Annotated in this window: 48 protein-coding genes (2 of these 48 running past the window's edge); 21 read left to right on the top strand and 27 right to left on the bottom strand. The window is 65.4% G+C overall.

What is annotated here, in order from left to right; genetic code table 11:
• The 6 genes from MJ602_RS10530 to MJ602_RS10555 form a co-directional block, all read right to left on the bottom strand.
• Positions 1-150 carry the 5' end (the start) of a serine hydrolase gene (locus tag MJ602_RS10530; protein ID WP_243020788.1) on the bottom strand. The gene continues 948 nt to the left of window position 1, outside the view, so 150 of the gene's 1,098 nt are visible here — the first part of the coding sequence; its start codon is at positions 148-150; its stop codon lies off the left edge, out of view.
• 127 nt (positions 151-277) lie between these two features.
• Entirely contained in the window at positions 278-1,816 is a 1,539-nt protein-coding gene (locus MJ602_RS10535) for a 2-isopropylmalate synthase (RefSeq protein ID WP_162015993.1), read from the bottom strand.
• Positions 1,817-2,035: 219 nt separating this feature from the next.
• On the bottom strand, positions 2,036-2,869 hold the full coding sequence (gene pssA / locus MJ602_RS10540; RefSeq protein WP_243020789.1) for a CDP-diacylglycerol--serine O-phosphatidyltransferase: 834 nt from the start codon (positions 2,867-2,869) through the stop codon (positions 2,036-2,038).
• 159 nt (positions 2,870-3,028) lie between these two features.
• Entirely contained in the window at positions 3,029-4,045 is a 1,017-nt protein-coding gene (gene ilvC, locus MJ602_RS10545) for a ketol-acid reductoisomerase (protein WP_042424441.1), read from the bottom strand.
• A gap of 158 nt (positions 4,046-4,203) precedes the next feature.
• Entirely contained in the window at positions 4,204-4,695 is a 492-nt protein-coding gene (gene ilvN / locus MJ602_RS10550; RefSeq protein ID WP_243020790.1) for an acetolactate synthase small subunit, read from the bottom strand.
• A gap of 138 nt (positions 4,696-4,833) precedes the next feature.
• A complete protein-coding gene (locus MJ602_RS10555) occupies positions 4,834-6,615 on the bottom strand; it encodes an acetolactate synthase 3 catalytic subunit (RefSeq protein ID WP_243020791.1) in 1,782 nt (593 codons plus the stop codon).
• A 285-nt stretch (positions 6,616-6,900) separates the two neighbouring features.
• Here MJ602_RS10555 and MJ602_RS10560 point away from each other — a divergent pair, with 285 nt between their 5' ends.
• The 5 genes from MJ602_RS10560 to MJ602_RS10580 are packed head-to-tail and all read left to right on the top strand — an operon-like array spanning position 6,901 to position 10,022.
• Positions 6,901-7,470, top strand: a complete 570-nt coding sequence (locus tag MJ602_RS10560; protein WP_162015989.1) for an RNA polymerase sigma factor — start codon at positions 6,901-6,903, stop codon at positions 7,468-7,470.
• Positions 7,467-7,916: a DUF3619 family protein gene (locus MJ602_RS10565; protein ID WP_243020792.1), complete on the top strand. Its 450-nt coding sequence runs from the start codon at positions 7,467-7,469 to the stop codon at positions 7,914-7,916. The genes MJ602_RS10560 and MJ602_RS10565 overlap by 4 nt, the downstream gene beginning before the upstream one ends.
• A gap of 56 nt (positions 7,917-7,972) precedes the next feature.
• Positions 7,973-8,824, top strand: a complete 852-nt coding sequence (locus tag MJ602_RS10570; protein ID WP_243020793.1) for a DUF3106 domain-containing protein — start codon at positions 7,973-7,975, stop codon at positions 8,822-8,824.
• Between the two features lie 15 nt (positions 8,825-8,839).
• Positions 8,840-9,436, top strand: coding sequence for an RDD family protein (locus tag MJ602_RS10575; protein WP_279236128.1), 597 nt, complete (start codon positions 8,840-8,842; stop codon positions 9,434-9,436).
• On the top strand, positions 9,429-10,022 hold the full coding sequence (locus MJ602_RS10580) for an LOG family protein (RefSeq protein ID WP_243020794.1): 594 nt from the start codon (positions 9,429-9,431) through the stop codon (positions 10,020-10,022). Before MJ602_RS10575 ends, MJ602_RS10580 begins: the two co-directional genes overlap by 8 nt.
• Before the next feature lie 6 nt (positions 10,023-10,028).
• Here MJ602_RS10580 and MJ602_RS10585 read toward each other — a convergent pair whose 3' ends face one another.
• Both MJ602_RS10585 and MJ602_RS10590 read right to left on the bottom strand, forming a co-directional pair.
• A complete protein-coding gene (locus MJ602_RS10585; protein WP_162015985.1) occupies positions 10,029-10,367 on the bottom strand; it encodes a P-II family nitrogen regulator in 339 nt (112 codons plus the stop codon).
• Between the two features lie 57 nt (positions 10,368-10,424).
• Positions 10,425-12,083: an NAD+ synthase gene (locus MJ602_RS10590; protein WP_243020795.1), complete on the bottom strand. Its 1,659-nt coding sequence runs from the start codon at positions 12,081-12,083 to the stop codon at positions 10,425-10,427.
• 80 nt (positions 12,084-12,163) lie between these two features.
• Between MJ602_RS10590 and MJ602_RS10595 the strand changes: the two genes are divergently transcribed.
• On the top strand, positions 12,164-13,342 hold the full coding sequence (locus MJ602_RS10595) for a GNAT family N-acetyltransferase (RefSeq protein ID WP_243020796.1): 1,179 nt from the start codon (positions 12,164-12,166) through the stop codon (positions 13,340-13,342).
• Between the two features lie 10 nt (positions 13,343-13,352).
• Here MJ602_RS10595 and MJ602_RS10600 read toward each other — a convergent pair whose 3' ends face one another.
• Positions 13,353-15,938: a bifunctional diguanylate cyclase/phosphodiesterase gene (locus tag MJ602_RS10600; RefSeq protein WP_243020797.1), complete on the bottom strand. Its 2,586-nt coding sequence runs from the start codon at positions 15,936-15,938 to the stop codon at positions 13,353-13,355.
• A gap of 206 nt (positions 15,939-16,144) precedes the next feature.
• On the opposite strand from MJ602_RS10600, the gene sufB reads away from it, so the two are divergent.
• The 6 genes from sufB (at position 16,145) to sufT (ending at position 22,057) form a co-directional block, all read left to right on the top strand.
• Entirely contained in the window at positions 16,145-17,623 is a 1,479-nt protein-coding gene (gene sufB, locus MJ602_RS10605; RefSeq protein ID WP_243020798.1) for a Fe-S cluster assembly protein SufB, read from the top strand.
• Between the two features lie 85 nt (positions 17,624-17,708).
• Entirely contained in the window at positions 17,709-18,512 is an 804-nt protein-coding gene (gene sufC / locus MJ602_RS10610) for a Fe-S cluster assembly ATPase SufC (protein WP_243020799.1), read from the top strand.
• 3 nt (positions 18,513-18,515) lie between these two features.
• A complete protein-coding gene (locus MJ602_RS10615) occupies positions 18,516-19,763 on the top strand; it encodes a SufD family Fe-S cluster assembly protein (protein WP_243020800.1) in 1,248 nt (415 codons plus the stop codon).
• Positions 19,753-21,030 carry an aminotransferase class V-fold PLP-dependent enzyme gene (locus MJ602_RS10620; RefSeq protein WP_243020801.1) on the top strand — a complete coding sequence of 426 codons (1,278 nt, stop codon included), beginning with the start codon at positions 19,753-19,755 and terminating at the stop codon, positions 21,028-21,030. Before MJ602_RS10615 ends, MJ602_RS10620 begins: the two co-directional genes overlap by 11 nt.
• On the top strand, positions 21,027-21,509 hold the full coding sequence (gene sufU, locus MJ602_RS10625) for a Fe-S cluster assembly sulfur transfer protein SufU (RefSeq protein WP_243020802.1): 483 nt from the start codon (positions 21,027-21,029) through the stop codon (positions 21,507-21,509). The genes MJ602_RS10620 and sufU overlap by 4 nt, the downstream gene beginning before the upstream one ends.
• Entirely contained in the window at positions 21,506-22,057 is a 552-nt protein-coding gene (sufT, locus tag MJ602_RS10630; RefSeq protein WP_243020803.1) for a putative Fe-S cluster assembly protein SufT, read from the top strand. Before sufU ends, sufT begins: the two co-directional genes overlap by 4 nt.
• A 43-nt stretch (positions 22,058-22,100) precedes the next feature.
• Here the strand turns inward: sufT and MJ602_RS10635 are convergent, their stop codons facing one another.
• The 3 genes from MJ602_RS10635 to MJ602_RS10645 form a co-directional block, all read right to left on the bottom strand.
• On the bottom strand, positions 22,101-22,400 hold the full coding sequence (locus tag MJ602_RS10635) for a DUF2249 domain-containing protein (protein ID WP_162015975.1): 300 nt from the start codon (positions 22,398-22,400) through the stop codon (positions 22,101-22,103).
• Positions 22,401-22,468: 68 nt separating this feature from the next.
• Positions 22,469-23,689 (bottom strand): NnrS family protein, encoded by a 1,221-nt coding sequence (locus tag MJ602_RS10640; RefSeq protein WP_243020804.1) that lies wholly within the window; start codon positions 23,687-23,689, stop codon positions 22,469-22,471.
• A 123-nt stretch (positions 23,690-23,812) separates the two neighbouring features.
• Complete coding sequence (locus MJ602_RS10645) at positions 23,813-25,597, bottom strand: methyl-accepting chemotaxis protein (protein ID WP_243020805.1); 1,785 nt, start codon at positions 25,595-25,597, stop codon at positions 23,813-23,815.
• Between the two features lie 252 nt (positions 25,598-25,849).
• On the opposite strand from MJ602_RS10645, the gene MJ602_RS10650 reads away from it, so the two are divergent.
• Positions 25,850-26,668, top strand: coding sequence for an esterase/lipase family protein (locus MJ602_RS10650; protein WP_423246702.1), 819 nt, complete (start codon positions 25,850-25,852; stop codon positions 26,666-26,668).
• 58 nt (positions 26,669-26,726) lie between these two features.
• Here MJ602_RS10650 and MJ602_RS10655 read toward each other — a convergent pair whose 3' ends face one another.
• A complete protein-coding gene (locus tag MJ602_RS10655; RefSeq protein WP_243020807.1) occupies positions 26,727-28,505 on the bottom strand; it encodes a methyl-accepting chemotaxis protein in 1,779 nt (592 codons plus the stop codon).
• Positions 28,506-28,649: 144 nt separating this feature from the next.
• The gene (ppa, locus tag MJ602_RS10660) at positions 28,650-29,195 is read right to left on the bottom strand and encodes an inorganic diphosphatase (RefSeq protein WP_243020808.1); all 546 of its coding nucleotides are present in this window, start codon (positions 29,193-29,195) and stop codon (positions 28,650-28,652) included.
• Positions 29,196-29,417: 222 nt separating this feature from the next.
• On the opposite strand from ppa, the gene MJ602_RS10665 reads away from it, so the two are divergent.
• Entirely contained in the window at positions 29,418-31,496 is a 2,079-nt protein-coding gene (locus MJ602_RS10665; RefSeq protein ID WP_243020809.1) for a sodium-translocating pyrophosphatase, read from the top strand.
• A gap of 196 nt (positions 31,497-31,692) precedes the next feature.
• Positions 31,693-34,023: a DUF1631 family protein gene (locus MJ602_RS10670; protein WP_243020810.1), complete on the top strand. Its 2,331-nt coding sequence runs from the start codon at positions 31,693-31,695 to the stop codon at positions 34,021-34,023.
• Between the two features lie 265 nt (positions 34,024-34,288).
• Here the strand turns inward: MJ602_RS10670 and MJ602_RS10675 are convergent, their stop codons facing one another.
• The 3 genes from MJ602_RS10675 to chrA all read right to left on the bottom strand — a co-directional run bounded on the left by MJ602_RS10675 (position 34,289) and on the right by chrA (position 40,161).
• Complete coding sequence (locus tag MJ602_RS10675; protein ID WP_243020811.1) at positions 34,289-34,711, bottom strand: DUF2325 domain-containing protein; 423 nt, start codon at positions 34,709-34,711, stop codon at positions 34,289-34,291.
• Between the two features lie 77 nt (positions 34,712-34,788).
• Entirely contained in the window at positions 34,789-38,820 is a 4,032-nt protein-coding gene (gene hrpA, locus MJ602_RS10680) for an ATP-dependent RNA helicase HrpA (RefSeq protein WP_243020812.1), read from the bottom strand.
• Between the two features lie 141 nt (positions 38,821-38,961).
• The gene (gene chrA, locus MJ602_RS10685) at positions 38,962-40,161 is read right to left on the bottom strand and encodes a chromate efflux transporter (protein ID WP_243020813.1); all 1,200 of its coding nucleotides are present in this window, start codon (positions 40,159-40,161) and stop codon (positions 38,962-38,964) included.
• 164 nt (positions 40,162-40,325) lie between these two features.
• Here chrA and argA point away from each other — a divergent pair, with 164 nt between their 5' ends.
• Positions 40,326-41,672 (top strand): amino-acid N-acetyltransferase, encoded by a 1,347-nt coding sequence (argA, locus tag MJ602_RS10690; RefSeq protein ID WP_162015966.1) that lies wholly within the window; start codon positions 40,326-40,328, stop codon positions 41,670-41,672.
• Between the two features lie 65 nt (positions 41,673-41,737).
• Here the strand turns inward: argA and MJ602_RS10695 are convergent, their stop codons facing one another.
• The 6 genes from MJ602_RS10695 to MJ602_RS10720 all read right to left on the bottom strand — a co-directional run bounded on the left by MJ602_RS10695 (position 41,738) and on the right by MJ602_RS10720 (position 47,908).
• Positions 41,738-43,351 carry an HD family phosphohydrolase gene (locus MJ602_RS10695; RefSeq protein ID WP_243020814.1) on the bottom strand — a complete coding sequence of 538 codons (1,614 nt, stop codon included), beginning with the start codon at positions 43,349-43,351 and terminating at the stop codon, positions 41,738-41,740.
• A gap of 78 nt (positions 43,352-43,429) precedes the next feature.
• Positions 43,430-43,936, bottom strand: a complete 507-nt coding sequence (locus MJ602_RS10700) for a disulfide bond formation protein B (RefSeq protein ID WP_243020815.1) — start codon at positions 43,934-43,936, stop codon at positions 43,430-43,432.
• 48 nt (positions 43,937-43,984) lie between these two features.
• Positions 43,985-45,109: a sulfate/molybdate ABC transporter ATP-binding protein gene (locus MJ602_RS10705; RefSeq protein ID WP_243020816.1), complete on the bottom strand. Its 1,125-nt coding sequence runs from the start codon at positions 45,107-45,109 to the stop codon at positions 43,985-43,987.
• A 13-nt stretch (positions 45,110-45,122) separates the two neighbouring features.
• Positions 45,123-46,025 carry a sulfate ABC transporter permease subunit CysW gene (gene cysW / locus MJ602_RS10710; protein ID WP_243020817.1) on the bottom strand — a complete coding sequence of 301 codons (903 nt, stop codon included), beginning with the start codon at positions 46,023-46,025 and terminating at the stop codon, positions 45,123-45,125.
• Positions 46,022-46,906 carry a sulfate ABC transporter permease subunit CysT gene (gene cysT, locus MJ602_RS10715; protein ID WP_162015960.1) on the bottom strand — a complete coding sequence of 295 codons (885 nt, stop codon included), beginning with the start codon at positions 46,904-46,906 and terminating at the stop codon, positions 46,022-46,024. Before cysT ends, cysW begins: the two co-directional genes overlap by 4 nt.
• Before the next feature lie 3 nt (positions 46,907-46,909).
• Entirely contained in the window at positions 46,910-47,908 is a 999-nt protein-coding gene (locus tag MJ602_RS10720; RefSeq protein WP_162015959.1) for a sulfate ABC transporter substrate-binding protein, read from the bottom strand.
• A gap of 525 nt (positions 47,909-48,433) precedes the next feature.
• Between MJ602_RS10720 and MJ602_RS10725 the strand changes: the two genes are divergently transcribed.
• A complete protein-coding gene (locus MJ602_RS10725; RefSeq protein ID WP_243020818.1) occupies positions 48,434-50,032 on the top strand; it encodes a methyl-accepting chemotaxis protein in 1,599 nt (532 codons plus the stop codon).
• 21 nt (positions 50,033-50,053) lie between these two features.
• Here MJ602_RS10725 and MJ602_RS10730 read toward each other — a convergent pair whose 3' ends face one another.
• Positions 50,054-50,920, bottom strand: coding sequence for an HDOD domain-containing protein (locus MJ602_RS10730; protein ID WP_242455324.1), 867 nt, complete (start codon positions 50,918-50,920; stop codon positions 50,054-50,056).
• Between the two features lie 138 nt (positions 50,921-51,058).
• Positions 51,059-51,988, bottom strand: coding sequence for a LysR family transcriptional regulator (locus MJ602_RS10735; RefSeq protein ID WP_162015956.1), 930 nt, complete (start codon positions 51,986-51,988; stop codon positions 51,059-51,061).
• A 132-nt stretch (positions 51,989-52,120) separates the two neighbouring features.
• Here MJ602_RS10735 and MJ602_RS10740 point away from each other — a divergent pair, with 132 nt between their 5' ends.
• Positions 52,121-52,756 (top strand): FMN-dependent NADH-azoreductase, encoded by a 636-nt coding sequence (locus MJ602_RS10740; RefSeq protein ID WP_162015955.1) that lies wholly within the window; start codon positions 52,121-52,123, stop codon positions 52,754-52,756.
• 287 nt (positions 52,757-53,043) lie between these two features.
• On the opposite strand, the gene MJ602_RS10745 is transcribed toward MJ602_RS10740, so the two are convergent.
• Positions 53,044-53,805, bottom strand: coding sequence for a lipoate--protein ligase family protein (locus tag MJ602_RS10745; protein ID WP_243020819.1), 762 nt, complete (start codon positions 53,803-53,805; stop codon positions 53,044-53,046).
• A gap of 460 nt (positions 53,806-54,265) precedes the next feature.
• A complete protein-coding gene (locus MJ602_RS10750) occupies positions 54,266-54,541 on the bottom strand; it encodes a hypothetical protein (protein ID WP_243020820.1) in 276 nt (91 codons plus the stop codon).
• Positions 54,542-54,769: 228 nt separating this feature from the next.
• On the opposite strand from MJ602_RS10750, the gene MJ602_RS10755 reads away from it, so the two are divergent.
• From MJ602_RS10755 to napG, 3 genes are all read left to right on the top strand, one after another.
• Positions 54,770-55,030, top strand: coding sequence for a chaperone NapD (locus MJ602_RS10755; protein ID WP_243020821.1), 261 nt, complete (start codon positions 54,770-54,772; stop codon positions 55,028-55,030).
• On the top strand, positions 55,021-57,546 hold the full coding sequence (gene napA / locus MJ602_RS10760; protein WP_243020822.1) for a nitrate reductase catalytic subunit NapA: 2,526 nt from the start codon (positions 55,021-55,023) through the stop codon (positions 57,544-57,546). The genes MJ602_RS10755 and napA overlap by 10 nt, the downstream gene beginning before the upstream one ends.
• A 61-nt stretch (positions 57,547-57,607) precedes the next feature.
• Positions 57,608-57,671, top strand: partial view of a ferredoxin-type protein NapG gene (gene napG / locus MJ602_RS10765; protein ID WP_243020823.1) — the beginning only. It continues 782 nt past the right edge of the window; the window shows 64 of its 846 coding nt (coding positions 1-64); it begins with the start codon at positions 57,608-57,610; its stop codon lies beyond the right edge, outside the window.

Consider the following 57,671-nt stretch of genomic DNA (forward strand, 5'->3'; position numbering starts at 1 on the left):
TTTGGCCACGACCTTGGTTTTCTTCTCAGGTTGCGCACTGCGCTGGGCAGCCTGTGCTCCAGCAACGGCCAGCGTCGCACCGAGCACAACCACCACCAAGCCACGCGCCCAACTACGCACGGATGCCATCGACAAAGACTGCTGCAACATATGACTCCCGGCGATACAACAACTGTGTCACAGTGTAATGTCATCAAAATGATCCTGCAAGATCAATACCTTGCAGAATCATTTGAATCAACTAATTGAGCTCTTGACCAAAGCTCAATGTATGTACTCAACCTTGGGCAGCTACCCGGTCGGCCTTGCTTTGCAGCTTGTTCAGCGCATGCAGGTACGCCTTGGCCGATGCCACCACGATGTCAGGGTCGGCGCCCACACCGTTGACGACTCGCCCGCTGTTTTGCAGGCGCACGGTGACTTCACCCTGACTTTCCGTAGAGCCGCTGATGGCGTTCACCGAATACAGCACCATTTCGGCGCCGCTGTTGACATGCGATTCAATCGCCTTGAGCGAAGCGTCCACCGGCCCGTTGCCGTCCGATTCGGCTCTGACTTCCTTGCCATCGACGGTGAAAACGATGCGTGCATGGGGGAGCTCGCCCGTTTCACTGTGTTGCGCCAGAGAGACAAAGCCGTATTGCTCGGATTCGCCATGCAGGTTGTCATCGCTCACCAACGCCAGGATGTCCTCGTCAAAGATCTCGCTCTTGCGGTCCGCCAGTTCCTTGAAGCGCGCAAAGGCCGCATTGATCTCCGTCTCGCTGTCGAGCTGAACGCCCAATTCCTGCAAGCGCTGCTTGAAGGCATTGCGGCCGCTGAGCTTGCCCAGCACGATCTTGTTGGCGCTCCAGCCCACATCCTCAGCGCGCATGATTTCGTAGGTATCGCGCGCCTTGAGCACACCATCCTGGTGGATGCCGCTGGCGTGGGCAAAGGCATTGGCCCCCACCACCGCCTTGTTGGGCTGCACCACGAAGCCCGTGGTCTGGCTCACCATACGGCTGGCGGCCACGATGTGCTGGGTGTCGATGCCGACTTCCAGGCCGAAATAGTCCTTGCGCGTCTTCACGGCCATGACCACTTCTTCGAGCGAGCAATTGCCCGCGCGCTCGCCCAGACCGTTGATGGTGCACTCCACTTGGCGCGCACCGCCTATCTTCACGCCCGCCAGCGAATTGGCCACGGCCATGCCCAGGTCGTTGTGGCAATGCACGGACCAGATGGCCTTGTCACTGTTGGGAACGCGCTCGCGCAGCGTCTTGATGAAGTTGCCATAGAGCTCGGGGACGGCGTAACCCACGGTGTCGGGCACGTTGATGGTGGTGGCGCCCTCGGCGATCACCGCCTCGATCACACGGCAGAGGAAATCCACCTCGCTGCGGTAGCCATCCTCGGGACTGAACTCGATGTCGCCCACCAGGTTGCGCGCGAAGCGCACCGATTGCTTGGCCTGCTCCAGCACCTGCTCAGGCGTCATGCGGAGCTTCTTCTCCATGTGCAGCGGGCTGGTAGCGATAAAGGTATGGATACGGGCGCGGTTCGCTCCTTTGAGGGCCTCGGCAGCGCGGGCAATGTCCCGGTCGTTGGCACGCGAGAGCGAGCAGATCGTCGAATCCTTGATATGGTTGGCAATCAACTGCACCGCCTCGAAGTCACCGTTGGAGCTGGCAGCAAAGCCCGCCTCGATCACATCCACCTTCAGTCGCTCCAACTGGCGTGCGATGCGCAGTTTCTCGTCACGCGTCATCGAGGCACCGGGCGACTGCTCGCCGTCGCGCAAGGTGGTGTCGAAAATGATCAATTTGTCAGCCATGTGGTTCTCCTGGTTCCTGGTGGTGGGGGTGGCCCGCAACGGCAATCCCTGGCGCCCAAAACAAAAGGCCCGTTGCGAGAGCAGACGGGCCTGTGTGGAAAAAGTGTGCGCGCGCGCGTTACTGTCTCCGCCCGTAGGAGGATAGCAGTAGGGCCGGTGCAAACGATTTCATGCAGAGCAATGTAGCACAAATCCCGGGGTTCTGCAGCCAGGGCCTGCTCACTTGTGCAGGCCGCGCTCGTCGGGTTCGTCGGTGGAGGTGCTGATGACGCTGGTGTGCTGTCCGCGCGACTTGCGCCAGGCATAGACCACGTAGCCGCTGAGCCCGTACAGCACGAACACACCGAACAGGACGATGGGCGGATGGATATTGATGACGGCGATGCCCAGCGCGATCAGCACGATGACCGCGAACGGCACGCTCTTTTTCATCTGCACGTCCTTGAAGCTGTAGAACGGTACGTTGGTCACCATGGTCAGGCCCGCATAGAGCGTGAAGCCGAACATGATCCAGGTGACCTGGGTCCAGGTCAGCCAATGATCCTGGCCACGCTGCACGCCGAGTTCCGTCATCAGCCAGATAAAACCCGCCACCAGCGCCGCTGCGGCGGGCGAAGGCAGGCCCTGGAAGTAGCGTTTGTCCACCACGCCGGTATTGACGTTGAAGCGCGCCAGACGCAGCGCCGCGCAAGCGCAATAGACAAAGGCGGCGATCCAACCCCAGCGCCCCAGGCCGCTGAGCGCCCAGACATAGGCGATGAGCGCGGGCGCCGCGCCGAACGACACCATGTCCGAGAGCGAATCCATCTGCTCGCCGAACGCGCTTTGCGTGTTGGTCATGCGGGCCACGCGGCCATCCAGGCTGTCAAGCACCATGGCGCAGAACACGCCAATGGCCGCCATGTCGAAGCGCCCGTTCATGGCCATGACGATGGCGTAGAAACCGCCGAACAACGCCGCCAGCGTGAACAGGTTGGGCAGGATGTAGATGCCCTTGCGTCGCTTGCGCACCACCACGCCTTCTTCGGCGGCCGATTCTTCGCCGTCATGCATCAAATTGGTCTCCAGCGCATGTCCATCATGCGCAAGTAGCTATGAAAACAGTAGCAGGCATATCCCTGCCGGAGCATCGCAGTGTAGCCGTGACAGGCCACCCCGATCCAGAAAAGGCAAAAGCCACCGAAGTGGCTTTTGCAGGTGTAAGCGCCAGGCTCAATTGCGGGTCTGGTCGACCAGCTTGTTCTTGGCGATCCAGGGCATCATGGCGCGCAGCTGGGCACCCACCACTTCGATGCTGTGGTCGGCCGTGTTGCGGCGACGGGCCGTCATCGAGGGGTAGTTCAGGCGGCCTTCCTGGATGAACATCTTGGCGTAGTCACCGTTCTGGATGCGCTTGAGGGCATTGCGCATGGCGGCGCGCGACTGCTCGTTGATGACCTCGGGGCCGGTCACGTACTCGCCGAACTCGGCGTTGTTCGAGATCGAGTAGTTCATGTTGGCAATGCCGCCTTCGTAGATCAGGTCCACGATGAGCTTGAGCTCGTGCAGGCACTCAAAGTAGGCCATCTCGGGAGCGTAACCGGCTTCGACCAGGGTTTCGTAACCCATCTTGATCAGCTCGACAGCGCCACCGCACAGCACGGCCTGTTCGCCGAACAGGTCGGTCTCGGTCTCTTCCTTGAAGTTGGTCTCGATGATGCCGGCCTTGCCGCCACCGTTGGCCATGGCGTAGCTCAGGGCCAGGTCACGGGCCTTGCCGGACTTGTCCTGGTGCACGGCCACCAGGTGGGGCACGCCGCCGCCTTGGGTGTAGGTGTTGCGCACGGTGTGACCGGGGGCCTTGGGGGCGACCATCCACACATCCAGGTCGGCACGGGGCACGACCTGGTTGTAGTGCACGTTGAAGCCGTGGGCGAAAGCCAGCGAAGCGCCCTGCTTGATGTTCGGCTCGACGTTGTTCTTGTACACCTCGGCGATTTGCTCGTCGGGCAACAGGATCATGACCACGTCAGCGGCCTTGACGGCGTCGTTGACTTCCATGACCGTCAGGCCGGCCTTGCCGACCTTGTCCCACGAGGCACCGCCCTTGCGCAGGCCGACCACGACCTTCACGCCGCTGTCGTTCAGGTTTTGTGCATGGGCGTGGCCTTGCGAGCCGTAGCCGATGATGGCCACGGTCTTGCCCTTGATCAGGCTCAGGTCACAGTCTTTGTCGTAGAAAACTTTCATGGTCGCTCCGGTTGAAATTCGTATGGGGTTGAAACTGGAAAACGGGGATTGTCTTACATAGGATGGGGATTCGGCCGGATGGCTAGGCGGGGAGCCGCAGACAGTGCTGTGGCACGGCAAAGCTCCCCAACGACGCTGGCCGGTCGAAGGCCCATCCGTCACACGCGCAGGATGCGTTCGCCACGGCCAATACCGCTGGCGCCCGTGCGCACGGTCTCCAGGATGGCCGTGCGGTCGATGGCCTGCAGGAAGGCTTCGTTCTTGGATTGGTCGCCAGTCAGCTCGATGGTGTAGCTCTTCTCGGTGACGTCGATGATGCGGCCACGGAAGATGTCGGCCATGCGCTTCATCTCCTCGCGCTCCTTGCCCACGGCGCGCACCTTCACCATCATGAGCTCACGCTCGGTGTAGGCGCCTTCGGTCAGGTCCACGACCTTGACCACCTCGATGAGACGGTTGAGGTGCTTGGTGATCTGCTCGATCACGTCGTCGGAGCCTGTGGTCTGGATGGTCATGCGCGAGAGCGATGCATCCTCGGTGGGCGCCACGGTGAGCGATTCGATGTTGTAGCCACGGGCCGAGAACAGGCCCACGACGCGGGAAAGAGCACCAGGCTCGTTTTCCAGCAAGACAGCAATGATGTGTTTCATGAGATCAGATTCCTCTTTTCGCTACCCTCCCCCGCGCACGGTAATGCGCGGGCTTGGCAGACAATAGATTCGTCAATAAATGCTATTAAATTGATAGCAACCAGCGCTTGATGTGCAAGCGCTGGAGGCCAATTTTGCTTAAAGGTCCTCAGACCCCAGCAGCATTTCCGTCAGGCCCTTGCCGGCCTGCACCATCGGGAACACGTTCTCGGTGGGGTCGGTGCGGAAGTCCAGGAACACGGTCCGGTCCTTGAGCTTGCGTGCTTCGCGCAGCGCGGGCTCGACGTCACGCGGGTGCTCGATGAGCAGGCCCACGTGGCCATAGGCCTCGGCCAGCTTCACGAAATTGGGCAGCGCATCCATGTAGCTGTGGCTGTAGCGGCCGGAGTATTCGATCTCCTGCCACTGGCGCACCATGCCCAGATACCGGTTGTTCAGCGCCACGACCTTGATCGGCGTGTTGTACTGCAGGCAGGTGGAGAGTTCCTGGATGTTCATCTGCACCGAGCCTTCGCCGGTGATGCAGAACACCTCGGCGTCGGGCTTGGCCAGCTTGATGCCCATCGCGTAGGGAATGCCCACACCCATGGTGCCCAGGCCACCCGAATTGATCCAGCGGCGCGGCTCGTCGAACCGGTAGAACTGCGCAGCCCACATCTGGTGCTGGCCCACGTCGGAGGTGATGTAGGTCTCGCTGTCCTTGGTCATGTTCCAAAGGGTCTCCACCACATACTGCGGCTTGATGACCTCTTTGTTGCCACGGTCGTACTTGAGGCAGTCGCGCTCGCGCCAGCTCTCGATGGTGGTCCACCAGGCGGCCAGTGCTGCCTCGTCGGGCCGGCTGCCCGATTCGCGGACCATGGAAATCAGCTCGGTCAGCACATCTTTGACGTCGCCGACGATGGGGATATCGACCTTCACACGCTTGGAGATGCTGGAAGGGTCGATGTCGATGTGAATGATCTTGCGCTCGTTCTGCGCAAAATGCTTGGGATTGCCGATCACCCGGTCGTCAAAACGTGCACCCACGGCCAGCAGCACGTCACAGTTCTGCATGGCGTTGTTGGCTTCGACCGTACCGTGCATGCCCAGCATGCCCAGGAACTTGCGATCGGATGCCGGATAGGCGCCCAGGCCCATCAGCGTGTTGGTGACCGGGTAGCCCAGCATGTCCACCAGCGTGCGCAACTCCTGCACCGCATTGCCCAGCAGCACACCACCGCCGGTATAGATGTAAGGCCGCTTGGCCGACATCAGCAACTGCAGCGCCTTGCGGATCTGGCCACCATGGCCCTTGCGCACCGGGTTGTAGGAGCGCATTTCGACGGACTGCGGATAGCCCTCGAAAGGCACCTTCTTGAAGGACACGTCCTTGGGAATATCGACCACCACCGGGCCAGGACGGCCGGTGCGGGCAATGTGGAAGGCCTTTTTCAGCGTGACCGCCAGGTCACGGGCGTCCTTGACCAGGAAGTTGTGCTTGACGATGGGGCGCGTGATGCCCACGGTGTCGCACTCCTGAAAGGCATCGAGGCCGATGGCCGCCGTCGGCACCTGGCCGGTGATGATCACCATGGGAATGCTGTCCATGTACGCCGTGGCGATGCCGGTCACGGCATTGGTCACGCCCGGCCCCGAGGTCACCAGCGCCACACCCACATCGCCCGTAGCGCGCGCATAACCGTCGGCGGCATGCACGGCGGCCTGTTCATGGCGCACCAGCACGTGCTGCATGGTGTCTTGCTTGTAGAGCGCGTCGTAGATGTAGAGCACCGCACCGCCGGGATAGCCCCAGATGTACTTCACGCCTTCGGCCTGCAGGGCCTTGACGAGGATTTCAGAGCCCATGAGCTCTTGCGGGGAATGCGTGTGTTGCTGCGCAGCAGCCGCCGAAGCGATTTCGGCCTTGGTGATTTCCATGATGAACCTTTGCGAATTTCTCTGACGAAAAACCTTGGGTGCCCCTCGCGCTTGCTCTCGTGAAGCCCGCTCGGAACTTGAGGCCAAGGACATGAGCGCGATGATCTCCGCGCCGGACCGTGACCCGTTTGCCTTTAGTTGTAAAGATTCATTATCGCACCGCAACAAAGCAAATGGGTGCTCTGTCGTAAAAAAGCCTTGCAATGCGATAATCCAGCGCTGTTACAGCGGCATGCAGCTGTCTGGCGCAACCTGACGCGCATCTTTCCTTCCCGATCCATCCCCTTGGCCACCGAAAAAGAACTCTCGGATTTCCTCAAGAGCGTGGAAAAACGCGCCTTCAAGCGCGCGCTGTACCACGTTCGCAACGAGGAATCGGCCCTGGACATCGTGCAGGACAGCATGATGCGCCTGTCGGAGCACTATGGCGACAAGCCGCCTGCGGAACTGCCCATGCTGTTCCAGCGTATCCTGTCCAACTGCACGCTGGACTGGTTCCGGCGCCAGAAGACGCACAATGCATTGTTCTCGTCCATGGCAGACTTCGAGGGCAATGCCGACGACGGGGGAGACTTCGACCTGCTGGAAGCCTGGAATGGCCCTGAAGGTGGGGAGCAGGCCCAAAGCGCCCAGGACCAGGCAGAACGGGGCCAGGTGCTGCGCGACATCGAATTGGAAATCCAGGAGCTGCCCCCACGTCAACGGGAGGCCTTTCTCATGCGTTACTGGGAAGAAATGGACGTGGCTGAAACAGCAGCCGCCATGGGCTGCTCGGAAGGCAGCGTCAAAACCCACTGTTTCCGTGCCATCCAGGCCCTGAGCAAGGCATTGAAGGCCAGAGGAATCAAGCTATGAACGACCACAGCTACCCGCCATCGAACGAACGCAATGCCGAGCATTTCGCTCGCAGCGTGGCCTTTCGCCTGTCGGAAGGCACGCAGCAGCTGCCCTACGACATCAGCGAACGCCTGCGCGCCTCGCGCATGCAGGCACTGGCCCGGCGCAAGAAACCCGTTGCCATCATGCATGCCGCAGGGTCGGTGCACAGGGCCGGTCACAGCGCCGTGCTGGGAACCGGCCCCCAGGGGATGGGCTGGTGGCAATCCCTGCTGTCTGCGGTGCCCGTTCTTGCGCTGCTGGCGGGACTGGTGGTCATTCAGATGGATCTGGACGAAACGGGTATCCTTGAGGTGGCGGAGGTCGATGCGGCCCTGCTTGCCGATGATCTGCCGCCAGCGGCATACTCTGACCCGGGGTTTGTCCAGTTTCTGAAAACCACCGACAGCCATCAGGCCCACTGAGCAGCCCGGCCCTTCCGGTTCCCTTTGTTTGCATGCACCGACACAAGCGCACGCCATTGACCACTCCCTCTCAAAGCCCGACGCCAGCCATCGTGCTGGCGTTGGCATTGCTGGGTGCCTTGGTGGTGGGCGCTTGGAAAGCCGCAGGACAACTGAGCGAACTGCCCGGCACCATCTACACCACGCCGGAAAACATCCGCCATCCCAGCGCGGTCGCAGGGCCTACAGGCAGTTCTGCCACCCCGCAGGCCTCGGAAGGTCCAGGCTGGGAAACGCTGGACACCCCCCAAAAGCTGGCGCTGTACCCCTTGGCCGAACGCTGGGCACTGATGAGCGAAGTGCAAAAACGACGCTGGCTGGCATTGGCGCAAACCTTCCACACCCTGCCTGAATCCGAACAGGCCCGCCTGCACGAGCGCATGACGGCCTGGGCCAGCCTGAGCATTCAGCAGCGCAACCAGGCGCGGATCAACTTTGCTGCCACCCAGCGCCTGCGACTGGATGACAAGCGCTCGCAGTGGGACGCCTACCAAGCCTTGAGCGAAGAGGAAAAACGACGCCTTGCGGCCAGTGCCGCCACCAAACCTCGGGGCGCAGCCACGTCCATCCAACCCGTACCGCCCAAGAAGTTCACCCGTGTTCCAGCCGCCAAAGAGGCTCCGGACAACGTGGCCAATCCCCCGAAAGTGCCTTCATCGAAGAACTCCCCTCCGCGCATTGCCGCGCCTGGCGGAGGCGAGAAGCGCACTTCCGAGCCGCCGGTGGCGCCCGCCCCGACCCAGGCACCTGCCGCGACGGCATCCAGCGCCGCCGACAGCATGGAGCCTGCCATGGCGCCGGACGCCTCCGCCCCCGCACCGACTGGCGCACCGGCAGAAGGCCCCTCCAGCAACATCTACATCAACTGATCCGACGCTGGCGGCATGGCGCTGCCTGCAATCGCCTTGCCCATGCAATCTGGCACCTCCCCCACCCCTCCGACCTTGCCGCAGCCGCCCGACGGCAGCGCACTCTCGCCAACGCCTGGCCTGGGTCGCCGCATGGCCTGCTGGCTGTACGAAGGCATGCTGATGTTTGGCGTGGTCTTCATCGCTGGCTACCTGTTTGGCACCTTGAGCCAAACGCGCCACGCGCTGGACAACCGCAACGCCTTGCAGGCCTTCCTGTTCGTGGTCTTTGGCATCTACTTCGTGTGGTTTTGGTCCAAGGGGCAAACACTGGCCATGAAGACCTGGCACATCCGCATGGTGGATCGCTTCGGCGCCCCGGTGAGCCAGCCACGCGCCCTGCTGCGTTACGTGCTGAGTTGGCTGTGGTTTCTGCCACCCCTGCTGGCGGTGGCACCGTTTGGGCTGCCGGTGGGTGAAATTGCGGTGCTGGTGATCGGCTGGATCCTGGTCTGGTCCCTGTCGAGCCGACTCCATCCCCAGGGCCAGTTCTGGCATGACGTACTGGCCGGAACCCGGCTCATAGACTCCAAGCCCAAAGCCCTTGGCAAGCAGGACACCCCCCATGTCTGAACCGGCTTTTTCGCTGTGCGTGTACTGCGGCTCACGCCCTGGCAACCTGGATTCGTACGCCGATGCGGCCCGCGCTGTGGGTGCATGGATTGGCTACCAGGGTGGGCAACTTGTGTATGGCGGCGGTAGTAGCGGCCTGATGGGCCTGGTGGCCCAGGCCACCGCAGCGGCCGGTGGCCGCGTGGTGGGTGTGATACCGCAGTCGCTGGTGGACCGTGAATTTGCCAACCATGCCTGCGACGAGCTGCACATTGTGCAAACCATGCACGAACGCAAGGCACTGATGGCCGAGCGCAGCGGTGCCTTTCTGGCCCTGCCGGGGGGCATTGGCACCTTCGAAGAGTTGTTCGAGGTCTGGACCTGGCGCCAGCTGGGCTACCACGACAAGCCCATCGGCCTGCTCAATGTGGACGGCTATTACGACGGACTGCTGGCCTTTTTGCAGTCCAGCGTGGCCCATGGCTTCATGGGGCCCTGGCAGATGGACCTCGTGGACGCCGATACCCAGCCCACTCCCCTGCTGGAGCGTTTGGTGCGGGCCACCTCGGGCGCAGGCACCGGGCCTGCGCTGCGCGCGGTGATCTGAAATCGGTCAGATCGCCGATTCGTCCAGATCGCCGGTGCGGATGCGTACCACGCGCTCGACGGGGGTGATGAAGATCTTGCCGTCACCGATCTTGCCGGTGCGCGCCACGTTGACAATGGCATCCACGCAGCGGTCCAGGTCCTCGGTCTTGACGACCACTTCCACCTTCACCTTGGGCAGAAAGTCCACCACGTACTCGGCGCCACGGTACAGCTCGGTATGGCCCTTCTGGCGGCCAAAACCCTTGACCTCGGTGACCGTCAGGCCCGTAACGCCGCAATCGGCCAGGGCCTCGCGCACTTCTTCGAGCTTGAAGGGCTTGATGACAGCCGTGATCATTTTCATGGTGGGAACTCCTCAGGGATAGTGAAAAAACAGGGGTGGCGCGCCCGGCAAAAAGGCTCAGGCGCGGAACTGGCTGGTGATGGGATAACGCCAGTCCTTGCCAAAACTGCGTCGCGTCACACGGATGCCCACCGGGGCCTGGCGGCGCTTGTACTCGTTGATCTTGATCAGGCGCGTGACCTTCTCCACATCGGCACGCTGAAAGCCAGCCGCAATGATGTGCTCGATGGGCTCGTCGTTTTCCATGTAGCGCTCCACGATGGCGTCCAGCACCTCGTAGTCGGGCAGGCTGTCCTGGTCCTTCTGGTCGGGGCGCAGCTCGGCACTGGGCGGGCGCGTGATGATGCGCTCGGGAATGGGGTTGGCACCCGTGCCATAGGGGTCGTGGGCATTGCGCCAGCGCGCCAGGGCAAACACTTGGGTCTTGGCCACGTCCTTGATGGGCGCAAAGCCGCCCGCCATGTCGCCGTAGAGCGTGCAGTAGCCCGTGGCCAGCTCGCTCTTGTTGCCCGTGGTCAACACCACGGAGCCGAACTTGTTCGACAACGCCATCAACAGCGTGCCACGGATGCGGGCCTGCAGGTTTTCCTCGGTGGTGTCCTCGGCCCGGCCCGCAAAGTGTGGTGCCAGCGCGGCCTTGAAGGTCTCGAACTGCGGCGCGATGGCGATCTCGTCGTACTGCACGCTCAGGCGCTGCGCCATCTCGCGCGCGTCGATCCAGCTGATGTCGGCCGTGTAGGGCGAGGGCATCATCACCGTGCGCACCTTGTCCGCACCCAGCGCATCCACCGCAATGGCCAGCACCAGCGCCGAATCAATGCCGCCCGACAGCCCCAGCAGCACGCCCGGAAAGCCGTTTTTGCGCACGTAGTCTCGCACACCCAGCACCAGCGCGTCCCACAGCTCGGCCTCGGGGCTTTGCTCGGGCGCCATGTTCGCTATTATTTTTATAGCTTCTTGCGCAGTGTCCACCTGCGCAAAAACCAATTTTTCCTCAAAAGCTGGTGCCCGGGCGCAGACGGTGCCATCCGCACCCAACGCAAAAGAGCGTCCCTCGAACACCACCTCATCCTGCCCGCCCACCAGGTGGGCATAGACCAGGGGCAGCCCCGTCTCCTGCACCCTGGCGCGCATGGTGGCCTCGCGCTCGGCCCCCTTGCCGCGGTGGAAAGGCGAAGCGTTGATGACCGCCAGCATCTGCGCACCGGCAGCCGCGCAGTCGCGCGCCGGGCCCGCGTGCCAGGCGTCCTCGCAGATGAGCAGGCCTACGCGCAGGCCCTGCACCTCGAACACACAGGGGCTGTGGCCGGGGACGAAGTAGCGGCGCTCGTCGAACACCTGGTAGTTGGGCAGCTCGCGCTTGGCGTAGGTCTGCTCGATCTGGCCGTTGCGCAGCACGCTGGCGGCGTTCAGGCAGGTGCTGAATGCGGGCGCCTGCGGGTGGCAGCGCTGCGGATGCCCCAGCACGATGACCAGGTCTTTCAGGCCCGCCGTCTCCCGCGCCACGGCTTTGACGGCATCATCACAGGCCGAAAGAAAGGCGGGGCGCAAGAACAGGTCTTCGGCGGCATAGCCGCACAGCGCCAGTTCGGGCGTGAGCAAAAGGCGCGCGCCTGCGGCATGGGCCTCGTGCGCTGCGGCAACGATACGGCGCACGTTGCCGGGCAAGTCACCCACCACAAAATTGAGCTGTGCAATGCAAAGGGAGAACGTCATGGAATGCCAGGCGGCCCACGGGGCCGCACCCTTCAAACGCCAGGCCGCGCCCGTGCCAGACACGGGGCATGGGGGCAGACATGGCTGAAACGGGCATTATCACCCGCATGCACCCCTCGGTGCAGGACATCGCCGAGCAAGCCTGGAACACGCTGCTGGACCAGCAGCCGCACCCCACGCCCTTCATGCGCCACGCCTACCTGGCCGCCCTGGAGACCAGCGGCAGCGCCACGGCCGCCACCGGCTGGAGCGCACGTTACCTCACCCAATGGCGCGGCCCTGCGCTGGTGGCCGCCTGTCCGGTGTACCTCAAGGCACATTCCTGGGGCGAATACATTTTTGACTGGGCCTGGGCCCGCGCCCATGCCGAGCACGGCCTGCCCTACTACCCCAAGGCCGTGGTGGCAGTGCCCTTCACGCCCGTGCCGGGTACCCGGCTGATGGCCTGCGACCCAGCACAGCGCCTCGCCCTGGCCCAGGCCCTGCGCGACTGGAGCGAGAGCGAAGGCCTGTCGTCCCTGCACGTGCTGTGGTGCGCCGCCGAAGACCTGGAGGCCTGCACCCAGGCCGGGCTGATGCAGCGGGACAACGTGCAGTTCCACTGGAGCCACGCGGGCGAGGCCGACTTCGACGGCTTTCTGGCCCGACTCACCCAGGACAAGCGCAAGAAGATCCGCCAGGAACGCAGGCGCGTGGCCGAAGCCGGGGTGCGGTTCCATTGGGCGCGTGGCGCCGACATCACGCCGCAGGACTGGGACTTCTTCTACCACTGCTACGAACGCACCTACCTGGAACACGGCAACCCGCCCTACCTCACCCCGGATTTCTTCCAGCGCCTGGCGCACCATGAACCCGAACCCTGGGTGCTGTTCACTGCCGAGCGTGCCGGCGAACCCATTGCTACCAGTTTGATAGCTACTGGCGCACAACCTACAAGCGCTGCAGGCCAAAATGGCATGGAAACAGTGGCCTACGGGCGCTACTGGGGTGCCACCCAGCGGGTGGACTGCCTGCACTTTGACGCCTGCTACTACCAGCCGCTGCAGTGGTGCATGGCCCACGGCGTGCAGCGCTTTGAAGGCGGCGCCCAGGGAGAACACAAGATGGCCCGCGCGCTGCTGCCGGTGCGCACGCACAGCGCCCACTGGCTGGCGCACCCGGCCTTTGCCGATGCGGTGGATCGCTTTCTGGCGCAGGAACGCCTGGGCGTGGACCAGTACCTGCAGGAGCTGTGGCGCCACAGCCCGCTCAAAAACTGAAGCCTGGCGTTCAGGCCGTCACCGGCATGGTCAGCGGCCCGGCTTGCAGCAGCGCGCCAAAGTCCCGTGCCGCCATGGGGCGCCCGAACAGATAGCCCTGCACCTCCATGCAACCGTGGTCCTGCAAAAAGGCCAGCTGCTCCGCCGTCTCCACCCCTTCGGCGATGGTGCGCATGTCCATGCCCTGGGCCATGGAAATGATGGCACTGACGATGCCGCGGTCGTCCGGGTCGTCGGCAATGTCGCGCACAAAGGACTGGTCGATCTTGAGCTTGTACACCTTGAATTTCTTGAGGTGGTTGAGCGAGGAGTAACCCGTGCCGAAATCGTCGATGGACAGCAGCACTCCCTGCTGGTGCAGGCGGTCCATGGTGTCGATGGCCAGGGCCGGGTCGGTCATGGCCACGCCTTCGGTCAGCTCCAGCTCCAGGCAATGCGGGGGCAGACCGGCATCCTGCAGGATCTGGCCGATGCGCTGCGGAAAGTCGGCCTGGCGGAACTGGACCAGCGACACGTTGACCGCCATGGTCAGCGCATACCCTTGGTCCATCCATTCGCGCAACTGGCGCGTGGCGGTTTGCAGCACCCAGTCGCCCATGGGCAGGATCATGCCGCTGGACTCGGCCACCGGGATGAACTCGGCCGGCGACACGCGGCCCAGCTCCGGGTGCTCCCAGCGCAGCAAGGCTTCGGCCCCCACGATGGCGCCGCTGGCCACGCAGACCTGAGGCTGGTAGTGCAGGTAGAGCTGGTTGCGCTCCAACGCACGGCGCAGGGCGTTTTCCAGCAGCAGACTGCGGTCCGAATCGGCCTGCATCTCTGCCGTGAAAAAGCGGTAGTGGTTGCGCCCGCCCTGCTTGGCGATGTACATCGCCGCATCGGCGCAGCGCGACAGCGTGTCAAAGTCCTTGCCATCCTGCGGATACATGGCAATGCCCATGCTGGGCGTGATGACCAGTTCATGGGCGTCGATGTCAAACGGTTGATCGGCCGCGCGCAAGAGCTTTTCGGCCACGTGGGCCGCACCCACGGCGTCGGTATCGGGCAGCACCAGGATGAACTCGTCCCCACCCAGGCGCGCGATGGTGTCCTGCTCGCGCAGCAGGCCGGAAAGACGCTGGGCCACGGCGCACAGCAGGGCATCGCCCACCCGGTGACCCAGCGCATCGTTGATGTTCTTGAAATGGTCCAGGTCCAGAAACAGCAGCGCCACGCATTGCCCATGGCGCTGCGCGGCGCCCAGCGCCTGCTGGCACCGGTCCGCCAGCAGGCTGCGGTTGGGCAGCCCGGTCAGGGCATCGAAATGGGCCAACTGGAGCACCTTTTCCTCGGCCAGCTTGTTGTCGGTCACATCGCGCGAGATGACCACAAAGCGCGGCCCCTCGCCCGTGGCCGAGGCCTTGCGCGCCACCGAAAGCTCAAACCAGCGCTCGCCAATTTCCAGCGGCAGGCAGATCTGTGCTCCCATAGACCAACCCTTCACATGGGCCTCTTGCAAGGCCTGCAACACCCGGTCGGCCTGGGCCTGGGGCATCACATCGTGCACGGTGCGGCCCAACAGTTCCTTGCTCGGCCGGGCCAACAGCTCTTCACGCGGAGAATGGGTGCTGTAGTAGCGGCCATCCAGGTCCACCTCGAACATCAGATCGGGGATGGCACTGATGGTCGCCTGCAGGTGGCGCTGCGCCGCCAGGATTTCGCTGGTGCGCTGCGCGACCAGCGCCTCCAGCTCCAGATCCCGCAAGCGCATGGCGTACAGCAACCAAGCCAGGTAAGCGAGCAAGGCACTGAAGGCTGCGCCCACCAGACCCTCCAGCATCAGGCCGCTGCGCTGTACCCATCCGCGCGTGGGCGCCAGGCTCAGGGTCCAGGCACCATTGGGCAGCTCCAGGTCACGCCCCACAGGGTCGCGCAAGGCTTCGGGCTTCCAGGCCTCGATGCGCTGACGCTCGCCGGTTTCAGGGTTTTTGCGCCACAGCTCGTAGGCATAGCCACGATCGCGCAGCATCTCCAGCCGGGCCGATTCAAGGGCCTGCGGGAAGCGCAGCGTGACGTAGCTGAAACCCCAGAACACCTGGGTGTCGTCCCCCTGGCCCAAATAAATGGGCAAGCGCCCCACCACCCCCAGGCCACCCTGTGCCAGTTGCACCGGCCCCGCCAGCGTGAGCTTGCGTGTGTCGCGGGCGCGCCGAGCTTCCTTGTTCTGGACGATGTCTTCCAGTTGGTTGAAGCCGATGCTGTTCTCGTTGCCTGCACGGGGCACCACACAGCAGATGACGCCCCCTGGCGACAGCCCGATAGCGGCTATGCCGGGATAGAACGGCAGCATCTGCGTGGCCACCCCGTTGAAATCGTTCACGAAACCCCGGCCCTGGTGCACCAGCGCAGCAATGGCATAGGTAGCAGACAAGGCCCGTTCAATGCCCCGTTGCAACGACTGTGCGTGGTCTGCCGCCAGGTCGGCCGCCAGTGCGCGGCTTTTGGCTTCCTCCTGCTGCGCCGAATGGCGCAACCAGAACGAGACCATGACCAGTCCGCACGCAAACACCAGCAGCGCAAGCAGCCACTGACGTTGACGAACGGCAGAAACGGACATGGGTGGTTACGGATGGTGGCAACGGGTATGGGGCATTGTCACCATTTCCGGGAACTTGTGCATGTGTTGGCGAGCCCCTGCGCCCGCCTGTCAGCAGCATGCAACGACCCCAAACCCATGGCCAAGGTGCGGTCAAACCGGGCTGGATTTGCAGGAATTCAAAATGATGCATACGCTATGCATATTTAAATCATCACTTAAAGACTATGCCCGCGCCCACCGAAACCGCAGCCCCCCGCCGACCGCAGGACGCGGCCCTGCAGCAGGCCCTGAACACGCCGTACCCGCACGGCTTCTCCACCGACATCGAATCCGACAGCCTGCCGCCGGGACTGGACGAAGACACCATCCGCGCCATCTCGCGCAAGAAGCGTGAGCCCGCCTTTTTGCTGCAGTGGCGCCTGGCGGCCTTCGAGCGCTGGCACAGCATGGAGCCTCCGGACTGGGCGCACCTGCGCATGGCGCCGGTGGACTTCCAGGCGCTGTCGTACTACTCGGCGCCCAAGTCGCTCAAGAACGCGCCCAAGAGCCTGGACGAGGTGGACCCCCAGCTGCTCGAAACCTACGAAAAGCTGGGCGTACCCCTGCACGAACGCGCACGCCTGGCCGGTGTGGCGGTGGATGCGGTGTTCGATTCGGTGTCCGTGGGCACCACCTTCCGCGAGCAGCTCGCCGAGGTGGGTGTGATCTTCTGCTCGTTCTCGCACGCCGTGGAACACCACCCGGCGCTGATCGAGCGCTACCTGGGCAGCGTGGTGCCGGTGGGCGACAACTTCTACGCTGCGCTGAACTCTGCGGTGTTCTCGGATGGCTCCTTTGTCTATATCCCCAAGGGGGTGAAATGCCCGATGGAGCTGTCCTCGTACTTCCGCATCAACGCACGCAACACCGGGCAGTTCGAGCGCACGCTCATCATTGCCGAGGAAGGCAGCGCGGTCAGCTACCTCGAAGGCTGCACCGCACCGCAGCGTGACGAGCACCAGTTGCACGCCGCCGTGGTGGAGCTGGTGGCGCACGACGATGCATTCATCAAGTACTCCACCGTGCAGAACTGGTACCCCGGCGACGCCCAAGGGCGCGGTGGCATCTACAACTTCGTCACCAAGCGCGGCCTGGCCGCCGGCAAGAGCTCGCGCATCGCCTGGACGCAGATCGAAACCGGCTCGGCCATCACCTGGAAGTACCCCAGCGTGGTGCTGCAGGGCGACGACTCCAGCGGCGAATTCCACTCCATCGCCGTGTCCAACCACTTCCAGCAGGCAGACACCGGCACCAAGATGATCCACCTGGGCCAACGCACCAAGAGCCGCATCGTCTCCAAGGGCATCAGCGCCGGGCACGCACAGCAAAGCTACCGCGGCCTGGTGCGCATGAACGCGGGGGCGGCACAGGCGCGCAACCACACGCAGTGCGACTCACTGCTCATCGGACCGGACTGCGGCGCACACACCTTCCCCTACATCGACAGCGCGCGCGGCGACGCCGTGGTGGAGCACGAAGCCACGACCACGCGCATCTCCGAGGAGCGGCTGTTCTATTGCCAGCAACGCGGCATCGACCCCCAGGAGGCCACGGCACTCATCGTGGGCGGCTTTTGCCAGGCCGTGCTGGAAGAACTGCCCATGGAATTTGCCCTGGAAGCCAAGGCGCTGCTGGCCGTGTCACTGGAAGGCGCGGTGGGCTGACGCCACAGATATACAAGCAAAAACTGGCTCCAGCGCTTATCCAGAAAGCGCGAGCAGCTATCAAAATCATAGAAAGGACATCCCCATGACCCCCTCCACCCCCCTGCTGCAGGTGCGCGACCTGCGCGTCGATGTGGGCGAACGCACGGTGCTGCGCTCGGTGCACCTGGATGTGGCCGCCGGTTCGCTGGTGGTGCTGATGGGCGCCAACGGCAGCGGCAAGAGCACGCTGGGCATGGCGCTGGCCGGGCACCCGGCCTACCGCGTGGCCAGCGGCCAGGCATTGCTGGGAGGCACCGACCTGCTCGGCTTGAGCACGCATGAGCGCGCGCGCCAGGGTCTGTTCGTCTCGTTCCAGGCGCCGCCCGACGTGCCCGGCGTAAAGAACAACCTCTTTATCCGCACCGCGCTCAACGCCCAGCGCCAGGCCCAGGGTCAGGCGCCCCAGGACGCGTTCGACTTTCTGGCCGACGCCCGCGAAAGCGCCAAACGTCTGGGCCTGCCCGAATCCCTGCTGGGCCGCCCCGTCAATGAAGGCTTCTCGGGCGGCGAGCGCAAGCGCAACGAGCTGCTGCAACTGGCCCTGCTGCGCCCGCGCCTGGCGCTGCTCGACGAAATCGACTCGGGCCTGGACGTGGACGGCGTGCGTGCCGTGCTGGCCCTTGTGCAGCACCTGCGCGCACAGGGCACGGCCTTCATCGTGGTGTCGCACTACCTGCAACTCATTGAGCAATTGCAGCCCGATGCCGTGCTGCGCCTGGACCAGGGCTGCATCGCCCAAAGCGGCGGCCTGGAGCTGGCGCGCGAGATTGCCCGCTCCGGCTTTGGCCCCAAGGCAACCGCGCCCTCAACCGCGCCCACCGCAGCAGCGCACACGGTGGAGGCCTGAGCCATGGACACCGCCCTTGCCGACCGCCTGGCCGCACGCCACCACCTGCACACCCAGGGCTGGATTGCTCGGCGCAGCGAACATTTCCGCCACCTGCCACCGCCCGCGCTGGAGGCCTGGATCGGCCCCGAGCCCGACGCCCCGGCGTGCGAGGCGCCTGCCCTGTCCGGCGCAGGCTGGCTGCTGCAGCCCGTGGGGCCAGCGGCTACCGCCGGGGTGGATGCGCGCTGGCTGGACGCACTCGACCCCGCCCAGCGCAACGCCCAGTTTGCCGACCTGCCCGGCCCCGGTGATGGCGAGGCCGCACCCTTTGCCTGGGCGCACCGCGCGCTGTGCCGCCAGGGCCTGCGCCTGCGCATCCACACACCGCCCGGCAAGGCCACCGCCGACTGCGACACCGTCTGGTTGCACCTGCATCACCAGCCGCGCGACACCGTGGAAGCGCCACTCTTGGTAATGACACTGGAGCCCGGCGTGCGCTGCGTGCTGATCGAAACCCACGACCGTGCGCCGAGCGCCTGCGGCCACGCACTGGTGCAGAACCTGCACACCCACATCCACCTGGCCGAAGGCGCCCAACTGCAACACCTGCGCCTGGCCCTGCCCCAAGCGCAAGATCGCATGGCCCAGCATGTGCACGCCCGCCTGGCGCAGGGCGCACGCTATCAGCAGGCGCTGGTGGCCACCGGCGCCGCCTACCACCTGCAGCGCACCGTGGTGCAACTGCAAGGCGCCAACGCCCAGGCACGCACTGCCGCCCTGCTGCTGCCCGCTGGCCAGGTGCTGGAGCAGCAAGTACACACCCGGCTGGATGCGGCCCACACCGCCGCCCACACCGAGGTACTGGCCCTGGCCGCAGACCACGAGCGCGTGGTGGCCAACGCACACAGCCGCATTGCCCCCGGCGCCCATGAAGCCCAGGTGCGCCAGCGCCTGAGTGGCGTGGCATTGAACGGCCAGCCGCGCATGGTGCTGCGCCCGCACCTGGAAATCCTGCACGACCAGGTGCAGGCCACCCATGGCGCCACCTGGGGTCGCCTGCCCGAAGACGCGCTGTTCTATGCCCTGCAGCGCGGGTTGGACGAAGCGCAAGCCCGCGCCCTCCTCACCGAAGGCATGGCCCGCGCCGTGCTGGAGCGTGCGTTCAATGACGACCCCGGCGCCCAGGCCCTGGCCCAGTGGCTGGACAGCGGCGTGCTGGCGCAGGCCCTGGCACGCCAACTGCAAGCGGAGGTGCCCCATGCGGCTTGAATCCCCCACCACACTGGCGCCCCCGCCCACGCTGGCCCCCGGCTCGGCGACGTTGCGCGCGCAGTTCCCGTTGTTGCAGCAGGTCATCCACGGCGCGCCGCTGGCCTATCTGGACAACGCCGCCACCACCGCCATGCCGCTGGAGGTGATGGATGCGCTACAGGCTTTTGAAACCCGGCACCGCGCCAACATCCACCGTGGCGTGCATTCTTTAAGCCAATACGCCACCGACGATTACGAGGCCGCACGTGCCACGCTGCACCAGTTTGTCGGCGCCAGTGCCGAGCACGAGCTGGTCTTTACCAGCGGCACCACCGAGTCGCTGAACCTGGTGGCGCAGGGCCTGTGGGCTGGTGGGCCAGACCAGGCCTGGCTGCGCGCGGGCGACGAAATCATCGTCAGCGGCCTGGAGCACCACGCCAACCTGCTGCCCTGGCAACAGGCTGCGCGCCAAAGCGGCGCCGTGCTGCGCATCCTGCGCCCCGACGCGCAGGGCCGCCTGCACGTGGCCGACCTGCAGGCGCTGCTCTCGCCGCGCACCCGGGTGCTGGCCCTCACGGCCAGCGCCAACGCCACCGGCGAGCGCCCACCATTTGAAGAGCTGCTGCGCATGGCCGCGCAGGCCGGGGCGCTCACCGTGCTTGACGCCGCCCAGGCCGCCGCATACGCCATGCCCGCGCTGGCCCACATCGACTGCGACTTACTGGCCTTTTCCGGCCACAAGATGCACGGCCCCATGGGCATAGGCGTGCTGGTGGGGCGGCGCAGCGCGCTGGAGCGCCTGGAACCCCTGCGCCTGGGCGGCGACATGGTGGCCCAGGTCCGCTGGGACGGTGCCGACTATGCCGAACTGCCCGCCCGCCTCGAAGGCGGCACGCCCAACGTGGCGGGCGCCGTGGGCCTGGCCGCTGCGGCGCGCTTTATCGAGCAGGTGGGGCGCGACGCCATCGCCGCGCACGTGCATGCGCTGCGCGCGCAGGCCGTGCAAGGCCTGGCGCGCATCCCCGGTGTGCGCGTGCTGGCTGCGCACGCCACACAGTCGGCCCTGGTGTCCTTTGTGGCCGAACAGGGGCACCCGCACGACATCGGCACCCTGCTGGATGCACGCGGCATTGCCGTGCGCACCGGCCACCATTGCGCCCAACCGCTGATGGACCACCTGGGCCTGGGGCCAAGCACGCGCGCCTCGTTTGCCGCCTACAACACGAGCGACGAGGTGGAGCGCCTGGTCGCCGCCGTGGCGCACGCCGTGGAGGTTTTGCGATGAACGCCGAAAACGACCTGTACCAGGAACTGGTGCTGGAGCACAAGCGCACGCCGCGCAACTTTGGCCACCTCCCCCACCCCACGCACCAGGCCCAGGGCACCAACCCGCAGTGCGGCGACCAGGTGGCGGTAGAACTGCAAGTGAAGGACGGCCGCGTGCAGGACATCCGCTTCAGCGGTCAGGGCTGCGCCATCTGCATGGCGTCCAGTTCCATGATGACCGAGGCCGTCAAGGGCCGCGATCTGGCCAGTGCCCAGCAACTGCAACAGCACTTTCGCGCCGTGCTCACCGGCACGCAGGAGCCCGATGACGCCGCGCTGGGCAAGCTGGTCAGCCTGGCGGGCGTGCGCCGCTACCCCAGCCGCATCAAATGCGCCCTGCTGGGCTGGCACGCACTGATGCATGCCATTGCCGACCAGGCCGACAAAGCCGAGGGCGCCATCCCCGCAGACGCGGCGCCAGCGGAGCAGCAGCCATGAACCGCAGACCCCGCGAAGACGTGCTGGTGCGCCGCACCGTGATGGTGGAAGCCATCCCCAGTGGCGCGCCCATCGAACTGCAGGCCGGGCAACTGGCGCAGATCACCCAGGCCCTGGGCGGCTCATTCACGCTGCTGGTGGAGGGCCAGCTCACGCGCCTCAAGGGCGTGGATGCCGACGCCATCGGCAAGACCCCGCCCCAAACCGCACCCGTGCCCACTGAGGTGCACGACGGCGACGTGGAGCCCCTGGTGTGGGACGCACTGCGCACCTGCTACGACCCGGAGATTCCGGTCAATATCGTGGACCTGGGGCTGGTGTACCGCTGTGCGCTGGAACCGCTGGAAGACAGCGACAAGCTGCGCGTGGTGATCGACATGACCCTCACCGCGCCCGGTTGCGGCATGGGCGAGGCGATTGCCGATGAGGTGTGCGACAAGGTGCTGGCCCTCCCGCGCGTGGGCGAGATCACGGTGAACATGGTGTTCACCCCGCCCTGGGACCGCTCCATGATGTCCGAGGCAGCGCAACTGGCGCTCGGACTGTGATGCGCCCCCCCGACGCTGCGGCACGTCGGGGGTGTAGAAACCATCAACCGCAGCAGGCACCACCGGAGCAGCAGGAGTCCTCTGACTCCGCCTTGCTGCGCGCCGTTTCCAGCTTGCTGATCTGCACACGCCACAGGTCCGGACCCGATTGCAGGTAGGCCCACTGGAACTGGCCCGGAGCGCGCGATTCGAGCTGCAGGCGCAGCGGAACGGGGTCGTGGTCGTTCACGATCTGCAGCGCTTCGCCAGCGCGCAGAGCGTCAAGACGGCCAAAGATCTGCAGGTGGCGTTCCTGCGGAACGATGGTGCGCACGTCGATTTCGGACACAGAACTGGAACCCATGGTGAGACCTTTCAAAGTGGAATGGAGAGAAGGGACAGAAGAAGAAAAGACAAGGCATCGGAGGCTGTTCAGCCGTCCTTGCCATCCAGCCGGGTGCGCATGAGCCAGGGGGTATAGACCACCAGATAGAGCGCAAAGGCCACAGCCCACAGACCCGCCGCCACCGCCAGCGCCTGGGTGTACAGGGCGGGCGCCACGGCAGGCACCAGCACGCGCAACACGGCGGCCAGCATGACAAAGGCATAGGCCAGCACCTCGGGGCGCGACACCTGCAACGGCCGCCCGGTGTGGCCGCGCGCGGTGCGCGTGACCATGCCGATGATGAGCCCGCCGGTCACGCCCACGCCAAACGCATGCACCGCCAGCGAATAGCTCACCCAGCCCACCTGCGCCAGCGCCAGCAGCACAAAGCCGATGGGCAGCCAGGCATAGGCAGCGTGCAGAATCCACAGGATGGGGCGCTTGAACGTGACCCAGGGATGCCACATCCACAGCCGCACGGCGTGCAGCACGGCGGCCACGGCGCAGGCCACCAGCGTGACCGGCCCCGGCGGTGCAAACACCCACAGGGCCAGCGCCAGTGCGGTGACGGCCAGCAGCGCCAGTTCAAACTTGCGCGGGATGTTGATGACCAGGCCCGGCGTCACGTTCTTGGTGAACATGGGCACCACGCGGCCTGCCATCACGCACTCGACCATGACGATCAGGGCCAGCCCGGCATACAACGCGGCCACGGGCGGCACATCGATGGCACCCAGGGCCGACAGGTGGAACACCAGGTTGGCTGTCGCCATGAGCACCAGCAGGGAAATGAGCGGAATGTTGCGCTTGTTGCCTGCCTTGATCAGCACACGCAGCAAAATCAGCGCCACCGCCGGCAGCAAGGCCATGTCCAGTGCGGCATACACAGGGTACGGCGCCACCACGGCCGCCACACGCGCTGCCAGCCAGACAAAGGCCAGCGTGCCCAGCAAGGCGCCGCGCGGCGTGGGCAGGCCGGTCCAGGCTTTCACGGCTGTGAGCAAAAAACCCACAATGACCCCGGCCGCAAAGCCAAAGAGCATTTCATGCGCGTGCCACAGCAGCGGCGAAATCTCCAGCTTGAGCTCGGCGTGACCGAGAAACAGGGCAATCCACACCGGCACCGAAAGGCAGGCCAGCAGGGCCGCGCCCAGGTAGAAAGGCCTGAACCCCAGCCGCAGCAGCGGCCACCCTTGCAGCGCCGCAGCCGCGGCGGGCGGCTGGTCTTTTTCTGTGATGGTGATGAGCGGGGGTAGAGGCGGTGTCATGGGCTTGCAGCGCCGTGCCCTCCTAAAAGTGCACAGCAAATGGATCAATAAGATTCATTTTACATGAATCTTAAATTACCACCAAACAGCCTAGGCCCTAACAGCCCTACCGTCTGTGCGCCTTCAGAAGGATTCCCAGTCGTCCTCGCCCCCCGCTTTGGCGGGCTTGGCCGCGGCTGGCTTGGGTGGCACAGGTGGACTCAGGCTGGGCGCCGCCTTGGCGGCGGCTGGACGAGGCGGGGCGACCTTGGCCTGCACCGGCCTGGATGCCGGAGCGGGCACCGGGCGCGGCGCTGGTGCGGGGGCTGGCGCAGGTGAAGCGCTGCGTGCGGCAGCGGCTGGCATGGCGCTGCCCTGGGCCAGGCGGAACACCGCCACGGCCTCGACCAGCTCGCGCGCCTGGCCGCTGAGGCTGCCCGCCGCCGCTGCCATCTGCTCCACCAGCGCGGCGTTCTGCTGCGTGGCCTGGTCCATCTGCGTGACCGCTTCGCCCACTTGCGATACGCCCGCGCTTTGTTCGCTGCTGGCGGCGCTGATCTCTCCCATGATGTCGGTCACACGCCGGATGGCGTTAACCACTTCGGTCATGGTTTCTCCCGCCTTCTCTGCCTGGATGTTGCCTTGCTCCACGCGCTCCACGCTGGCGCTGATCAGGCTCTTGATTTCCTTGGCCGCTTCGGCGCTGCGTCCGGCCAGGCTGCGCACTTCGCTGGCCACCACGGCAAAGCCTCGGCCTTGCTCGCCTGCGCGGGCGGCTTCCACGGCCGCGTTGAGCGCCAGGATGTTGGTCTGGAAGGCGATGCCGTCGATCACGCCGATGATGTCGGCGATCTTGTTGCTGGCGGTGCTGATGCCTTTCATGGTCTCCACCACCTGGGACACCACTTCGCCGCCCTGCACCGCCACGGTGGAGGCGTTCATGGCCATCTGGTTGGCCTGGCGGGCGTTGTCGGCGTTCTGGCGCACCGTCGAGCCCAGCTCTTCCATCGATGCCGCCGTTTCCTCCAGCGCGCTGGCCTGGCTTTCCGTGCGCGAGGACAGGTCGTGGTTGCCCTGCGCTATCTCCGCGCTGGCGGTGGAAACATGCTCGGAGCCCTGGCGCACCCGCAGCACCACGCTGGCAAGGCTGTCGCGCATGGCCTGGATCCCGTGCATCAAGCTGTCGCTCGACTTGGACGCCGGGATGTCCACCGAAAGGTCCCCCTGGGCAATCTGGTGGGTGATGTAATTGAGCTGGGTGGGTTCACCGCCCAACTGGCGCAGGACACTGCGCGCGATCATCCAGCCCACAACCCCCAACAGCACGGCCAGCACCAGGGAAATACCTGCAGCCTGCGTCACACGGCTCAGAAACGTGGCCTGCACGGTATCCACATAGACGCCGGAACCCACGATCCAACCCCAAGGCGCGAAGCCTTTGACATAGGCAGCCTTGTCCACCGGGACATCGCTCCCCGGCTTGGGCCACATGTAGTCCACATAGCCACCGCCGCTTTTCTTGACGATCTCCACAAATTCCACGTAGAGGAATTTGCCATTCGGATCCTTGCGCTGGCTCTGGTCCTGGCCTTCCAGTTCGGGACGGATGGGGTGCATCACCACCTTGGGATGCATGTCGTTGATCCAAAAATACTCCTCGCCGCTGTAACGCAAGGTGCGCACAGCCTCTTTGGCGCGCTGCTTGGCCTCGTCTTCGGGCATGCTGCCCTTGGCCGCCAGGCCGTGGAAATGCACCAGGATGCCATGCGCCGTCTCCACCGCCTGGCGAACGCTGTCCTGGCGCTCGCGCAGGAGCATGGCCCGCTCCGACGTCATGAGCACGCCGACCAGCAGCGCCATGGCGGCCACGGCAAACCCCACCAACACCACCAAGCGCCGCGACACGCTGAGTTTGAACAAAAAGTCCATGGTCAACCTCCTGAACCAAAGGGCACCGACCAGTTGCGCAACCAGCCAACCACCCATGCATTACCACCAAACGGCATGACCTCACACCGCAGCACGCTACGCTTTTTGATGCACCTGGGCAACACCCGCCACATTGTGGTGAGGATCCGTACCTTGTGAGTTTGGAGTGCGGAGTCCAGATAGATTGCGCCTGATTGTGAAAAAATGCAACAACGGCATGCCAACGCCGAGCTGCCCGAACCCCACCCCACGATGCCATTCCCGTTCCGAAAAGCGCCAGCTCCACCAGATACCTTGCCCCCACCCGGTCTGCACCTCCTGGCCCTGGAATTTCGCGCTCCCTGGGAGTTTGGCGCTGTGCTGCCCGCCTGGCCCTTGCTGCAGAACGCGCCGCTGGGGGACGGCCACACCATCATCGTGTTCCCCGGTCTCACGGCCGGCGATGCTTCCACCCTGCCCTTGCGCCGCTACCTGGAGTCGCGCAATTACCACGCCTACGGCTGGGGCCAGGGCTTGAACATGGGCCCACGCCACGGCGTGCTGGAAACAGCCAAGCGCAAGCTCGACGAAGCCTGCCAACGCAGCGGTGCACGCGTGAGCCTGGTGGGCTGGAGCCTGGGCGGTGTGTACGCCCGCGAACTGGCCAAGGAAATGCCCGACCGTGTGCGCTGCGTGGTCACGCTGGGCACCCCCTTTGCGGGCGAACACACTTCGACCAACGCCTGGCGCATCTACCAATGGGTCAGTGGGCGCGATCCAAAGCGCGAGACAGAGCACTATGACCTGCCGGTCGCACCACCCGTGCCCACCACCAGCATCTACTCGCGCAGCGACGGAGTCGTGGCCTGGCGCGGCAGCATCCAGGCACCCGCACCCCACAACCCGCACACGGAAAACATTGAGGTGGTGGCCAGCCATTTCGGCCTGGGCCTGAACCCCAGCGCCTGGTGGGCCGTGGCCGACCGCCTGAGCCAGAACCCCGTGACCGGGGCCTGGCGCCCCTTCGAGCGCCCGCGTGTGCCCGGTCTGCAGTGGCTATACCCCGACCCACAGCGTGGCACGCCGGGCTAATTTGCTATTATTTTTGTAGCTAATAGCGCTTTATGGACGGGCGTAAAGCCCCAAATCACTAAAAACTCTCCCAATCCCCGTCGTCCTGCCCCGATTTGGCGGGCCGTGCCTGCGCCACCGCGGGTGCGCTGGGTTTGGGCAACACCGCGCTGGGCTTGGCCGCGGGTGGGCGGACCTGCTTGGCTGCACTGGGCGCTGGCGCCGACACGGTGGGTGCAGGCACTGGGCGTCCCGGGGGCCTGGGCGGTGCTGCCACGGCGTCCTGCTGCGCCAGGCGGAACTGCGCCACAGCCTGCACCAGCTCGCGCGCCTGGCCGCTGAGGCTGCCCGCCGCCGCTGCCATCTGCTCCACCAGCGCGGCGTTCTGCTGCGTGGCCTGGTCCATCTGCGTGACCGCTTCGCCCACTTGCGATACGCCCGCGCTTTGTTCGCTGCTGGCGGCGCTGATCTCTCCCATGATGTCGGTCACACGCCGGATGGCGTTAACCACTTCGGTCATGGTTTCTCCCGCCTTCTCTGCCTGGATGTTGCCTTGCTCCACGCGCTCCACGCTGGCGCTGATCAGGCTCTTGATTTCCTTGGCCGCTTCGGCGCTGCGTCCGGCCAGGCTGCGCACTTCGCTGGCCACCACGGCAAAGCCTCGGCCTTGCTCGCCTGCGCGGGCGGCTTCCACGGCCGCGTTGAGCGCCAGGATGTTGGTCTGGAAGGCGATGCCGTCGATCACGCCGATGATGTCGGCGATCTTGTTGCTGGCGGTGCTGATGCCTTTCATGGTCTCCACCACCTGGGACACCACTTCGCCGCCCTGCACCGCCACGGTGGAGGCGTTCATGGCCATCTGGTTGGCCTGGCGGGCGTTGTCGGCGTTCTGGCGCACCGTCGAGCCCAGCTCTTCCATCGATGCCGCCGTTTCCTCCAGCGCGCTGGCCTGGCTTTCCGTGCGCGAGGACAGGTCGTGGTTGCCCTGCGCTATCTCCGCGCTGGCGGTGGAAACGCCCTCGGCATAGCCGCGCACCCCAGAGACCACACGCGCCAGGTTGTCGCGCATCTGCAGCAGGGCCTGGAGCAACTGGCCCATCTCGTCACGTCCTCCGGCGGGGATATGCACCGTGAGATTGCCTTCGGAAATGGCACGCGCCACGGCCACCGCCTCATGCGCTGGACGCGATACGGCACGCGCAATGGCCACCCCCAGCACCACGGCCAGCAATACGCAAGCCAGCAAGGCCACGCCCACCCACAGGCGCGCATTGTCAAAAATGCCGCGCATGCCACCCGTGGCGACACGCACGTCCTCTGCATGGGCCTGCTGCATGCGGCCCACCATCGCTTCCATGGCCACAAAGGCCGCCTCGGATTCGCCCGCGTACATCTGGCGCAGCATGTCGCCCGACAACTCCAGTGCCTCAGCACTGCTGTAGTCCACCCCCTTGGCAATGTCGGCCAGGTCGGCGTGCAGCTTGAGGTACTGCGTCTTGCGCTGCTGGTACTGCTGGAACTGGCTGCGTGCGCTCTCGTTCAGCAGCGTGGCGTATTGCGCTTCCACGGCCTTGAGCTCGCCCAGCCGGGCCTGCACCTGATCCACCGCCCCCTGCATGTCCTCTTGGCGCGTGGCGGTGACGATGCCCGCCTCCGAGCGCCGCATGCGATTGAGCAGCACCCGCACCTCCCCCGCCTGCGATACGCTGGGCAGCAACCGGGTGGCCATGTCATCCGCCCCTGCATGGATGCGCGCAAGCTGCACCAACGACACGGCCCCCAGCACCGCCGCCAACACCACCACCAGTACGAATGCCAACCCGAGCTTTGCGCCAATGCGCCAATCGGAAAACCGCATCTCCCACCCCCTATGCAATTTGTAACAAACCGGATTGCTTTGAGTCTAGACAGCGGCGCAGACCGTGCGCAAGCGGGCATTCCAGCAAAAAAGGCATGCCCGCGTTGCCACGGGCATGCCTTCAGGGGTGGTGTCAGCGGTCTGTCAGTTCACGCCGGCCTGCGACTTCTCAAAGTTGGCCACGCCGTCCACGATTTCCTGGTGGGCGGCTTCCACGCCTTCCCAGCCCAGCACCTTGACCCACTTGCCTTCTTCCAGATCCTTGTAGTGCTCGAAGAAGTGGCTGATGGCCTTCAAGCGCATGGGGTTCACGTCCGCCACGGTCTTCCAGGGTTCGTACATCTTCAGAATCTTGGTGGTGGGCACGGCCAGCACCTTGCCGTCGATGCCGGCTTCGTCTTCCATCTTCAGGATGCCCAGGGCGCGGCAGGGCACCACCACGCCGGGGTGCAGCGGGTACGGGGTGATCACCAGCACGTCCACCGGGTCGCCGTCACCCGACAAGGTCCGGGGCACGTAGCCGTAGTTGCACGGGTAGTACATGGCCGTGGTCAGGAAACGGTCCACGAAGACGGCGCCCGACTCCTTGTCCACTTCGTACTTGATAGGATCGGATTCGGCCGGAATCTCGATGACCACGTTGAAATTTTCAGGAAGGTTCTTGCCGGGGGTGACGCTGTTGAGAGACATGTTGTCGTTCGCGTTGTTGATGATTGTTAAGGATTCACGTCGGGATTAACCCTCATTTTAAGGTCTACCCCCTTTCTCGACGCTTGCATGTCATTTTTTCGGGGTAAATTGACCGAGTTGGCCAATCGTCTCCAGGTAGGGAGCACGAGGAAGCAACGCAGCGGGGACATGACCGGTGCGTTGTGTCTCCTAACGTGCGATTCAACACCCTGGAGAAAAAGAATGGCTGGAAACACAGCGCTGACTTCCCCTCTGATACTGGCCCTCGTTTGCGGGCTGGTTGCCGTGGCCTATGGCTTCTGGGCCCGCGGCTGGATTCTCTCGAAGGACGCGGGCAACGCCCGCATGCAGGAAATCGCAGCCGCCATCCAGGCGGGCGCGGCCGCCTACCTGGCGCGGCAGTACAAGACCATCGGCATCGTCGGCGTGGTGCTGGCCATCCTCATCGGTCTCTTCCTCGACGGCAAGACTGCCATCGGCTTCGTCATCGGCGCGGTCCTTTCGGGCGCCTGCGGCTTCATCGGCATGAATGTGTCCGTGCGTGCGAACGTGCGCACCGCGCAGGCTGCCACCCAAGGCATCGGCCCCGCGCTGGACGTGGCCTTCCGCGGCGGCGCCATCACCGGCATGCTGGTGGTGGGCCTGGGCCTGCTGGGCGTGACCGGCTTCTACTGGTTCCTGGTGGGCAGCAATCCGGTGGCCGACAAGACCCTCGCCGGCCTGCTCAACCCGCTGATCGGTTTTGCCTTCGGCTCCTCGCTGATCTCCATCTTCGCGCGCCTGGGCGGCGGCATCTTCACCAAGGGCGCCGACGTGGGCGCCGACCTGGTGGGCAAGGTCGAGGCCGGCATCCCCGAGGATGACCCGCGCAACCCCGCCGTGATCGCCGACAACGTGGGCGACAACGTGGGCGACTGCGCCGGCATGGCCGCCGACCTGTTCGAGACCTACGCCGTGACCCTGATCGCCACCATGGTGCTGGGCGCCCTGCTGGTGGCCGCCGCGCCGCTCAACGCCGTGCTCTACCCGCTGGCGCTGGGCGCGGTGTCCATTGTGGCCTCCATCATCGGCTGCTTCTTCGTCAAGGCCTCACCCGGCATGAAGAACGTGATGCCCGCGCTCTACAAGGGCCTGGCCATCGCCGGCGTGCTCTCGCTCGTAGCGTTCTATTTCGTCACGACTTGGATCATCCCCGACAATGCCCTGGGCGGCAGCGGCGCGCAGATGAAACTGTTTGGCGCCTGCACCACCGGCCTGGTGCTGACGGCCGCGCTGGTCTGGATCACCGAGTTCTACACCGGCACGCAGTATTCGCCCGTGCGCCACATCGCCCAGGCCTCCACCACCGGCCACGGCACCAACATCATCGCGGGTCTGGGCGTATCCATGCGCTCCACGGCCTGGCCGGTGATCTTCGTCTGCATCGCCATCCTGGTGGCCTACCAGCTCGCGGGGCTGTACGGCATCGCCGTGGCGGCCATGTCCATGCTGAGCATGGCGGGCATCGTGGTGGCCCTGGATGCCTACGGCCCCATCACCGACAACGCCGGCGGCATTGCCGAAATGAGCGAGCTGCCCAGCAGCGTGCGCGACATCACCGACCCGCTGGACGCCGTGGGCAACACCACCAAGGCCGTGACCAAGGGCTACGCCATCGGTTCTGCCGGTCTGGCCGCACTGGTGCTGTTTGCCGACTACACGCACAAGCTGGAGAGCTATGGTCGCGCGGTCAGCTTTGACCTGAGCGACCCCATGGTCATCATCGGCCTGTTCATCGGCGGCCTGATCCCCTACCTGTTCGGTGCCATGGCCATGGAAGCCGTGGGCCGTGCTGCCGGCAGCGTGGTGGTGGAGGTGCGCCGCCAGTTCAGCGAGATCAAGGGCATCATGGAAGGCACGGCCAAGCCCGAATACGGCAAGGCCGTGGACATGCTGACCACCGCCGCCATCAAGGAAATGGTCATCCCCAGCCTGCTGCCCGTGGTGGTGCCCATCGTGGTCGGCCTGCTGCTGGGCCCCAAGGCCCTGGGAGGCCTGCTGATGGGCACCATCGTGACCGGCCTGTTCGTGGCCATCAGCATGTGCACCGGCGGTGGCGCCTGGGACAACGCCAAGAAGTACATCGAGGATGGCAACCACGGCGGCAAGGGCTCCGAGGCGCACAAGGCCGCCGTCACCGGCGACACCGTGGGCGACCCCTACAAGGACACCGCCGGCCCGGCCGTCAACCCGCTGATCAAGATCATCAACATCGTGGCGCTGCTCATCGTGCCGCTGGTGGTGAAGTTCCACGCGGGCTGAGCCTGCCATCCCACCGGAGCGGGGCCGCGGGCCCTGCCCGCACCACCACAAGGGGCACATGCCCCTTGTAGTTTTTTGGGATTCCTGTGCACCCAAGGACGGGGAATAATGCCCCCTGACCTGGGGGCCCTTGCCGCCCTCACCCCACCCGCCATCCGCAGTGAGAGGAAACCGCTTGCGAGACCACGCTCCGACCGTGACTGGAACCGATGCCCAGGTGTTTGAGCACACCGTACGGCACACCCTGGACCAGAGCCACCGACTGCTGGAACGGGTGCTCGAATGCACCCGACTGGCGCTGCAGTCGCTGGAAGACCGTTCGCGCACACCCGGCGAACGCCACGGCCTGCTCGAAGCACGCCAGCAGCTCTCGCGCCTGTGCTTCACCATGGCCGAGCGCTACCCCGGCGCATTGCGCCAGACCATGGCCCAGGACACGCTGGACCGGCACAAGCACACGCGCTCCCTGTTCACGGTGCATTTCGACGAACTGGAACTGATGGACGAACACCAGATCCACGAAAGCGTGGAGCGCGCCCGTGCCCGCGAGGTGCTGGCCGAAGCCGTCGATGCCACGCTGGCAGAGTTCAACGGTCTGGCCTGCGCCGCGCAAGGCCTGCCCAACGTCAACCCCGAAAGCAACCCACTGCGGCCCGAAATGTTCCTGCAGGCCCTGCAGACCGTGGTGGGCCAGATGCAGGTGACCGATACCGTGCGCCGCGACTGGATGGGCCCCATGGCGCAGGCGCTGGGGGCAGAGCTGCGCACCCTGTACGCCGATCTCACAGCGCAACTACAGCAGGCCGGCATCAAGCCCATCGGCTATGCCATGCGCCAGGCCGACGGCCGCTATGCCTACACCCCGGCGAGCGGCCCGCAAGGCCATTCCCCAGGCTTTGCCAATGAGCCCGCCCATGCGGTGGTCGTGCCCACCGCGCCGGCCATGCAGCCTACGGCGGCAACCACCGCCGATGCCGCCGCACCGGCCCATGCCCAACAGGAAGCCCTGCTCACGCTGGAACGCCTGCGCCACCTGCTGCTGGGTGACCTGGGCGGTGCGCCCACAGGCAACCGGGTGACGGACTTTGCCGCACACTTTGCCCGCACCTTTGATGGGCAGCACGACGAAGCCGACACCCTGCCACCCACCGATTTCGAACCCACCGTGCCCGCCGCCTTCGAGGCCCTGCAGGAGATGAACCAGGTGGGCCGTCTCATGGAGCGCCTGGAAAGCCCGCGCACGCCCATGCAGCCCTCTGCGGCGGCCAGCGGTGGCTTGGGCCAGGCACTGAGCCAGGAGGTGGTGGCGCTCATGGTGGACAACATCGCGCAGGACCCGCGCCTGCTGCCGCCCGTGCAACAGGTGGTGCGCGCCCTGGAGCCCGCCCTCATGCAACTGGCCGTGGCCGACCCGCGCTTCTTCAGCGACCGCGACCACCCTGCGCGCAGGCTGCTGCAGGAAATCACCGACCGCAGCCTGGGCTTTGACAACGTGCAAGCCCCCGGCTTCGAGAGCTTTCTGCTGGCACTGCACGACAACGCCCTGCCCCTGGCACAGACCACCATCCAGAGTCGTGACGACTTCGAGCCCGTGCTGGAACAGCTCCAGCAGCGCTGGTCCGAAAGCGAGGCCCAGCGCGAGCAGGAACGCAAGCGTGCCATCGAGTCACTGTGGCGGGCCGAGCAACGCCACCTGCTGGCCTCGCGGCTGGCCCGACAGATCCGGCACCTGCCCGAATTCAGCCTGGTGCCCGCAGAGATCGGTGCCTTCCTGCAGGGCCCCTGGTCCCAGGTGCTGGCCCAGGCCAGGCTGAACAACGACAGCGGCCAGGCCGACCCTGGACGCTACCGCGAGTTTGTCGATGCCCTGCTCTGGAGCGCGCAGCCCGCGGAAACGCGCAAGAACCCCGCCAGGCTGGCACGCCTGGTGCCCAAGCTGCTGGCCCGCCTGCGCGAAGGGCTGGCCACCATCGGCTACCCGGCCACGGAGTTGGGCCCCTTCATGGACACCTTGATGCGCCTGCACCAGTTGGCCTTCCAGGGCACGGCCACCCCGGCCACGGGCCAGGCGGCGCAGGTGCCCATGCCAACTTCTACGGCAGCCACTGCCACCCAACCCAGCACCCCGCGCCTGGACGCCCCAGCCGACGACGAACCCTGGCTCGCCCCGGCCGAAGCCAAGGAGTCGGGGTTCATGGAATCCTTCGGCGCCAGCGGCCAGCCACTGGAAGCACCGGACACAGCGCCCCCCCTCAGCAGCGCACCCGACATGGCCGTGGGCACCTGGGTGGATCTGCGCGTGGACGGGCAATGGGAACGCACCCAGCTCACCTGGGTGGGCCCGCACGGCACGCTGTTCCTGTTCACCAGCGCCAGCGGGCGTTCCCAGTCCATGACACGGCGCCTGCGCGACCGGCTCATGGCCCAGGGCGCGCTGCGCGTGGTGTCGGAGCAGACCGTGGTGGGCGAAGCGCTGGACGCTGTGGCCCGCACCGCCATGCGCAACAGTGTGGATACGCGGTATTAGGGTGCACCCCCCTGAGGCGCTTCGCGCCTTCCCCCCGCTCTCGCATTGCTACGCAATGCGGGCAGGGAGACGCTCCCGGCGCGACGGGGCGGCCCTTGCGCGGGAGCCCTGGCCAAAGTCAGCACGCTGGACGCAACGTGAATATGGCACGGCCAGTGCGCTCCGCTGCGAACGCGGGCAACCGCATGTACGGAAGCTTCGAATTTGAGGGCGCGGGTGATGATCGTTGCGGGTGCCGCGCTCGCAGAATGAGCGCTGATACGGATCAGCGCACACCACCAGCTGCGGTGTATTCAGGGGCGTTTTCCAGGCGGCCCGCGGCCTCGATCAACACGCAGGCCTTGCCGCTGCGGCGGCACTGGTCCTGCACGCGCCAGAAGTTGCCATGGCCCAGGCAGCCCGTCTGGCACAGCACCAGATCGGCGGCAACGGCCTGTGGATTGCGCTCCAAGGCCAAGCGGGCGACCAAGCGTTCGTGGTCTTCACGCGCATAGGCCAGCGCCGTCTCCCGTACCACCAGTGCGCCCCGCAAGCGCACCACCTGCGCGTGCAGACGATCAATTTCGGCCTGCTGCCCAGCCATCACACGGGTGCAGCGTTCCTGCACCTCGCCATAGGCACGGCATACGGCAAGATGCTCGTCGGAAGGGGCGTAGGCGGCTGCGGTCTGCATGGCACTGGGATTCATCACAGACAGTATAAATGCGAATTGATCGCATTTGAAGTGCTTGCCTTCCTGAAACCTTCCCCGACCGCCATTCCGCCTCAACTGTTGATCTGCGCCCAGAGCTTGTCCAGGCGCTTCACGCTCACCGGCTGCGGCGTGCGCAGTTCCTGCGCGAAAAAGCTCACGCGCAGTTCCTCCAGCAGCCAGCGCAGCTCCTGCATACGCGCGTCCACCTGGCCCTTGCGCTCGGCCACGAGGCGCCAGTAGCGCTGCTCCTGCGGGCGCAGCTCGGCCAGACGGGCGGCGTCGCGGGCCGGGTCGGCGCGGAATTTGTCCAGCCGCAGCACGATGGCCTTGAGGTAGCGCGCAAAGTGCGCGAGCTGCGGCCAGGGTGCCGCGGCCAGGAAGTTCTTCGGCACGAGGCGCTGGAGCTGCTGCTGCGCATCCGCCACCGCATCCGGCGCGCCCTTGGTGTCCTTGATCTTGCGCACCGCCCCCGCGTATTCCTGCAGGATGGTTCCCGCCAGGCGCGCCACCTCGTTGGCGATCAGCGTGAGGCGCGCGCGCCCTTCCTGCACGCGGCGCTCGAAGTCCTGCGCATTGGTGGGCAGCGGGTCGAGCAGGAAGGCGCGGTCCAGCGCCACGTCGATGATCTGCGCGCGCAGTTCTTCCTGCGTGCCCAGCGGCATGTAGGCCACGGCCATCTTCTGCAAATCTGGGATGTTCTTTTCGAGGTACTTGAGCGCGTCCTTGATCTGCAACGCGCACAGGCGGCGCAGGCCGGCGCGGTGCTTGGCGGCCGCCACCTCGGGTTCGTCGAACACCTCGATGCTGACGGCGTCGCCCGCGTCGATGAGCGCCGGAAAGCCGATCAGCGTCTGCCCGCCCTTGCCGATCTCCATCAATTCGGGCAGTTCGCCGAAGGTCCAGGCGGTGTAACGTGCCTCGGCCTGCGCGGTGGGTGCGGGTTTCGCTCTTTTTTCAGGAGCACGTTGCGCTTTATCTGTCGCAATTTCAGATGGTTTTCCATCTGAATCCTTGTTAATGCCAGCGCCAGGCGCTATCTTTAATGAAGCAAGCGCCTGGAAGGCCCCGCGCGCCTTGGCGCCCAGTTCGGCCTTGAGTGCGCCCAGGTTGCGCCCCTGGCCCAACTGGCGGCCATGCTCGTCCACCACGCGGAAGTTCATGAACAGGTGTGGCGGCACCATGTCGAGCTTGAAGTCGGCGCGCTTGACGTCGAGCGAGGTCTCCTCGCGCACCTGCTTGAGCAGCGCGTCCACCAGCCCGGTGTGGCCCACGCGGTCGGGCGTGCCCAGCAGGGCGGCCAGGCGCGTGGCGTTGTCGGGCAGCGGCACGAAGCGGCTGCGCGGGCGCTGCGGCAGGCTCTTGAGCAGGGCCTGGATCTTGTCCTTGAGCATGCCGGGCACCAGCCACTCGCAGCGCTCCTCCTGCACCTGGTTGAGCACGAACAGTGGGATGGTGACCGTGACGCCGTCGCGCGGGTCGCCGGGCTCGTGCAGATAGCTCGCGGTGCAGTCCACGCCGCCCAGCCGCACCATCTTGGGAAAGGCGCTGGTGGTAATGCCCGCGGCCTCGTGGCGCATGAGTTCGTCGCGCGTGAGCTTGAGCAGGTCGGGCCGGGCCTTGCTCTCCTGGCGGTACCAGTGCTCGAAGCTGCGGCCGTTGCACACGTCCTGCGGCACCTGCTGGTCGTAGAAGGCGAAGATCAGTTCCTCGTCCACCAGCACGTCCTGGCGGCGCGACTTGTGCTCCAGCTCCTGCACCTTGGCGATGAGCTTGTCGTTGGCGGCCAGGAAGGGCAGGCGCTTGTCCCAGTCCTGCGGCGCCTCCCCGCCCACCAGGGCCTCGCGGATGAACAGCTCACGCGCGGCGTGCGGGTCCACCTTCTCGTAGCCCACGCGCCGGCCGCTGTAGACCACCAGGCCATAGAGTGTGGCGCGCTCGAAGGCCACCACCTCGGCGGCCTTTTTCTCCCAGTGCGGGTCGAGCACCTGTTTCTTCAGCAGGTGCGCGCCCACCTCTTCCAGCCATTGCGGCTCGATGGCGGCGATGCCCCGGCCGAACAGGCGCGTGGTCTCCACCAGTTCGGCGCAGACGATCCAGCGGCCCGGCTTCTTGCGCAGGTGCGCGCCCGGGTGGCGGTGGAACTTGATGCCGCGCGCGCCCAGGTACTGGTCCTCTTCCTCGGGCTTGAAGCCGATATTGCCCAGCAGGCCCGCCAGCATGGACAGGTGCAGCGCCTCGTAGCTGGCCGGCTGGGTGTTGAGCGCCCAGTGGTGCTCCGTCACCACGGTGAGAAGCTGGCTGTGCACGTCGCGCCATTCGCGCACACGGCGCACGTTGATGAAGTTCTGGCGCAAGAGCTGCTCGTACTGGCGGTTGCTGAGCTTGTGCGTGGGGGCCGCTGGCGCGGGCACGGGCGGAACCGGCGCGGCAGCCTTGCGCTGCGCCACCGGCAGCACCGCCTGCGAGGGTCCACGCGCGCGCGCCTGGGCCTGCTGCTGGCGTGCCGAGGGCAAGGCGGGGGCACCGCCGCGCGCCTCCTGCAGCCACTGCCAGAGCTTGAGGTAGCCGGAAAACTCGCTCTTGTCGTCGTCGAACTTGGCGTGCTGCTGGTCGGCCTGCTGCTGCGCGTCCATGGGGCGGTCACGCACGTCCTGCAGGCTCAGGGCGCTGGCGATGACCAGCACCTCGCTGAGGGCGCCGCGCTCGCGCGCTTCGAGGATCATGCGGCCCACGCGCGGGTCCAGCGGCAGTTTGGACAGTTCGCGCCCCATGGGCGTGAGCTCGTTCTTGTCGTCCACCGCGCCCAGTTCATTGAGCAACTGGTAGCCGTCGGCAATCGCCCGGCCCGAGGGCGCGTCGATGAACGGAAAGTCCTCCACCACACCCAGGTGCAGCGACTTCATGCGCAGGATCACGCCCGCCAGCGAGGAACGCAGGATTTCCGGGTCAGTGAAGCGCGGCCGGCCCGCAAAGTCTTTTTCGTCGTAGAGCCGGATGCAGATGCCGTTGGCCACGCGCCCGCAGCGCCCGGCGCGCTGGTTGGCCGCCGCCTGGCTGATGGGTTCGACCAGCAACTGCTCCACCTTGCTACGCAAACTGTAGCGCTTGACGCGCGCCGTGCCTGCGTCAATGACGTATCTGATACCAGGAACCGTCAAAGATGTTTCTGCCACATTGGTGGCCAGCACGATGCGCCGCCCGGTGTGGCCGTCGAAGATGCGGTCCTGCTCTGCCTGGCTCAGGCGCGCGAACAGCGGCAGCACCTCGGCGTTGCGCGTCACGGGCTGGTGCGCCAGGTGCTTGCGCAGGTGGTCGGCGGCCTCGCGGATTTCGCGCTCGCCGGGCAGGAAAACCAGGATATCGCCCCCGGCATTGCCCTGCCAGAGTTCATCCACGCCATCGGCGATGGCTTCGTTCAGGCCGTAGTCACGCGAATCCTCGAACGGCCGCCAGCGCTGCTCCACCGGGAAGGTGCGGCCCGACACCTGAATGATCGGCGCCGGGCCCTTGCCGCTCTCGAAATGTTTGGCAAAACGATCGGCGTCAATGGTGGCCGAGGTGACGACCACCTTCAAATCCGGCCGGCGCGGCAGGATCTGCCGGATGTAACCCAGTAAAAAATCGATGTTCAGACTGCGCTCATGCGCCTCGTCGATGATGAGGGTGTCGTAGGCCTTGAGCAGCGGGTCGGTCTGTGTCTCGGCCAGCAGAATGCCGTCGGTCATGAGCTTGACCGAGGCGTCGCGCGAGAGGCGGTCCTGGAAGCGCACCTTGTAGCCCACCACCTCGCCCAGCGGGGTTTTCAGCTCCTCGGCGATGCGCTTGGCCACGCTGCTGGCGGCAATGCGGCGCGGCTGGGTGTGGCCAATCAGCTGGCCCTTTTGGCCCGCGGAGGCATTACATTTGCCGCGCCCCAGTGCCAGCGCGATCTTGGGCAACTGCGTGGTCTTGCCCGAACCCGTTTCACCGCAAACGATGACGACCTGGTGCTGGCGCATCGCCTCCATGATCTCGTCGCGCCGACCGGATACGGGCAGGGACTCGGGAAACTCCAGGGTGAAGGCGCGGGAAGGTGCAGGCAGACGCGGATCGGGCAAAGGCATGGGGCGCAATTATCGGGCCGTGCAAGCCGCGCCCCTCATACGGATTTGCCTTCAACCGTATAACGTCGTTGGTTTGCCTTGCCGTGCTACAGCACTGTCTGCGGCTTCCCGCCTAGTTATCCGATTGAATGCAAACCCGTATCAAGCCCCCAGCCACCACCCCGCCCCGGCGCTGGCGGCCACCACCAGCCAGGGCGGCAGCTTCCAGGCCATGAGGGCCACGCCCGCCAGCAGCGCCAGGGCAACGTCCTGTGGGGTGTGGATGGCACTGGTCCACACAGGCTGGTACAGCGCCGCCACCAGCAGGCCCACCACGGCCGCGTTGACGCCCGCCAGCGCCGCCTGCATGCGCGGGTGGGCGCGCAGCCCTTCCCAGAAGGGCAGCGCCCCGGCCACCAACAGGAATGAAGGAGCAAAGATGGCCAGCAGGCACACCAGCGCGCCCCACACACCCTGGGGCCCCATTTGCAGCGAAGCCCCCAGAAAGGCGGCAAAGGTGAACAATGGGCCGGGCACGGCCTGGGCTGCGCCGTAGCCTGCCAGAAAAGTGTCCTGGTCCACCCAGCCGGTGGGCACCAGCTCGGCCTGCAGCAAGGGCATCACCACATGCCCGCCGCCAAAAACGAGCGAGCCCGCGCGGTAGAAGGCATCGGCCACCGCCAGCGTGGCATGCGGAAACACCGCCGCTGCCCAAGGTAGCCCCAGCAGCAGCGCCACAAACAGCGCCAGCCAGGCCATGCCCGCGTGGCGCCCCACGGGGATGGGCAGGGGCTCGTGGGCAGCGCCCTGCCCTGGCGCCAGCGTCCACAGGCCCACCAGCGCGGCCAGCGCCAGGACCAAGAACTGCGCCCAGACGGAGGACCACCACAGCACAGCGCAGGCGGCCACCGCCATGAGGCTGGTGCGCGGCACATCGGGGCACAGGCTGCGCGCCATGCCCCACACCGCCTGCGCCACCACAGCCACCGCCACCACCTTGAGCCCGTGCAGCAACCCAGCGGGCACGGCGTCCCCCCAGTGGGCCAGGCCCAGGGCAAACAGGATGAGTGCCACGGCCGATGGCAGCGTGAACCCCAGCCACGCGGCCAGTGCTCCCGGGTAGCCCGCGCGCGCCAACCCCAAGGCCATACCCACCTGGCTGCTGGCGGGGCCGGGCAGGAACTGGCACAGGGCCACCAGGTCGGCGTAGTTGCGCTCGCTCAGCCAGCGGCGCCGCACCACCAGCTCCTCGCGAAAATAGCCCAGGTGGGCCACCGGCCCGCCAAAGGACGTGAGGCCCAGGCGCAGGAAAACCAGGAAGACAGCCCAGGGGCTGCGGTCGGAGAACTCGGAGTCGGGCATGGACGCGATTGTGGATGTGCAGCAACGGCGGCGCAGAATAATCGATACACATGGCACGCCGATGGCGGCCACCGACAGCGCCCGGCGGCGTGTCTGCGCAACAATAGGGGTTTACATCACCCCGCCCGCAGCTTGCGGGCGCACCCGCTGCACACCTACCGCGCATGTCCACCGTCTTCAACTTCACCTTTGTGCCCTGGTTCCGGTCGGTGGCGCCCTACATCCACAAGTTTCGGCACCAGACCTTTGTGGTGGGGCTGACGGGTGAGGCCATTGCGGCGGGCAAGCTGCACAGCATTGCCCAGGACCTGGCCATGATCAAGGCCATGGGCGTAAAAATCGTTCTGGTGCACGGTTTTCGGCCCCAGGTGAACGAGCAACTGGCGGCCAAGGGCCATGCGGGCAAGTACTCGCACGGCATCCGCATCACCGATTCGGTGGCCCTGGACTGCGCCCAAGAGGCCGCCGGGCAATTGCGCTTCGAGATCGAAGCCGCCTTCAGCCAGGGGCTGCCCAACACGCCCATGGCAGGCTCCACGGTGCGGGTGATCTCGGGCAACTTCGTTACCTCGCGGCCGGTGGGCATTGTGGATGGGGTGGACTTTGAACACTCCGGCCTGGTGCGCAAGGTGGACGTGGCGGGCATCCAGCGCGCGCTGGACATGGACGCGCTGGTGCTGCTCTCGCCCTTCGGCTTCTCGCCCACGGGCGAGGCTTTCAACCTGAGCATGGAAGAAGTCGCCACCTCGGTGGCCATTGCGCTCAAGGCCGACAAGCTGCTGTTCCTGTCCGAGGTGCCCGGCATCCGCACCGACCCCGAGGCTCCCGAGGGCGAGGACAACCCCATCGACACCGAGCTGCCGCTGGCCCAGGCCAAGCAACTGCTGGCGCGCGTGCCGCCGAGCCAGCGCCCCACCGACACGGCCTTCTACCTGCAGCACTGCGTGAAGGCCTGCCAGGGCGGCGTGGAGCGCAGCCACATCATCCCGTTCGCCGTGGACGGCGCGCTGCTGCTCGAAATCTATGTGCACGATGGCATCGGCACCATGATCGTGGACGAGAAGCTGGAGGAACTGCGCGAGGCCACGGCCGACGACGTGGGTGGCATCCTGCAGCTCATCGAACCCTTCGAGAAGGACGGCACCCTGGTCAAGCGCGACCGCACCGAGATCGAACGCGACATCGCCAACTACACCATCATCGAGCACGACGGCGTGATCTTCGGCTGCGCCGCGCTCTACCCTTACCCCGAAAAACGCACCGGCGAAATGGCCGCTGTCACCGTCTCGCCGCAAAGCCAGGGCACGGGCGACGGCGAAAAGCTGCTCAAGCGCATCGAACAGCGCGCACGCAACCTGGGGCTGGAGTCCATCTTCGTGCTCACCACGCGCACCATGCACTGGTTCATCAAGCGCGGCTTCGTGGTGGTGGACCCCGAGTGGCTGCCCGACGCCCGCAAGCGCAAGTACAACTGGGATCGGCGCAGCCAGGTGCTGGTCAAGAAACTTTGATTGTTTTTTGCCTTCAGCACAATACCATCAAGCGCTAGCAGCTATACTTTTTATAGCAATTTAGGCTACAACCGCACTTCGTCGATCTGCTCCGGATCGAGAAACTGCTCCGCGTAGCGCTGGTACACCTTGCCCTGCACGAACACATCGAACAGGTCAGGGTCGATGTGGCCGCTGTGCACCATGCGCTGCATGATGCCCAGGGCCTGCGACAGCTTCATGCCGCTCTTGTAGGGTCGGTCGGCGGCGGTCAGGGCCTCGAACACGTCGGCCACGCCGATCATGCGCGCCTGCCAGGACATCTGGGCGCGCGTGAGGCCCCGCGGGTAGCCCTTTCCATCCATGCGTTCGTGGTGGCCCCCGGCGTACTCGGGCACGTTCTTGAGGTGGCGCGGCCAGGGCAGTGTCTCCAGCATCTTGATGGTGGCGACGATGTGGTAGTTGATGGTGTCGCGCTCGGCCTGCGTGAGCGTACCGGAGCGGATGGTGAGGTTCTCCATCTCCTCGGCGCTCAAAAAGCTGGTCTGCACACCCTCGGGGTTGCGCCACTGGCGCTGCGTGCCGATGACGCGCACGCGCAACTGGTCGGCCTGCTGCATGGCTTCGCTGCCGTGGTTGCAGCGGCGCAGGAATTCGCGGTCGGCCTCCAGGGCCTGCAGTTCACTTTGCAGCGCGGCCTGGGCCATGGCCTCGGCGCCCGCGTCCTGCACCGGGCGCAGGGCCAGCTGGGCGCGCAGGGCATCGAGTTCGGCGTCGCGCTTGAGCACCTCAAAGCGGGTGTCGATCAGCCCGATGCGGTCATAAATGGTTTGCAGCTTGGTCGCCTTGTCCACCACATGCACGGGCGTGGTGATCTTGCCGCAGTCGTGCAACAGGCCGGCCATCTGCAGTTCGTAGCGGTCGCGCTCGCTCATGCGGAAGTCGGCCAGCGGCCCGGTGGTGGTGGCGTCGGCGGCCTCGGCCAGCATCATGGTGAGCTGGGGCACGCGCTCGCAGTGGCCGCCGGTGTAGGGCGATTTTTCGTCGATGGCCACGTTGATGAGCTTGACGAAGGATTCGAACAGCGTCTCCAGTTGCGTGATGAGCAGCCGGTTGCTCAGCGCGATGGCCGCCTGCGAGGCGAGCGACTCGGTCAGGCTTTGGTCCTCCAACGAGAACGGCCCCACCTGCCCCGTGGCCGGGTCGATGGCGTTGATGAGCTGCAGCACGCCAATCACCGCACCCTCGTGGTTCTTCATGGGCACGGTGAGAAAGGATTGCGAGCGGTAGCCGGTGCGCTGGTCGAACGCGCGCGTGCCCGAAAAGTCGAAGCCTGCCTCGGCATACACATCGGCAATGTTGACCGTGCGCTCGTGGATAGCGGCGTGGGCGGCAACCAGCGCGTCGTTGGGCGAGCCGTCGGCACGGCGTAGCGGCAGGTCGGGCAAACCCACGCGCTGACCCGTGGTGCCGCCCTGGCGGATGCCCAGCGAGTCGGTGCGCATGATCTCGAAGCGCAGCGCCCCGCCATCGGGCGTCATGCTGTAAAGGGTTCCGGCATCGGCGCCGGTCAGGGCCTTGGCGGCTTCGAGGATGTTTTCGAGCAGGCGTTCGATGTCGCGCTCGCGCGAGAGCGCGGCGCCGATCTGGTTGAGCTGCTCCAGGCGACGGAACAGCTCGATGGCGGATGACTTGCCCATGGTGGTGCCTTCATGCCGACCCCCTGCGGCCAGCGCCCCGCCATGTTAGCGCCGCTTACAGCGCCATCGGTGACAGGATCAGCGGATCCGCAGGCCGCGCACCAACAGCCACAGCATGGCCAAGCCAAACACCACAAACCACACGAAGGACCAGTTGGCGATGGAGCCTCCCAGGAAGGTCCAGTCGATGGCCGTGCAGTCGCCCGAGCCCTTGAAAATCATGGGAATGGCGCGGCGGATCGGGTAGTTCTCGATCATCCCGTAGAAGTCGCGTCCGCACATGGACACCTCGGGCGGAAACCACTGCAGCCAGCTCTGGCGCGCCGCCGTGAACGCGCCAAACCCGCTGCTCAGCACCGCCAATGCGGTAAGGCTCATCCACCAGCCTTTTTTGCCACTGGCGCTTGCCAGTCCTGCGAGGATAGCTACAAAAATCAGAGCATAACGCTGCACAATGCACATGGGGCAAGGCTCCAGCCCCACCACATGCTGCAGGTACAGGCCGAACGCCAGCATGGCAATGCACGCAGCGCTGATGAACGCGAGCACGCGGCGCGGCGCGTGGTCAAACCAATGTGCAATCATTCTTCACCTTGTGGAGCCCCTGGCTGGCACGCCCGACAGGGGCGCCGCTCAGATGCCAGAGGCCTGGTCCAAAAATACCCGGGCACGCCGCGGTGTCACCAACAGCATATCCCCTTGCGCAAAGCCCATGTCGCGGTACTGCTGTGCAGGAATTTGCGCTTCGATCAGGGCCTGCGGGGCTGCATTGTGCGCTGGTTGGTGGTCGCCGGTGGGAATAAGTTCCAGCCGCGCGATCGGCCCCACCACAATGGCCCGCTCCAGTTGCGCCACGATGCCCCGCGGGCGCCCGTCCTCGTCCACGCCCGCGCCGCTGGTGTAGCGCTCCACGTCCAGATCGTGCGGGCGCACATAGGCAAAGGCCTTGGCGTTCTGCGCCTGGTGGTGCTCGGGCGAATCAAGCTCCATGCCCTCCAGGTGCACCAGGCCTTCGTGCGCACGGCCATGGAACAGGTTCACGTCACCCAGGAAGCCATACACGAACGGGCTGGCCGGATGGTCCCAGACCTGCTGCGGCGTGCCGCTTTGCTCGATCTTGCCCTGGTTGATGACGACCACGCGGTCGGCCACTTCCAGCGCCTCCTCCTGGTCGTGCGTCACGAAGATCGAGGTGACATGCAGCTCATCGTGCAGGCGGCGCAGCCAGCGGCGAAGCTCCTTGCGCACCTTGGCGTCGAGCGCGCCGAAGGGCTCGTCGAGCAGCAGCACCTTGGGCTCCACGGCCAGCGCGCGCGCCAGGGCGATGCGCTGGCGCTGCCCGCCCGAGAGCTGCGAGGGGTAGCGCTCGGCCAGCCAGTCCAGCTGCACGAGCTTGAGCAGGTCCATCACTTTTTGCCGGATCTGCGCCTCGCTCGGGCGCTCGCTGCGCGGCTTGACGCGCAGGCCGAAAGCCACGTTCTCGAACACCGTCATGTGGCGGAACAGCGCGTAGTGCTGGAACACGAAGCCCACGTTGCGCTCGCGCACATGCACGTCGGTCGTGTCCTCGCCGCTGAAGTGGATGCTGCCCACGTCGGCCGTCTCCAGGCCGGCGATGATGCGCAAAAGCGTGGTCTTGCCGCAGCCCGAGGGGCCGAGCAGCGCGATGAGTTCGCCGGACGCGATGTCCAGGCTCACGTCACGCAGCGCCTGGAAGTCGCCGAACTGCTTGCTGACGTTGCGGATTTCAATGCTCATGTTCTGTTGTCCTTCACAAACCGGCGGGCGCAGGGCGCTCCGGCGGGAGTTCTGCGGCCGCCTTGAGCGCCTGCTCGTTGCGGTGCTCGGCAACCGTCTTGATGACCAGCGTGACCAGCGCCAGCAGCGCCAGCAACGAGGCCGCCGCGAAGGCCGCGACCGACTGGTACTCGTTGTAGAGGATCTCGACGTGCAGCGGGATGGTGTTGGTCTGCCCCCGGATATGGCCCGACACCACCGACACCGCGCCGAACTCGCCCATGGCGCGCGCATTGCACAGGATCACGCCGTACAGCAGGCCCCATTTGATGTTGGGCAGCGTGACGTACCAGAAGGTCTGCCAGCCCGTGGCGCCCAGCACGATGGCGGCCTGTTCTTCGTCGTTGCCCTGTGCCTGCATCAGCGGGATCAGCTCGCGCGCGATGAACGGGAAGGTGACGAAGATGGTGGCCAGCACGATGCCCGGCACGGCGAAGATGATCTTGATGTCGTGCGCCGCAAGCCAGGGCCCGAACCAGCCCTGCGCACCAAACATGAGCACGTAAACCAGACCCGCCACCACGGGAGACACGGAAAACGGCAGGTCCACCAGCGTGGTCAGGAAAGCCTTTCCCTTGAACTCGTACTTGGCAATGCACCAGGCCGCCGCCACGCCGAACACCAGGTTCAGCGGCACAGCAATCAAAGCCGTGATGAGCGTGAGCTTGATGGCAGACCACGCATCGGGCTCGCGCAGACCTTCCAGATACGCGCCAAAGCCTTTGCGCAGCGCCTCGGCAAACACGGCGGCCAGCGGCAGCACCAAAAACAGCAGCATGAAGGCCAGCGCCAGCGTGATCAATGTGTAGCGCACCCACGGCGCCTCGGTCGTGCCTGCTTGTGCGCGACGAATGGTTCGAGAGTTGGCGCCGCTCATGCTGGAGCCCCTGCGTGGCGACGCTGCCAGGCCTGCAGCGCGTTGATGACGAGCAGCAGGATGAAGGAGATGACCAGCATCACCACCGCCACGGCGGTGGCGCCAGCGTAGTCGTACTGCTCCAGCTTGCCGATGATGATGAGCGGCGTGATCTCGGACACCATGGGCATGTTGCCGGCGATGAAGATCACCGAGCCGTACTCACCCACGGCGCGCGCGAAGGCCATGGCAAAGCCGGTCATCAGCGCCGGCGTGATGGACGGCAGGATGACGAGCCGGAAGGTCTGCCAGCGCGTGGCGCCCAGGCTGGTGGCGGCTTCTTCGAGCTCCTTCTCGGCGTCTTCCAGCACGGGCTGCACGGTGCGCACCACGAAGGGCAGGCCGATGAAGATCAGTGCAATGACGATGCCCGCGGGCTTGAACGCGAGCTGGATGCCCAGCGGCTCCAGGATGCTGCCCACCCAGCCGTTGCCTGCCAGCAGCGCTGTGAGCGAAATGCCGGCCACGGCCGTGGGCAGCGCGAACGGCAGGTCCACCAGCGCGTCCACGATCTTCTTGCCAGGAAACTTGTAGCGCACCAGCACCCAGGCGATCAGCAGGCCGAAGAACAGGTTGACCAGCGCCGCCAGGAACGACGCGCCGAAGGTGAGCCGGTACGAGGCCAGCACACGCGGCGCGCTGATGGCCGACCAGAACTGCTCCCAGGTCAGCGAAAAGGTCTTGAAGATCAGCGCCGACAGCGGGATCAGCACGATGATGCTCAGGTAGAACAGCGTGTACCCCAGCGATAGCCCGAAGCCGGGCAACACGCGTTTGGGCGCACGCCGCCCGGCCTGCGCCGGGGCTGCCCCCAGCGCAGCCACGGAGGTGGCGGCGGTCATGGCTTACTTCGCGCTATAGATTTTGTCGAACTGGCCGCCGTCGTTGAAGTGCACCTTCTGCGCTTCCGTCAGGCTGCCGAAGTACTTGGCCACGGTGAACTGCTTGAGCGGCTTGAAGGTGGCCTCGTACTTCTTCAGCACCTTCTCGGAGCGCGGGCGGATGGCGTGCTTGGCGGCGATCTCCTGGGCCTCGTCGGAGTACAGGTAGTCGAGGTAGGCCTTGGCCAGTTGCGCCGTGCCCTTCTTGGCCACGGTGCGCTCCACCACGGCCACGGGGTTCTCGGCCACGATGCTGACCGACGGGTAGATCGCATCGACCTTGCCGGCGCCGAATTCGCGGTCGATGGACACCACCTCGGACTCGAAGGTGATGAGCACGTCGCCCTGGTTGCGCTGCAGGAAGGTGGCCGTGGCGTCGCGCCCGCCCTTGGCGAGCACCGGCACATTCTTGTAGAGCTTGGCCACGAACTCGGCCGCCTGCTGCTCGGTACCGCCCTTCTCACGCACGGCGCCCCAGGCGGCCAGGTAGGCGTAACGGCCGTTGCCGCCGGTCTTGGGGTTGACCACGATCACCTGCACGCCGGGCTTGATGAGATCGTCCCAGTCCTTGATGCCCTTGGGGTTGCCGTTGCGCACCAGGAACAGCATGGTCGAGGTGGTGGGCGAGGCGTCGTGCGGGAACTTCTGGGCCCAGTCCTTGGCCACCACGCCGCTGTCGGCGAGGAACTGCACGTCGGTCGTGGTGTTCATGGTCACCACGTCGGCGGCCAGGCCGTCGTTCACGGCGCGCGCCTGGGCGCTGGAGCCCGCATGCGACTGGTCGATCTTGATGTCCTGGCCGGTGGTCTTCTTGTAGTGCGCGACGAAGGCGGCGTTGTAGTCCTTGTAGAACTCGCGCGCCACGTCGTAGGACACGTTCAGGAGCTGGTTCTGCGCCGAGGCCACGCCGCTGGCGGCCAGGGCCAGGGAGGCCAGGAGGGTCTTGATTTTCAGGGAGGTCATGGTTGCTTCGCCCGGTGATTGCTTGGAATGGAGGGCATTGTGCGAAGCCTTCTTTAAAACACAAAAGAATATATTTTTGTTTGTTAATCAACAAATCGCATATAAAACCACTCGCTCTCCAGTCCAGGGCCCGGCTCTCTCATCAGAATTCTTTGCGGAAAAATGGCTTCAAGCGCTTGACTGGAAAGCGCTAGCAGCTATATTTTTTATAGCAATCAATCCTGCACTAACCGGGCTGCAACCTGCACCGAAGCCATCCGGCCCCGCGTGGATCTCCCGACCCCATGGGCACGCCGGGGTATGCACATGCAGAGCGCCGCAGCCCCACGAGATGCCTTGACCTCAGCACCTGTGCCTTCCGGTCACCCCCCCGCACCGCACGGGTCAGGCGGTATCGGCAAGGCTGGAGACTATCGCTGCCATAGAGAGAACCGGATTGCCCGCTGACCACACCGCCCAGACAATTCCGACCCAACAAGTAACAACTTGCAACATCTCGTCTCCCACCCAACAAGGCAAAACACGATGCAAAACTGGAAAATCAGTCAACGCCTGATGGCAGGCTTTGGTCTCGTCATCGCCATGCTGCTGGGCATGTCGGTGTACAGCGTGTATATCGCCCGCGGCATTGACGCCGCACTCACGGCCAACGCCACGCAGAACGCGGTCATCCAGCGCGCCGCCATCAATTTCCGCGGCTCCGCCCACGACCGCTCGATTGCCGTACGGGATGTGGTGCTGGCCCCCAACGAAGCTGCACGCCAGCGCGAAATCGAAGCGATCGATCGCCTGGCCGCGTTCTACGCCGCATCGGGGCAACAAATGGACAAGGTGCTGCAAAGCGGCGGCTCGGTTCCACCTGAAGTGGCGCCCATGGTGCAAGCCATCCGGGACATCGAAGCGCGTACCGTTGACACCACGCGCAAGGTAGTGGCTCTGGTACAGGCAGGCGACCGCACAGCGGCCGAAGCCTTGCTCTGGAGCGATGCCAAGCCACAGTACGAACAGTGGCTGGCGGCCATCAACAAGTTGATCGACTTTGAAGAGGCCCGCATCATCAAAAACAGCACCCAGGCCAACCAGGAGGCAAGCCAGTTCAGCAAAGTCATGCTGGCCATCACCGCGCTGGCCCTGCTGGTGGGTGTGACCGCCACGGTGCTGGTGTCCCGCAGCATCGGCCGCGAGCTGGGGGCCGAGCCCCGTGAGGTGCGCTCTGTGGTGCAGGCCATGCAGCAGGGCAACCTGACGGTGGCCGTGCCGGTGCGGCCAGGCGACAGCAGCAGCGTGATGGTGGCGGTGCGCGACATGCAGCAGCGCTTTCATGAACTGGTATCGGCCGTGCGCGACAACATCGACGAACTCCACGCCACCAGCAGCGCCATTGCCAACGGCAACCAGCACCTGGGCCAGCGCACCGAACAGGCCGCCAGCAGCCTGGAACAGACCGCCGCCAGCATGGAAGAACTGACCGCCACCGTGCGCCAGAGCGCCGATTCCGCCCAGGCAGCCAACCGGCTGGCCGCGCAGGCGGCCGGCACGGCCTCGCGGGGCGGTGAGGTCATGCAGCAGGTGGTGAGCACCATGGCGGACATCCACCACAGCAGCCAGAAGATTGCCGACATCATCAGCGTGATCGACGGCATTGCGTTCCAGACCAACATCCTGGCACTCAATGCCGCCGTCGAAGCCGCCCGTGCGGGCGAGCAGGGCCGGGGCTTTGCCGTGGTGGCCAGCGAGGTGCGCAGCCTGGCCGGGCGCAGCGCCGAGGCGGCCAAGGAGATCAAGGCGCTGATCCAGGCCAGCGTGGAGAAGGTGGATTCGGGCAGTCAGCTCGTGACCAACGCGGGCGCCACGATGGAGGAGATCGTGCAGGGGGTGCAGCGCGTCACCTCCATCATCGGCGAGATCAGCACGGCCGCCATCCAGCAAAGCGACGGCATTTCACAGGTCAACGTCGCGGTGTCCCAGCTCGACCAGATGACTCAGCAAAACGGTGCCCTGGTCGAGGAAAGCCGCACGTCCGCGGACAACCTGCAATCCCAGGCCCAGCGCCTGACCGCCCTGGTGGAGGTGTTCCAGGTTGGCACCGCCGCCCACCGCCGCGCCGCCCTGCCCGCGCGTTGAAAGGCCTGCAGCCGCAAGCACTCAGAAACGCACGGCCTCGAACGCCGGGTACAGATCGTCCACCCAGTGGTTCAGTTCGTCGTGCGACACATCCAGCGAGGCCATGCAGGCCTCGCCGTGTTGGCGCCATTCGCGTGAGGGCTCCAGGCCCTCATGGTGGTGCACCAGGTGCTCGGCGAGCAAGCCCATGGCTACCAGGTGGCGCACGGTGGGGCTGAACTGGTCGTCCTGCAGGCAGCCGAAGTCGTGGTGCAGCCAGATGGCCTGCGCCACATCGCCCGTGAGGTGCCAGGTGCGCGCTACGATGGCGCCCACCACGGCATGGTCGGTGCGGTGATTGGCGTTCTCGGTCTGGGTGAAAGTGCGGTCCTGGCGCGCCAGGGCCTCGGTGACCGTACTGGCATATCCGCGCACCGCCTTCACCAGCACCGGCATGCCGACGTGGCAGAACAGGCCGAAGCTGTAGCCCAGGCCCGGGTCCAGGCTGTAGAGCTGGCGGCCAATGTGCTCGCAAGCGATGGCGCGGCGTTGCGAGCTTTCCCAGAAATGCTCCAGCAGCGGCGAGCGCACCTGCAGCGCCTGGCGCGTGATGAAGGCCGAGAGCAGCTCCACCGCCGGGCGCAGGCCCAACACGGTAAGTGCCATGCCAACGGTCTGCACGGGTTGATCGAGCCGGTACAGCGGACTGTTGGCGGTGCGGATCAACGCCGCCGCCAGGGCCACATCGGACGAGGCCAACTGGTCCAGCGCATCCATGTCCGTCTCTTGCTGGGCCAGTATTTCCTGCAGGCGAAACAGGGCCTGCGGGCATGGCGGAATGACGATGGCACGCACAGCGGGCAAGCTGCGGGCCTGGCGAATGTTCTGATCGATCGGGTGGTCGGTCACGGTGGAAATCCCCGGCGATGGGTGCCTGGTGGCCGCAACAAGGTGCTTGCACAACCCACACAGACTTTGTTTCAATTGGTTGCATTGTGACCGCAAACCAGTGTCTGCGCGCACTCCCCCCGGCGGCCAAAGGCCGCTTCATCCCCCTGTTGACACACGGGTCGCCATGCTGCTGCGCCCCGGCATGGATTCGCCCAGAAAGTCCAGAAAATGCCGCACCGCAGGTGCCAACCCACGACGCGAAGGAAAGACCGCGTGCACGATGCCCGGCGTGGGCGCCCAATCCGGCAGCACGCGCACCAAACGCCGGTCGCGGATTTCATCGTGGCACATGTAGTCGGGCAACCAGCAAATGCCGGTGCCCGACAGCGCGGCAAACTTGAGCGTGAGCAGGTCATCGGCCACGTAGCGCGGTGTGTGCTGCACTGTCTGCTGGGCACCGTTGGGGCCGATAAGCTGCCACACGGCCTTGCCGTCGGGTGCCGACATGGAGATGGAGTCCATGCGCGCCAGGTCGGCCAACGTCGTGGGCGTGCCCTGGCGGATCAGCAGATCGGGGCTGGCCACCAGCACCTGGCGCGCCACATCCAGGCGCTTGACGACCATGCTGCCGCTGTCGTCCACCGTGGGCCGCACGCGCAACGCCACATCCAGGCCTTCTTCCACGAGGTTGACGGCCCGGTTGCTCACCTGCAGCTCCACCCGCACCAGGGGATGGCGCGCCAGAAAAGCCGGCATCAACTCGCCCAGCACCGTCTGCGCGAGCGTGACCGGGCAACTCACCCGGATGGTGCCGCGCGGCTCGGTCTGCACCTGGGCCACCGTGTCGCGCGCCGCCAGGGCCGACTCGCGCACCGCCTGGCAATGCCGCAGAAAGGCCTCGCCCACATCGGTCAGGGACAGCTTGCGCGTGGTGCGCTGCAACAGGCGTACGCCCAGTTGCGCCTCCAGCTCGGAAACCCGGCGCGACAGGCGCGACTTGGGGATGCCCAAAGCCCTCCCGGCGGCAGCAAAACCGCCCCGCTCCACCACTTCGGCGAAGTACAGCATGTCGTTGAGATCCTGCATGGTGGCTCCTTGGCGCTTATTGTTCCACTGGCAGGACAATCTATCGCATTTTCGCCAACTTATCAAAAACTAAGGCGATCTCCACAATCTATCCATCGCCACACACCGTGGCTCCACCCCCAGGAGATCACCATGCAACTGCTTCACATCGATTCCGCCATCACCGGTTCCAACTCGGTATCCCGCCAGCTCACCGCACAGGTGGTGGCCGCCTGGACCGCCGCCCACCCCGGCACACAGGTGGATTACCTGGATCTGGTGGCCAACGCCCCGGCCCACTTCACCATGGAAGCCATGGCCCCGCGCACCGGGCAGACCGAGGGCCTGAGCGAGGTGCAGGTGCGCGAGAACGCTGTGTCCGAACAGCTGGTGAGCCAGTTCCTTGCCGCCGACGTGGTGGTGATTGGTGCGCCGTTCTACAACTTCAGCATCCCCACGCAGCTCAAGGCCTGGATCGACCGCATCGCCCAGCCCGGCCGCACCTTCCAGTACACGGCCAACGGCCCTGAGGGCCTGGCCAAGGGCAAGACCGTGATCATCGTGTCGAGCCGTGGCGGCGTCTATTCCACCAGCGAAGGCGGCCGTGCCATGGAACACCAGGAGAGCTACCTGCAGACCGTGCTGGGCTTTTTCGGCGTGACGGATGTGCGCTTTGTGCGTGCCGAGGGTGTGGCCATGGGTGAAGCCGCCAAGGCCAGTGCCCTGAGCGCAGCGCAGCAGCACATCGGCCAGGCCGCCAACCAGCCGCTGGCACAGCAAGCCGCTTGAAGTGAAACACCCCCTTGTGTCGCCTTCGGCGCCTTCCCCCCGCTCTCGCAGCGCTACGCGCTGCGGGCAGGGGGACGCTCCCAGCGCGGCGGGGGCGGCCCTTGCGCGGGAGCTCTGGCCTGTGGCGCGCCCGTTTCATCCGCTGCGGGTAGCGCGCATGCGGTATGGATGACTGAGATGAAGCGCATCCCCCGGGTGGCGCTTCGCGCCCTGCCTGGGTCGTGCCCGTTTCATGCGTCGCGGGTGCCGCGTACGCGGAATGGATCACTGATGTGCTGCCCGGCGCCTCATTCGCCCAGCGCGCGCTCCAGTGCCGCGTGCAGGCGGCGCGCATACAAGGCGGCATCCAAGGGGCGATCGGCCAGCACGTCGCACGACACGGTGCGCCGCTGCATGCCGTCCACATCGTCGGGGTGGCCCAGGGCGCCACACAGCAAAGGCCAGTCCGGCACCGTGGCCAAGGTGCCCGCGACCAGCAGCACCCCCGTGCGCTGGCGGCGCTGGGCCAGCCCCACCAGCTTGCGGCCCGCCGCATCCACCACCTCCCAAGGGGCCAGACTGCCGTAGCAGGCCCAGCCCACCACGGGGCCCAGGTGCGCGTTGGCGGCAGCGACTTCCGATTCCGGCAGGGCACGGCCAGCCACACCCAGAGCGGCCAACACATCCACATGCAGTTGGCCCAGGTCACGGTAGCTGTCAGGCAGGCGCCCGCGCACCCAGGGGTGCGTCAGCGGCAAGGCCACCGAAGCGCTCACCATCCACGGCCCGGTCAGCACCGCACCGCCCCCCGACGGGCGCACCAGTACATCCATTCCCTGCGGCATCCGCCGCGCCACTTCGGCATGCAGGGCGCGCTGCGAACAACCCAGCACGATGGCGGGATCTCGGTAGGTCCAGACGCGAAAACGGGGCGCAGTGACGGGCTCGGCCATCTGGAGCGTGTTCCAGGCCTGCTCTTGCTGTACGGTGTCGATGGGAAGGCTCCGAGGGGGTGAAAAGGGGTCGCCGATGGCGCGCCGAACTATCCTGCCGCCAGGGCTGAAAGTCAAATCGGCAAACCCCAGTGCAAGCAACTTGCTATGTCTTTTATAGCTACCAGCGCTTTGAAGACGGGCGTCAGAAGCCATTTTCCCTAAAAATTGGTGCCCCACCACCCCCTGTGCACCCACTGCACCATGGCCCGGCAAGCCCCGGCCTCGGTCGGTCGCTTTCATCCGCCCCGCTGCGCCCTGCTCCAACGCTCCCTCGCTTTCAGGATGCAAGAAAACCTCGCCCCCAATTCCAAAGTAATTTAGTCAAGATAATGCGCAACCAAATCAAGCGAACCACAGAAACCGATAAATAAAATCGGAAATCCCCAAGTGAACATAACGCATCACCGTCACCGAATGGGAACGCAAAAATGAGGGCACTTGCGGTTGGAGGCACCTGCGGAAGGCGCAAAACATGTATCTTAGTTACATTGCACTCTACTGACGGGTCTCCTAGCGTGGGCCACCCTTGGCGCATTCAGAACAGAACCCTGGCACCTCTGGGATTGAATCTGCGGCTGGCAACCCGGGAACGGCAGCCCTTGCGTATGCACCGTTCTCCCCGCAGCAGTGGGGTGGCCAGGCCGTTGGCCAGCGCGCAGACCCCATGAACACTGGCTTTGGTGCGTTGCAGCAGGATTCGATGCTGGGTGAGCCCCATCGCTTCTGCCAAGGCGGCGCACTCAGCCAAGCTCTCAGGCACCAAGTTCCTCAAAAAAGCCATAAGAAAAGTATGTTTTTTGATCGCGATCAAACATACATCTCACGTACAGGTTCAGCATACCGGGCATCAGGTTACATATCAGTAAATACAAAAAACCCACGACAGCAGAAATGTTCAACCGATATTTCGGTTATGTAGCCGGTCAAGAATTTTCAGCACTCCACGATTCGATACGGTGCTGAAAATATAGGCAAATCGATTTTCTGGCTGTTCACACCAATATCTGCGCCACACACCGCCGCGCGACGAAAGCCCCCCTTGAATATCTCCAGCGCCATTGTTTATGCGAGGCCCGGCACCGATGCCGTGCTGCGCGAGCGACTCACCCAAGTGCAGGGTGTCGAAGTGCATGCCGCCTCCGAGGACGGAAAGATCATCGTCACCATCGAAGCCGAAAACGACCGCGCAGCGATCGATGTCTATGAGGCCCTCGGGCGCATCGACGATGTTTTGAATATCGCCATGATCTTTCAGCAAACCGAATCCCACCCTGATCAGGAGTTAGTGAAATGCAAGTAACCCGTCGTGACCTCATCAAGGCACATGCTGTCACCGCTGCTGCCACGGCCATCGGCATCAGCGTTCCAGGCGCGCAGGCGCTGGCGCAATCTGCCGGCTCCGGCGACGACATCCGTTGGGACAAGGGCGCCTGCCGTTTCTGCGGCACCGGTTGCGGCGTGCTCATCGGCGTCAAGGACGGTCGCGTGGTGGCCACCCAGGGCGACCCCGACGCGCCAGTCAACAAGGGCCTGAACTGCATCAAGGGTTACTTCCTGTCCAAGATCATGTACGGCAAGGACCGCCTCACGCAGCCGCTGCTGCGCATGAAGGACGGCAAGTTCGACAAGAACGGCGAGTTCGCACACATCTCGTGGGACAAGGCATTCGACATCATGGAGGAGAAGTGCAAGGCCGCGCTCAAGGCGGGCGGGCCGCGCAACATCGGCATGTTCGGTTCCGGCCAATGGACGATCTGGGAGGGCTACGCTGCCGCCAAGTTGTTCAAGGCCGGTTTCCGTTCCAACAACATCGACCCCAACGCCCGCCACTGCATGGCCTCGGCCGTGGCCGGCTTCATGCGCACCTTCGGCATTGACGAGCCCATGGGCTGCTATGACGACTGCGAGCACGCCGACGCCTTCGTGCTGTGGGGCTCGAACATGGCCGAGATGCACCCCATCCTGTGGTCGCGCGTCACCGACCGGCGCCTGACGGCCAAGCATGTCAAGCTGCATGTGCTGTCCACCTTCACGCACCGCTCGTGCGAACTGGCCGACAGCGAGCTGATCTTCAAGCCCCAGTCGGACCTGGCGATCCTCAACTACATCTGCAACTACATCATCCAGAGCGGCGCGGTGAACGAGGACTTCGTCAAGAAGCACGTGAACTTCCGCAAGGGCGTGACCGACATCGGCTACGGCCTGCGCCCCACCCACCCGCTGGAGCAGGCCGCCGGCAACAACGGCTACCCCGGCCCGGACGGCAAGCCCAAGGGCGCGCCCGATGCATCTGCGCCCATCAGCTTCGAGGAATTCAAGCAGTTCGTCGCCGAATACACCCTCGATAAGGCGCATGAGCTTTCGGGTGTGCCCAAGGACAAGCTCGAAGCGCTGGCAAAGACCTATGCCGACCCCAAGACCAAGGTCACGTCCTTCTGGACCATGGGCTTCAACCAGCACACGCGCGGCACCTGGGTCAACAACATGATCTACAACGTCCACCTGCTGGTGGGCAAGATCTCCGAGCCCGGCAACAGCCCGTTCTCACTCACCGGCCAGCCCTCGGCCTGCGGCACGGCGCGCGAAGTGGGCACCTTCGCCCACCGCCTGCCCGCCGACATGGTGGTGACCAACCCCAAGCACCGCGAGATTTCCGAGAAGCAGTGGAAGCTGCCCGCCGGCACCATTCCCGACTGGATCGGCCTGCACGCCGTGGCCCAGAGCCGCGCCCTGAAGGACGGCAAGCTCAACTTCTACTGGACCACGACCACCAACAACATGCAGGCCGGGCCGAACATCAACGGCGAAATCTGGCCCGGTTTCCGCAATCCGGCCAACTTCGTCGTGGTGTCCGACTGCTACCCCACGGTGTCCGCCATGGCGGCCGACCTGATCCTGCCCTCGGCCATGTGGGTGGAGAAGGAAGGGGCCTTTGGCAACGCCGAGCGCCGCACGCAGTTCTGGCGCCAGCAGGTCAAGGCTCCGGGCCAGGCCAAGTCCGATCTGTGGCAGTACATCCAGTTCTCCAAGCGCTTCAAGGTCGAGGAAGTGTGGCCTGCCGAGCTGCTGGACAAGGCCCCCGAGTACAAGGGCAAGACCCTGTACGACGTGCTGTATGCCAATGGCCAGGTGAACAAGTTCCCGCTGTCGGATCTGCAGAAGGGCTTTGACAACGACGAATCCAAGGAACTGGGCTTCTACCTGCAAAAGGGCCTGTTCGAGGAATACGCCGAGTTCGGCCGCGGCCATGCACACGACCTGGCGGCGTTCGACGTGTACCACAAGGCACGCGGCCTGCGCTGGCCCGTGGTGGACAACAAGGAAACGCTGTGGCGCTTCCGCGAGGGCTACGACCCCTACGTGAAGAAGGGCGAAGTGGTCAAGTTCTACGGCAAGCCCGACGGCAAGGCCTGGATCTTCGCCCTGCCCTACGCGCCCGCCGCCGAGATGCCCGACGCCGAGTACGACCTGTGGCTTTCCACCGGCCGCGTGCTGGAGCACTGGCACACCGGCTCGATGACGCGCCGCGTGCCCGAGCTGTACCGCTCCATGCCCGATGCCTGGCTCTACATGCACCCCGACGACGCAAAGAAGCGCGGGCTGCAGCGCGGCGACACCGTCAAGGTGATGACGCGGCGCGGCGAGGTCAGCACCAAGGTGGAAACCCGTGGCCGCAACAAGCCGCCGCTGGGCCTGGTGTTCATGCCCTTCTTCGACGAGCACCGCCTGGTGAACAAGCTCACGCTGGACGCCACCTGCCCGATCTCGAAAGAGACCGACTTCAAGAAGTGCGCCTGCAAGGTGGTGAAGGCCTGACCCTCCAAGGGCGCATGGAGACATGCACCCGGCCCCTCACTCTTTCCGTTCCGCCCACACCATGACCGCCCCCGTCAAAGACACCGCGCGCCGCCAGTTCATCCTCGACACCACGAAGATGGCCT

Source organism: Simplicispira sedimenti (assembly GCF_022760965.1).
In the GTDB taxonomy this organism is placed as follows: Bacteria; Pseudomonadota; Gammaproteobacteria; order Burkholderiales; family Burkholderiaceae_C; genus Simplicispira; species Simplicispira sedimenti.

What these genes read in the sequence shown, in the direction of transcription:
- MJ602_RS10675 (WP_243020811.1), bottom strand. Translation starts at nt 34,711, where the DNA reads ATGAATCCCAGTGCCATGCAGACCGCAGCCGCCTACGCCCCTTCCGAC.
- hrpA (WP_243020812.1), bottom strand. Translation starts at nt 38,820, where the DNA reads ATGCCTTTGCCCGATCCGCGTCTGCCTGCACCTTCCCGCGCCTTCACC.
- MJ602_RS10620 (WP_243020801.1), top strand. Translation starts at nt 19,753, where the DNA reads ATGCGGCTTGAATCCCCCACCACACTGGCGCCCCCGCCCACGCTGGCC.
- napA (WP_243020822.1), top strand. Translation starts at nt 55,021, where the DNA reads ATGCAAGTAACCCGTCGTGACCTCATCAAGGCACATGCTGTCACCGCT.
- MJ602_RS10615 (WP_243020800.1), top strand. Translation starts at nt 18,516, where the DNA reads ATGGACACCGCCCTTGCCGACCGCCTGGCCGCACGCCACCACCTGCAC.
- MJ602_RS10735 (WP_162015956.1), bottom strand. Translation starts at nt 51,988, where the DNA reads ATGCAGGATCTCAACGACATGCTGTACTTCGCCGAAGTGGTGGAGCGG.
- ilvN (WP_243020790.1), bottom strand. Translation starts at nt 4,695, where the DNA reads ATGAAACACATCATTGCTGTCTTGCTGGAAAACGAGCCTGGTGCTCTT.
- sufC (WP_243020799.1), top strand. Translation starts at nt 17,709, where the DNA reads ATGACCCCCTCCACCCCCCTGCTGCAGGTGCGCGACCTGCGCGTCGAT.
- MJ602_RS10640 (WP_243020804.1), bottom strand. Translation starts at nt 23,689, where the DNA reads ATGACACCGCCTCTACCCCCGCTCATCACCATCACAGAAAAAGACCAG.
- cysW (WP_243020817.1), bottom strand. Translation starts at nt 46,025, where the DNA reads ATGAGCGGCGCCAACTCTCGAACCATTCGTCGCGCACAAGCAGGCACG.
- MJ602_RS10740 (WP_162015955.1), top strand. Translation starts at nt 52,121, where the DNA reads ATGCAACTGCTTCACATCGATTCCGCCATCACCGGTTCCAACTCGGTA.
- MJ602_RS10725 (WP_243020818.1), top strand. Translation starts at nt 48,434, where the DNA reads ATGCAAAACTGGAAAATCAGTCAACGCCTGATGGCAGGCTTTGGTCTC.
- MJ602_RS10535 (WP_162015993.1), bottom strand. Translation starts at nt 1,816, where the DNA reads ATGGCTGACAAATTGATCATTTTCGACACCACCTTGCGCGACGGCGAG.
- MJ602_RS10565 (WP_243020792.1), top strand. Translation starts at nt 7,467, where the DNA reads ATGAACGACCACAGCTACCCGCCATCGAACGAACGCAATGCCGAGCAT.
- MJ602_RS10575 (WP_279236128.1), top strand. Translation starts at nt 8,840, where the DNA reads ATGGCGCTGCCTGCAATCGCCTTGCCCATGCAATCTGGCACCTCCCCC.
- MJ602_RS10700 (WP_243020815.1), bottom strand. Translation starts at nt 43,936, where the DNA reads ATGATTGCACATTGGTTTGACCACGCGCCGCGCCGCGTGCTCGCGTTC.
- MJ602_RS10585 (WP_162015985.1), bottom strand. Translation starts at nt 10,367, where the DNA reads ATGAAAATGATCACGGCTGTCATCAAGCCCTTCAAGCTCGAAGAAGTG.
- sufT (WP_243020803.1), top strand. Translation starts at nt 21,506, where the DNA reads ATGAACCGCAGACCCCGCGAAGACGTGCTGGTGCGCCGCACCGTGATG.
- MJ602_RS10695 (WP_243020814.1), bottom strand. Translation starts at nt 43,351, where the DNA reads ATGGGCAAGTCATCCGCCATCGAGCTGTTCCGTCGCCTGGAGCAGCTC.
- chrA (WP_243020813.1), bottom strand. Translation starts at nt 40,161, where the DNA reads ATGCCCGACTCCGAGTTCTCCGACCGCAGCCCCTGGGCTGTCTTCCTG.
- MJ602_RS10650 (WP_423246702.1), top strand. Translation starts at nt 25,850, where the DNA reads ATGCCATTCCCGTTCCGAAAAGCGCCAGCTCCACCAGATACCTTGCCC.
- MJ602_RS10645 (WP_243020805.1), bottom strand. Translation starts at nt 25,597, where the DNA reads ATGGACTTTTTGTTCAAACTCAGCGTGTCGCGGCGCTTGGTGGTGTTG.
- MJ602_RS10590 (WP_243020795.1), bottom strand. Translation starts at nt 12,083, where the DNA reads ATGACGTTCTCCCTTTGCATTGCACAGCTCAATTTTGTGGTGGGTGAC.
- MJ602_RS10720 (WP_162015959.1), bottom strand. Translation starts at nt 47,908, where the DNA reads ATGACCTCCCTGAAAATCAAGACCCTCCTGGCCTCCCTGGCCCTGGCC.
- sufB (WP_243020798.1), top strand. Translation starts at nt 16,145, where the DNA reads ATGCCCGCGCCCACCGAAACCGCAGCCCCCCGCCGACCGCAGGACGCG.
- sufU (WP_243020802.1), top strand. Translation starts at nt 21,027, where the DNA reads ATGAACGCCGAAAACGACCTGTACCAGGAACTGGTGCTGGAGCACAAG.
- MJ602_RS10655 (WP_243020807.1), bottom strand. Translation starts at nt 28,505, where the DNA reads ATGCGGTTTTCCGATTGGCGCATTGGCGCAAAGCTCGGGTTGGCATTC.
- argA (WP_162015966.1), top strand. Translation starts at nt 40,326, where the DNA reads ATGTCCACCGTCTTCAACTTCACCTTTGTGCCCTGGTTCCGGTCGGTG.
- MJ602_RS10580 (WP_243020794.1), top strand. Translation starts at nt 9,429, where the DNA reads ATGTCTGAACCGGCTTTTTCGCTGTGCGTGTACTGCGGCTCACGCCCT.
- MJ602_RS10595 (WP_243020796.1), top strand. Translation starts at nt 12,164, where the DNA reads ATGGCTGAAACGGGCATTATCACCCGCATGCACCCCTCGGTGCAGGAC.
- MJ602_RS10635 (WP_162015975.1), bottom strand. Translation starts at nt 22,400, where the DNA reads ATGGGTTCCAGTTCTGTGTCCGAAATCGACGTGCGCACCATCGTTCCG.
- MJ602_RS10555 (WP_243020791.1), bottom strand. Translation starts at nt 6,615, where the DNA reads ATGGAAATCACCAAGGCCGAAATCGCTTCGGCGGCTGCTGCGCAGCAA.
- MJ602_RS10600 (WP_243020797.1), bottom strand. Translation starts at nt 15,938, where the DNA reads ATGTCCGTTTCTGCCGTTCGTCAACGTCAGTGGCTGCTTGCGCTGCTG.
- pssA (WP_243020789.1), bottom strand. Translation starts at nt 2,869, where the DNA reads ATGCATGACGGCGAAGAATCGGCCGCCGAAGAAGGCGTGGTGGTGCGC.
- ilvC (WP_042424441.1), bottom strand. Translation starts at nt 4,045, where the DNA reads ATGAAAGTTTTCTACGACAAAGACTGTGACCTGAGCCTGATCAAGGGC.
- MJ602_RS10705 (WP_243020816.1), bottom strand. Translation starts at nt 45,109, where the DNA reads ATGAGCATTGAAATCCGCAACGTCAGCAAGCAGTTCGGCGACTTCCAG.
- MJ602_RS10665 (WP_243020809.1), top strand. Translation starts at nt 29,418, where the DNA reads ATGGCTGGAAACACAGCGCTGACTTCCCCTCTGATACTGGCCCTCGTT.
- cysT (WP_162015960.1), bottom strand. Translation starts at nt 46,906, where the DNA reads ATGACCGCCGCCACCTCCGTGGCTGCGCTGGGGGCAGCCCCGGCGCAG.
- ppa (WP_243020808.1), bottom strand. Translation starts at nt 29,195, where the DNA reads ATGTCTCTCAACAGCGTCACCCCCGGCAAGAACCTTCCTGAAAATTTC.